This window comes from Gemmatimonadaceae bacterium, assembly GCA_019752115.1.
In the GTDB taxonomy this organism is placed as follows: domain Bacteria; phylum Gemmatimonadota; class Gemmatimonadetes; order Gemmatimonadales; family Gemmatimonadaceae; genus Gemmatimonas.
In genome coordinates this window covers 1-57,671 of the sequence record JAIEMN010000001.1, presented here as the reverse complement: position 1 = coordinate 57,671, position 57,671 = coordinate 1, and the positions used below count along the sequence as shown (strand labels likewise).

The following is a 57,671-nucleotide window of genomic DNA, read 5'->3' as shown; positions in this document are numbered from 1 at the left end:
CACCCCGGAAGTGCAGCCGGCACTGGCCGCGGCCGGCGACGACCTCGCGGCGTTCTTTGCCAGCGTGCAGTCGATCGCCATCGACGTGGGCGTGCTGGAGCGCAGCCAGCGGGTGCTGGTGCTCGCCGGCTCCTTTGGCTGGGACGACGTGGGGACCTGGGCCGCCCTGCACCGGGTGCGCCAGCACGATGCGACGGGCAACGCGATGCTGGGGCCGTCGTTCGCCCTCCAGGCGCACGGCAACGTGGTGCATGCCGACGGCACGCAGGTGGTCCTCTACGGCGTGGATGACCTGGTGGTCGTGGCGCGGGACGGGCTGACGCTGGTGACGACCCGCGAGAAGGCCGCCGATCTCAAGACGCTGCTCGACGCGCTCCCCGCCGAGGTCCGCGAGCGGTGATATTGGAGGCGGAGTTTCTGCCTCAAATCCTTCCGGTCCCTGGTCGATGCATCCCGTGATTCTGTACGACGACGCCGTCGCGCGGCGATTCGAGCCGTTCGCCACCACGCGACCGGGCGGTGAACTGCGGGCCGGCGCCCTGCTCGTTCGCGAGCGGTGGGCGCATGTGCTCGGGATGCCGGCAACGGGCTTCCTGAGTGCGCCGCATCTGCGCGGCTTCAGCGAGTTCGACAGTCCACCGCCGAGTGATGGCGAACTCGCCGCGGGAACGTGGCTGGTGAATGCGCGCGCGCTGCCCATGCTCGATGCGCGACCGTCTACCGCCTCGGCGATTCTGATCGGCGGTCGGGTCGCGGCGGCGCGACTGGCTGAGCCGGTGCCGGCGAGTCAGCTGGCGAGTGAGGCCTTTGCGCTGGAAGAAGTCGTGCCCGCGTCCGGGATGATGATGAGCGTCGAGGGCGTGTGGCTCGACGCCGTGTGGGATCTCGTCGCCCATCTGACGCCCTTGCTGCTGCGCGACATTCCGGTGCTCGCGCGCGCGATCGGCGCGACGCGCGTGGAGGCGACATCGGGGATCGTGATCACCGGCGAGCACGGCGTGTGGGCCGAGGAGGGCGCGATCATCGAGCCCATGAGCTTCTTCGACACCACCAGTGGGCCGGTGCTGCTCCGGCGGCGCGCGCAGGTGCAGGCGTTCACCCGCGTGATCGGCCCCGTGTACGTGGGCGTGGATTCCACGATCACGACCGATCGCATTGCGGGTTCGAGCATCGGTGACACGTGCCGCGTGCACGGTGAGCTCAGTGCCACGATTCTCATCGGCCATGCGAACAAGGGGCACGATGGGTTTGTCGGGCACTCGGTGCTCGGGCGCTGGGTCAACCTTGGCGCGGGCACCATCACGAGCAATCTCAAGAACACGTACGGCAGTGTGTCGCTCTGGACCCCCGACGGCGTGCGCGATACGCGGCAGCAGTTCCTGGGGACACTCTTCGGCGATCATGTGAAGACGGGCATCGGCTCACGTCTCACCACGGGGTGTGTGCTGGGGGCCGGTGCGAACGTGTACGATCGCATGCCGCCCAAGGCCGTCGCGCCCTTCTCGTGGGGCGGCGGCACGCCGTATGACACGTTCGACGCGCGCAAGTTTGTCGATACGGCGGCGCGCATGATGGCGCGGCGCGGGGTGGCGCTGAGCGACGAATCGAAGCAGTGGTGGGAAACGGTGCACGCGGTCGCGTGCGCCGACACGCGGTGGCCGCGCTGATCAGATTCGCCTGAGCCGGCGCCGCGCATGGTGCGGGTCACGGTCCTCGGCAGCGGCAGTCGCGGCAATGCGATCGTCGTGGATGGTTCGCAGGGCACGGTGCTGGTGGACTGCGGCTTTGCGGCGCGCACGCTGCACCAGCGCCTGACGGCCGCGGCGCGCGTACCCGAGGAGATTGCCGGTGTGCTCCTCACCCACGAGCATGTGGATCACGCGTGTGGCGTAGCGGTGGCGAGCGCGCGCTGGGGGTGGCCGGTGCATGCGAGTGCGGCCACGCTGGCGGCGATTGAACCGACGACCGGGCGGCGCCCATTGCATCAGGTGCCGATCACCGACGCGGTGCATTGCCTGGCCGGGTTTTCGGTCACGCATTGCGCAGTCCCGCATGATGCGGCCGACTGCCGCGCGTATGTGCTCACCGACGACGCGAGTGGCGCGCGCGTGGGGGTGGTGCTCGACTGCGGCGATGTGCCGGAGGCGCTTCCTGCGTTTCTGTCGCACTGCGACCTGCTGGTGCTGGAATCGAATCACTGCCCCACCATGCTCACCAACGGGCCGTACCCGTGGATGCTCAAGCAACGCATTCGGGGTGGGCAGGGGCACCTGTCGAATGCGCATTCCGCCCGAGTGCTGCGCGAGGTGGTCCATCGCGGCCTGCGGGGCGTGGTGCTGGCGCATCTCAGCGAGACGAACAACACGCCGGCAGTCGCACTCGCGAGTGCGCGCGAGGCGCTCGCGCAGGCCGGCTGGCACGCCGACGCGCTCTGGGCGGCGCCCCAGCGCGAACCGCACGCCCCGGTCACGGCCACGGGGTCGCTCGCGCCACCGGCGCAGTACGCGCTCGGCCTCTAGCCGACGCGCAAAACAAAGCGGGCGCCCCGTGAGGAGCGCCCGCCGTGTGTGCCAAGCCGAGTGGCTTAGTACATGCCGCCCATGCCCGGGCCGCCAGCCGGCGCCGCCGGCTTGTCTTCCTTCTTCTCGACGATGAGCGCTTCGGTCGTGAGGAGCAGACCGGCGATCGAGGCCGAGTTCTGGAGCGCGGTACGGGTGACCTTGGTCGGGTCGATGACACCGGCCTGCACGAGGTCTTCGTACGTGTCGGTGAGGGCGTTGTAACCGAACGACGTCTCCTTGGCCGTGCGGATCTTCTCGATCACGATCGAGCCTTCGCCGCCGGCGTTCTGGACGATCATGCGGAGCGGCTCTTCGATGGCGCGACGGATGATGTCGACACCGATCTGCTCGTCGCGCTCCGACGTCTTGACGTCCTTGAGCACGTGCTGGGCGCGGACCAGGGCGACACCGCCGCCCGGGACGATGCCCTCTTCAACGGCGGCACGCGTGGCGTGCAGCGCGTCTTCGACACGGGCCTTCTTCTCCTTCATTTCGGCTTCGGTCGCGGCGCCGACGTTGATGACGGCCACGCCACCGGCGAGCTTCGCGAGACGCTCCTGGAGCTTCTCACGATCGTAGTCCGACGTGCTCTTGTCGATGGCGGCGCGGATTTCCTTCACGCGGCCTTCGATGTCCTTCTGGTCGCCGGCGCCGTCGATGATCGTCGTGTTGTCCTTGTCGATCACGATACGCTTGGCCGAGCCGAGGTCCGTGAGGACCGCGTTCTCGAGCTTGAAGCCGACTTCGTCGGAGATGACCTGGCCCTTCGTGAGCGTCGCGATGTCCTGCAGCATCGCCTTGCGGCGATCGCCGAAGCCCGGCGCCTTGACGGCGACGATGCGGAGCGTGCCGCGGAGCTTGTTCACGACGAGCGTGGCGAGCGCCTCGCCTTCGACGTCTTCAGCGATGATGAGGAGGGGCTTGCCGAGCTGCGCCACCTTCTCGAGGACCGGGAGCAGGTCCTTCATGGCCGAGATCTTCTTGTCGTGGATGAGGATGAGCGCGTTCTCGAGAACGGCTTCCATCTTCTCCGGATCGGTGACGAAGTACGGCGAGAGGTAGCCACGGTCGAACTGCATACCGTCGACCGTCTCCAGCGTCGTCTCGAGGCCCTTGGCCTCTTCGACGGTGATGACGCCGTCCTTGCCCACCTTCTCCATCGCTTCCGCGATCAGGTTGCCGATTTCGGGGTCGTTGTTGGCCGAGATCGTGCCGACCTGCGCGATTTCCTTCTTGCCGGTCGTCGGGACGGAGATCTTCTTGAGCTCCTCGACGATCGAGGCGACGGCCTTGTCGATGCCGCGCTTGAGCGCCATCGGGTTCGAGCCGGCGGTGACGTTCTTGAGGCCTTCGCGGAAGATGGCCTGGGCGAGGACCGTGGCGGTCGTCGTGCCGTCACCGGCGAGATCCGACGTCTTGGTCGCGACTTCCTTCACCATCTGCGCGCCCATGTTCTCGATCGGATCAGCGAGCTCGATTTCCTTCGCGACGGTCACGCCGTCCTTGGTCACGGTCGGGGCGCCGAACTTCTTGTCGATGACGACGTTGCGGCCCTTGGGGCCGAGGGTGACCTTCACCGCTTCGGCGAGCTGATCGACGCCGCGCTTGAGCGCCGCGCGAGCTTCCGTGTTGAAATGCAGTTCCTTGGCAGCCATGGTTGCTCAGTGCGTTAAGGGGTCTAACTCAGTTGATCACCGCGAGCACATCCGACTCGCGCAGGATGAGCAGCTGCTCGCCCTCAATCGTGACTTCGGTGCCGCTGTACTTCCCGTACAGGATCTTGTCGCCGACCTTCACATCCATCGGGATGCGCGTGTCCTTTTCGTAGCGCCCCGGGCCCACGGCGACGATGGTGCCCTGCTGGGGCTTTTCCTTCGCGGTGTCCGGGATGTAGAGCCCACCGCGCATCTGCTCCGCTTCTTCGAGCGGCTTCACGACGACGCGGTCGGCCAGCGGCGCGACCTTCGCGGCACTCTGGGTGGCCATAGGTACTGATCTCCTGCTGGTGTCAGGGATTGAACGGGATTGGCAATTAGCACTCACACGCAGTGAGTGCTAATGCCTTGAAGCTAGGGGCACCCGGGAGGTCCGTCAAGAGCGGCAGAATTCACGTAACCTCATGTATTCAAAGGTTTTACGTGATTGCCAGCTTGGCAGACCCGCTGCCGGATTGCACGTCCGAACCGGTCCGGGTATGCCAGTTTGGCGCGCTGCGGGCCTTCGGGTGCCCACTTTTGCAGGCACGGTGCCATGCCGACGGGTCAGTCGGCGAACACGAGCGAGCCGGACTGGATCGCGCGCGAGCGCCCATCGTCGGTGCGGATAACCACCGCCCCCTGCGGCGTAATGCCCTCCACGACGCCGGCGACGGGCTCACGGACAGGCCGACCGGCCGCCGCGTCTCTGGCGGCCCACGCGGCGCATTCGGTCGCGGTCAGCGCGCCGAGGCCCCGCGCGGCGGCGCGCACCGCGGGGACCGCCGCCTGGAGCAGCACATCGCGCGACACATCGCTTCGCACCGCCGCGGCCATGGGATAGTCCTCGGGCACCCGCCGATTGATACCGACGCCGATCGCCACCCATTCGGGGCGGGCGTCGCGCCACCGGACCTCAATCAGAATACCGGCCAACTTGCGCCGTCCGAGGAGCAGATCGTTTGGCCACTTGAGCCCGATTGCATCGTGCACGAGCGGGGTGAGGGCCTCGGCGAGAGACAGCCCCACCCGCAACGCGAGCACCTCAAGGGCCCGGGCATCGTCGGGGCGCTCCAGTACGGTGAACCACAGGCCGGCGTCGGGCTCGGAGAGCCACGGCCGCCCGCTCCGCCCGCGACCGGCCTCCTGCATGCTGGCGAGTACCACGGTGCCGGCCGGTGCGCCCTCGGCCGCGAGCCGATGCACCTCGTCCATCGTGGAGCCGACGCGCTCGCGGTAGATGAGCTGCGTCACCCCCAGCGCCTCGATGACGGACGCCGTCGGGGCGCCTGCCGACGGCGCAGTCACCGCGCGACGCTCACGCGCGCGCGGCGATCGTGGCGAAGACGACGATCGCCAAGGCCACGCGATAGAGGGCGAAGGCGCCGAAGCTGTGCTTGCTCACGTAGCGCAGCAGCACGGTGATGGTCAGGACCGCGCTCACCATGGCGGCGACCACGCCGACGATCAACGGGGCGAGCGAACTGCCCTGCTCGCGCACCGCTTCGGGGAGTTTGGTGATGACAGCGGCGGCCGTGATGGGCATGCTCATGAGAAAGCTGAACCGCGCGGCCGTGGGGCGGTCGAGCTGCATGAAGCGGCCCGCGGTGATCGTGGAGCCGGAGCGCGAGACGCCCGGCACCAGTGCGAACACCTGGGCGCACCCGATCACCACCGCATCCTTGAGTGTGATCTCCTCGATGTGCCGCACCCGCGCGCACCAGCGATCGAAGGCCCAGAGGGCCACGCCCATCACGGCGAGCGTGACGCCGATGATCTTGGGTGAGCGGAAGGTTGTTTCGGCCAGATCATTGAGCAGCAGCCCGCCGATCCCACCGGGGATGGTCGCCACCACCAGATACAGCAGCCGGCGCTCGTGCACGTCGGCGATGCGGCGCGTGCGCAGAATGCGAAAGGCGCTCGCCGTCATCTCGATCCACTCGGTGCGGAAGTACCAGCAGAGCGCCAGTAGTGTCCCGAGATGCAAGGCGACATCGAAGGCGAGCCCCTGCTCTTTCCACCCGAGAAAGTACGGGGTGAGCGCCAGATGGGCCGAGCTGGAGATGGGCAGCAGTTCTGCGATGCCCTGGACGATGCCGAGGACGAGAGCCTGAACGATGGTCACAGCGAGGGGAACGAGGAAAGCGGTGCCGACGGCGACGCCGGGTCGATCGCGGGATCGAGCGCGAGGGACGCACGCGAGGGCGTCGGGCGCGACGGCGCCGTGAGGGTGCGGCGATAGAGCGCTTCGTACTGCGCCACGATGGCCGATTCGGAGAAGCGCGCCCGCGCGTCGGCCGCGGCGGCGGCGCTCATGCGCTGCCACCGGTCGGGATCCTGCAGCAGCCGCACGCTGGCGTTGGCCATCCCCTCCACATCGCCGACCGGGCAAAGGTATCCGGTCACGCCATCGGTCACGACTTCGGGGAGCCCGCCCGCTCGCGCACCAATCACCGGCACACCGCTCGCCAGTGCCTCGAGGGCACTCAACCCGAACGATTCCTTGTCCGTGGTGAGCAGGAAGAGATCAGCCCCCGCGAGCAGCGGAGCCACCGCATCGATCTTGCCGAGGAAGTGCACATGCTCCTGCACCCCCAACTCGCGGGCTTCGGCCTCGGCTTCCACGCGCTCGGGGCCGTCGCCGACCATGATCAGCACCGAGGGGACGTGTTGGTTCACGCGGGCGAACGTGCCGACGATATCGCGCACGCGCTTCACCTTGCGGAAGTTCGAGATATGCATGAGCACCTTGCGCCCTTGCGTCACCTCGACCGGCACGGGAAAGACGTGATTGGCGCGATTATAGAGCGCCGGATCGATGAAATTGGGAATGACCTCGACGTTGCAGCCGACACAGCCGAAGGCGCGATACGTCTCTTCGCGCAGATAATCGGAGACCGCGCTCACCGCGTGCGACTTCTCGATCGAGAACTTGGTGATCGAGTAGAACGAGCGCTCCTGCCCGACGATGGTGATATCAGTGCCGTGCAGCGTCGTCACGACCCGCACATCACTGCCCTCCTCGCGCAGCATCGAGCGCGCGATCCACGCGCTGGTGGCGTGCGGGATGGCATAATGACAATGCAGGATATCGAGCTGGTGATCGCGCACCACCTCATGCATGCGCACGGCGAGCGCGAGGTCGTAGGGCGGATACTCGAAGAGTGGGTAGCGCCCGACGTCCACTTCGTGGAAGTAGACGCGCGGCAGGAAGCTGGGCAGCCGGAACGGCTGCGCATACGTGATGAAGTGGACCTCGTGCCCGCGCGCCGCGAGCGCAATGCCGAGTTCCGTGGCCACCGCGCCCGACCCACCGTAGGTGGGATAGCAGGTGATCCCAATGCGCATGGGCGTATCCGTCATGCGATCTCCGGGGCGTCGTACCAGGCCAGCGCGCGCGCCAGCGCATCCGGCGCGGTCGGGTCGAGGCGCGTCACCTGCGACGCCGGCAACTGATGCCGGAACCAGGTGCGCTGCCGTTTGGCGTACTGCCGGGTTTCGATGATCACGCGCGCTATTGCCTCCGCCTCGGTGCAGACGCCTTCGCGACTGTTCCGGAGCACGAGATACCCGCTGGCCTTCCATGCGGGCGCGTCGGCCGGAAGGGACGCCCGCAGCCGGTCCACTTCTTCGCGAAAGCCGGCGGCGAGCATGGCGTGCACGCGCCGTTCGATACGCTCGGCGAGGATGGGGCCCGGATCCACTACAAGATAGCGTACGGGACGCGAGGGTGTCGTGCGCGTGCCGAGCGTGTCGCTCAACCGGCGGCCGGTCAGCAGCGCCGTCTCCACGGCGCGCAGCCGCTGCGTCCGTCCGAGATGCGCGCGTGCGGGATCGAGCCGTTCACACCAGCGCGCCAGTTCTGCCCCCGGAAGCGTGTCGAGCCACGCGCTCAACCGCCCCCGCGGTTCCGCGGGGAGCTCGGGAACCGGGTCGAGCGGTTCCACGAGCGCCCGGATGTAGAGCCCCGTGCCACCGACGATAACGGGCGGCGTGCCACGTGCGGCGGCGTCGTGCATCGCCTGTTCGGCGTCCTCGACCCAGCGTGCCGCCGAATAGCGCTCCGTGGGGTCCACCAGGTCGAGCAGATAGTGCGGCACCGCCTGCTGTTCAGCGACGGTTGGCTTCGCGGTGCCAACATCAAAGCCGCGATAGACCTGACGGGAATCGGCACTGATGATGGCGAGCCCACGAGCGGCGGCGAGCTGCAGGGCGAGCGCGGACTTGCCGGCGGCCGTCGGCCCGACGATGCACCGCAACGGCGCGCGCGTCACGTGCGTCCGAAGCGGCGATCGAGCTCGTCCCACGACAGCCGCACGATTGTAGAGCGCCCGTGCACGTCGTGCGCCGCAAGCCGCGTATTCGCGAGCGCGATGTAGAGCGCGCGCATCTCGCCGGGCGACAGTGCGTCGCCCGCCTTGATCGCGGCCTTGCATGCCACCGTCGCGGCCAGGCGTTCATGACGGCCGGCCTGACTCGCCCGCCGATCGCCGGTGAGCGCCGCGAGCGAGTCGCGCAGGCACCGTTCGGCGTCAAAACGGGGATGCGGCATGGGGACGGCGTGCACCAGCAGCGAGTGGCCGCCGAATGCCTCGACCTCAAACCCGAGCGCCAGCAGCGCCTCGCGATTGGCGTCGAAGGCGTCGGCCTCGGCCGGGCTCAGATGCAACGTCAACGGAAAGAGCAGCCGCTGCGATGGCGCTTCGCCGCGTTCGAGCGTGCCCATGAACTGCTCGTACAGCACGCGCTCGTGCGCCGAGTGCTGATCGATGAGAATGACGCCGTCTTCGTGCTCGAACATGAGGTACATGCGCCGCAACTGCAGGAGCGGCGGCACGATGAGTGGCTCCGGTTCGGGTTCTACCGGTACCGGTGGAGGCGCCGGCGCCGGTATCCCGTCACTCGACGCCCCGGCGCCGACGGCGTCCCAGGGGACCTCGTCGAAGGCCGGCGCGACGCGCTCCACCGGCGGCGCGAAGAGCCCCTCACTAGGTCGCGCAGCGCGCAGGGCACTGGTGTCGAGCGGCTCGCCACCGAAGGCGGGCGCCGTTGTGGATGCGGTCCCGTCGCCGGGGCCGACGACGTTGGGTGTCCAGGTGCGCCAGCCGATCCCCGCGGCGGCATCGAACACGCCCAGCGCCCGCCGCACGGCAGCTTCCACGGCCCGCTCGACGGGCCATCGATCACGGAAGCGCACTTCGGCCTTGGCCGGATGCACATTGACATCCACATCGCTGCCGGGGAGCTGGACCTGCAGCACCAGTGAGGGGCGCACCCCCGACGGAATCGTGGAGCGATACGCCGCCTCGGCGGCGCGAATGAGCCCGTGATCGCGCACGAGGCGCCCGTTCACGATGAGCAACACCCGGCGCGTAGCGGTGCCGACATCGGCCGGACGCTCGGCGAGCCCGCTCACGTGCACGGGGCCCTGCACATCGTCCACGTCCACGAAGCGTTCGACCTCGCGCGGGCTCCACAGTGCGGCGAGACGCTCGCGCAGCGTGCGCACCATCGGGAGGTCGAGGGCGAGCTTGCCATCGTGTCGCACGATGAAGTGCGCATCGCGCCGTAGCACGGCAATGGCCTGCACCGCCTCCAGAATGCTGCGCCATTCGCTGCGCGCACTGCGCAGGAATTTCTGCCGCGCGGGTGTATTGTAGAAGAGCCGATGCACCGACACCGTGGTGCCCCGTCGCCGGGCGGCGTCGGTGTGTTCCACAAGGGTGCCCCCGCTGACGCGCACCCGTGATCCGGCGCCATCATCGGGCGCCGTTTCGATCACGAGCTCCGACACCGAGGCAATGGCCGGCAGCGCCTCACCGCGAAAGCCGAAGCTGCGCACTCCGACAAGCTGCTCGGCACTCGTGATCTTGGAGGTGGCGTGGCGCGAGAGCGCCAGCACGGCATCCTCGCGGTCCATGCCGCTGCCATCATCGGCGATGCGAATGAGCGCACGTCCCCCTTCTTCGACGGTGATCTCCACCGTCGAAGCGCCAGCGTCGAGCGCGTTCTCAACGAGTTCCTTCACCACCGACGCGGGGCGTTCGACGACCTCGCCCGCGGCGATCTGGTCGGCAACGGCGCTCGGCAGCACCTGAATGCGGGGCATCCCGAAGCTTACCGCGAGCGATCGATATCGAGGAGTGGGTTGGCGAGCGTGACCAGACGTGCGGCGGGGATCCACCCGCGCCGTCCATCGGCGTGCTCGATCTGTTCCCATCCCTGTCGCACATCGATCACCTTCACCACGTCGCCGGTGGCGGCGCCGCCCATCGGATTAGCATCCGGTGAGGGGCCGACGCGCAGCGTTTCGGGACGTCTCACCACGGCGAGCGCGCGATCATCGAGCGCCCGGACGCCCCAGGCGGCGGCACCTGCGGCAGTCAGGCCACCGAGGAGCAGCACGATCGCCGCCACGCGCCACGGCGTGTCGCCGTCGGCTCGTGCCGCCCGGCTGCCTCCCCACAACCACAGACTCCAGCCAAGCAGCCACGCCAGGAGCGCGAGTGCAGCCAACGGGAGCACGGGAATCATGGGGACGTCGGCGATGCCGCTGCGTGCGCCGGCCGGCAGCATGGCGATTCGCTCCTGAATATCCGGTGCGAGCGGATCGAGGCGAGCGGCGCGCTGCCAGGCGACGACGGCGGCCACGGTATCGTTCGCGGCCCAGGCGGCCGTCCCCCAGTTCACGAGGAGGTCCACATCATCGGGTCGACGCGCGACCAGCTCCGCATAGCGCTGGGCGGCCCGCGGGAAGCGGCGCGCCGTGTAGGCGGCGGTGGCTTCCCCATGGTCGACGAGATCGGTCGTGCTGGCCGAGCTGCGCTCGGACACGCGCACGGTCGTGTCCTGCGAGTGCGCCTCGCGCGCGGCCGTCCCAACGGCGGCGAGCAGCAGAATGATACCGGCGCTCGCGCGTCGAAGTCGACGTGACCACAGGCGCGTGCGCCCGTGCGGGACGGCTTCGGCGCTGACGCGCTGGAGTAGCGCATTTGCGCGCCCCTCGAGATCACTCGCGGCCGACGCACGCGCGGCGGCCCCGGCATCTACCGGGCCAAAGCCCAATTCCGCCAGCTGATCGACAAAGGCCAGCATGTCGCGCGTGGTCTCGCGCGTTACACCGCGCCGGCGCAGCACGCGCTGCAAATCGCTGCGGGCGACCAGATCGGCCGGCGCAACCTGCAGTCGCGGGGCGAGCGCCGCGAACAGGGTGCGACGGACGAGCCGCGCGGTGGACTCGGGAGTGATCGGTTCGGGCGCCACGGGTTCTCGGACGCCGGTGCTCCCGGAGGCCGACGTGATGGCGTCGCGACTGCCGATGCGGCGCTGCAAGCCATCCGCCAGTGCCGCGAGCGGCAGCAGCACGGCGAGCCCCAACGCGCCGAGCGTGAGCCAGTCGGGGAGGGTCGTGAGGCGGGTGGCCTGCTGCTGCCGCCACGTGCGCAGCGGCAACAGGTCCGACTCCTCGCCATCGGCGGGCGCACCGGTGCCAGCGACGGATCCGTCGGCGATGGTGAGATCCACCGGCGCCGATGTGGCGACGGCGTACTGCCCCTTGAAGGGATCGAAGTAGGGATAGCGCACGACCGGCAGCACCGCGGCGCCGGCCTGGGTGGGCGTCAGGATGTAATCGAATTCCTTGGCGCCGCGAATGTAGGCGGCGCTGCTATCCACCTGCACCCGTTCGGTGCCGGCCACGGTCGAGGCCCAGCTCACCTCGACCGTGGGGCGCGGCAGCAGCTTCACGTTGCCGATGCCCTCCACGCGCACGGTGAGGATCAGCGGATCGCCCATGCGCGCCGCGGTGGCATCGAGCTTCGTGGTGAGCCGGAATGCCCCGATCGCGCCGGAAAAGTCCGCTGGCTTTCCCGCCGCGGGGAGCGGCTTGACGACGATCTTGAGACTTTCGGCCGCGACGGTGTAGCGCTCCTCGCGGCTGAAATAGCTCGAGGACTGCGGCAGGCTATACGTGAGCTGCGGCGCCGGCACGATGACCGTGCCGGGCGCGACGGCAAAGAGCGCGCGCTGAAAGACGTGCGCCTCGTAGGTGTCCGTTCCGTAGGAGCGCGGCGGGACGCGTTGCGGCGCGCCGAGCTCATAGGCGAGCAGCCCACGCAGTTCGGGAGGGAGAAACTCCGGATTGCGCCGCAGGCGACTGCGCGCGTCGGCGTTGAGGAGGACCGCAACCTGATACGTGGCCTGTTGTCCGACCCACACCGTATCGGGGAAGATGGCGGCGTGAAAGTCGATGGGACGCAGGTACTTCGTGCGCAGACGGTCGGTAATCGCCGTGGGCGATGGCTGCGCGATCGCGCGCGCCATGGGCACCATCGCGAGGGCGACCAGCAGTGCGCGCACGACGTGGCGGGCGAGCGTGCGGCTCACCAGTCCTTCCCGCGGGGCGGTGTGCGCCCCTGTCGCTGCTTCTTGCCCTGCACGTCGCGCTCTTCCCGCGCGGCGCTGTTGAGCAGCGCTTCGGCCTGTCGCTGATCGAGCCCGCCCTGCCCCTGCGGTTTGGGCTGATCATCCTGCTTGTTGTCGCTTCCGCCACCGCCGCCCCCGCCCCCTCCGCCGCTCGGTGGCGGCGTTTTGCGCAGGGCGAGTTCGTAGTTCCACTTCGCGTCGGGGGAGTCGGGGCGATCGGTGAGAAGCGCGCGATACGCGGCGCGCGCCGCCGCGAGCTGCGCCTCCGACTGATCGTTGTTGGGCGTGCGCCCCATCTGCAGCTGCGCGAGACCGGCATTGAAGCGGGCGCGATACTGCACCTCGCCCTCACTGTTGCGGCGCACGGCTTCGAGACGATCGGCTGCTTCGTTGAGCGAGTCGGCGCCGATGAGGGCGCTGCCGAGATTGTACAGCGTGCGGGCCGTAGTATCGCCCTTTTCCACCATGTCGCGATACGCGGCGATGGCTTCCTTCACCTTGCCTTCGGCAAAGAGGACGGCCGGATCGGGCGCCTGCGTGCACGACGCCGCCACGATGGGCGCGACCACGGCCGCGGTGGCGAGCGTGCGGCCCCGGCGACGGGTTCGGTCGCGGCGCCCGGTGGACGCGCGCGCGATGAGCTGCCAGCTGTCGAAGGCCACGAGCAGCAGCGCCGGCACGAGCAGCCAGAGGAACCGCGGGACATGATCTTCGCGCGTATCGACCTGCCGGCGCGCGGTACGCAGGGACCGGAGGGCGCCGCGAATGCGCGACGCCTTATCGGACGCCTCGGCCGGAATGAAGGTGCCCTTGGCGGCCGTCGCCGCCTTTTCGAGCAGTTCCGGCGTGTATTTGGTGATGACGATGTGGCCTTCTTCGTCTTCCTTCTGGCGTACCACCGAGCCATCGCGGATGGGGATCGTGCTCCCCTGCGTGGTGCCGAAGCCCACCGTGACGAGACTGATCCCCTTCTCGCCGGCTTCGGTGGAGGCGGCCACGACATCTTCGGGCGACTCGAACGACTCGCCGTCGCTCAGCACGACCAGCGCGCGATCGGCGCTGCCATCGCTCGCGAGGAGCAGCTCCGTGCCCTGCCGGATGGCGCGCGAGATGGCACTTCCGGCCTGCCCAACCACGCTCGGATCGAGATTATCAAGGAACAGTTCGAGTGCGCCATCGTCGCTGGTCAACGGCGTGAGGATGTAGCTGCGACCGGCGAACGCGATCAGGGCGACGCGATCGGCCTGCGACATGGCGCGCAGCCGGCGCACCTCCTGCTTGACACGCTCCAGGCGCGACGGACGCTCATCGGGCGCCATCATGGAGAGCGAAGCATCGATGGCAATGGCCATATCGATGCCGCGTGAGCTCATCGGGCCGCGCGCGAGCCCCCACCGCGGTCCTGCCAGCGCGACACCACAGAGGAGCGCGGCGAAGACCAGCCGCCGGGTGCGCGCGCGCTCAGGGCCGGTCTCCTGCACGACGAGGCGCGAGAGCGCCGGCGCCTCGGCAAACCGCGCCAGTCGGAGCGCGCGCTGTTTGGCCTGCGTGCGCCGGAGGGCCCACACCGCCAGGGGCAGCAGCACGGCCGCGATCAGCAGCCAGGGCGCGTCGAAGACAAGCGGCGGAAGGTTCGGGAGCGTGAGATTCATGTGGCGCTCCCGCTCATGGCAGCAGTCCGCGCCGGGCGCGGAGCCAGAGTTCACTGAACAGCGCAAAGAGGCCGAAGAGCAATGGCCACCGGAAGCGCTCCGTATAGCGAATGAACGCCTTGGCCTCGACCGCCGAGCGCTCGAGCTGGTCGATCTGTTCGTAGATCGCCTGCAGCGCCGCGGCGTCGCGGGCGCGGAAGTAGCGCCCGCCCGTCGTGGTCGCAATCTCGGTCAGCAGCGGCTCGTCGATCTTCACCGGCCGGTTCTCGTAGCGCAGGCCGAAGAGACCTCGCCCGACGGGGACCGCCGCCATCCCTTCGGTCCCGACGCCGATGGCGTAGATGCGAATCCCGAACGTGCCCGCCGCCTGTGCCGCAGTGCGCGGGTCAATGGCGCCGCGATTGTTCTCGCCGTCGGTAAGCAGCACCATGACGCGCGACCGGCCCGGCGAATTGCGCAGGCGATTGGCCGCCGTCGCGATCGCGGTACCGATGGCGGTCCCGTCTTCGAGCTGCCCCACCGCCAGATTGTCGATGGCGGCCAGCACGACCGGATAGTCGGTCGTGAGCGGGACCTGCGTCAGCGCTTCACCGGAGAAGGCCACGAGCCCGACCCGATCGCTCTTCCGCCCCATCACGAAGCGCTTGACCTTGTCCTTCGCGACCTCCATACGGTTCTGCGGCTGGAAGTCTTCGGCGAGCATCGAGCTCGAGATGTCCACCACGAGCGCGATGTCGATACCTTCGCTGTTCACGCGTTCGGCACGCGCACCGGAGCGCGGCTGGGCCACGGCGAGTACGAGGCCGGTGAGCGCCAGCGCGCGAAGCCACGGCAGCCAGCGCACCCACGCAAGCGACGGCTTGGGGCCCGCCGCGAGGACATCGGTGCGTGAGAACGTGATGGTCCGCTGCCGCGCCGATTGACGCCGGCTCCACCAGAGCCAGAGCGCCACGGGGATCAGCAACAGCAGCGCCTCGGGGTGGGCGAAGTTGATACCGAAGACGGTGACGAGCCCCGCACGACCGGCCCACCACTCGCCGCCCTTGAGCGCGTCCACGAGCCCGTGCCACCAGGCCACCAGCGAGGTGCTCATCGTGCGCCCGCCTTGGGCTTACCCGACCGGCTCGCCTTGCGCGCGGCGTCTTCTTCCGCCGCACGCTCGCGCTCGGCCTGCTGTTCGGCCGCCTGGCGCGCGGCCTCCTCTGCCTTTCGTCGCAGGGTTTCGACGCGCTCGATCTCGGTGACGATGCCGCGTGCTTCTCCGGCCAGCTCGCGCGCACGATCGGGCGTCACGGCGCGCGCGGCGAACTTCACGCCATCGGCATCGGCGAGCAGCGAGATGAGGCGATCGCGTGGCACCCGGTCATCCTCGAGCGCCACCAGCAGCAACTCCGCGCTGGTAAGCGAGAGCACCGCATTGGGCACGCGCGCCGCGAGATACATCCGCATCACATCGGTGGCGAGGGCGACGTACCGCCCGCACTCGCCAGCATCGGCCAGATGCAACCGTTCGAGCCGCTCAAACTCGTGCATGGCGCGCTGGAACGGATTGAGAGGCGGCGGACCGGCCACCCCCGCCTTGGCCTTCTTGCGTCGCCGCAGGAGCCACCAGAGCAGCGCGAGCGCCAGCAGGACCAGCAACGCCGGCCACCAGCGCTGCCACCACGGCACCTCGCGCAGAAAGAGGTCGCGCGCGGGCTTGGGAACGCGCTGCGCCGTATCGGCCGGGAGCACACTGCGTACGAAGACGCGCGCGTCGCCCAAGGACACCTTGGTGACGGTGCTGCCGTTGCGCACGGTTGCATCGGGGACGCCGAGCTTCTGTTCGCCGACGTTCCAGGCGGTGAGCGTGTATTCCGCGCGCTCGCGGTGCACGCCGAGCTTGGTGCCCTCATCAATGATGCGCACCGCGCCCATCTGCGCGACCCACGCCGACGTATCAGTAATCGCACCCCATTCGATACGGGATCCCTCGGGGACAGCCACCGTGACGACGTACGTAAAACGGTCGCCCACTTCGACCGTGTCGGGGCGGACCAGCGAGCCGGCTTGCACTCTTGAGCCGGGGTTCGTGATCTGCGCGGACGCAGAGGACGCGGAGACGATGGTCGCGAGCGCGATGATCGCGATCGCGGAGGGGACGCGGAGCAACCGCGGGACGCGGAGGTGGAGGCGGCTCATCGCGTGGGCACCGTGGCGGCGGAGGCGGCATCGCCGAGCAGGCCGCGCGGGCCGCTGCGCACGGCGCCGTGGGGGCGGCGGGCGCGGGCGCGGAAGAAGGCGAGCAGCGCGTCGACGTACCCGTGCTCGGTATGCACCACGATCTCGTCGAGGCCGAGGCGCCCGAAGAGCTTACGGCGGTCTTCGTCTTCCTTGGCAATGCGCGCGGCGAAGGCTTTGCGGACGAGCGGATGGGACGTGTCGATCTCGACGATGGCCCCCGTCTCGGGATCTTCGAGCCGCGCGGCGCCGATGTCGGGAAGGATGCGCTCGGCGGGATCCTCGAGCGTGACGGCGATGACATCATGCCGCTGGGCCAAGCGCGCCAGCGGGCGCTCCACATCGGGCGCCAGGAAATCGGACGCGAGGAAGACCACCGACCGATGCGGCAGCAGCCGCATGAGGCGCTCGACCATCGTGTTGAAGTCGGTACCACGCCCCTGCGGCTGCACGGTGAGCAGGTCGCGAATGAGGCGGAGGGCGTGCTTGCGGCCTTTGCGGGCGGGGAGCGCGTGTTCGACGCGGTCCGAGAAGAGCATGAGACCGACGCGATCGTTGTTGCGCACCGCGGCGAGCGACAGGACACCGGCCATTTCAATGGCCAGTTCATGTTTGAAGCGCGCGCGGGTGCCGAAGCGCGACGAGCCGGACATGTCGATCGCGAGCATGATCGTGAGCTCGCGCTCCTCGACGTAGCGCTTGACGAAGGGGCGGCCCATGCGCGCCGAGACGTTCCAGTCGATCGAGCGCACCTCGTCGCCGATCTGGTACTCGCGCACTTCGGCGAACTCCATCCCCTGCCCCTTGAAGAGCGAGCGGTATTCGCCGGCGAAGCGCGAGTCGACGAGGCGTCGCGTGCGCACTTCGACGCGACGCACCTGCCGCAAGACCTCGGCAGGGGCGATCGACGCCGGCGACGCCGCGATGGGCGCCTCGTGCGTTTCCGTCAGCAACGGCGTGCGCGTGGCCACGGCCGAGGGTCCGCGTGGCAGATCAGGGCGCGTCGACGACGGCGAGCAGTCGGCTGACGATCGTGTCGCTGGTGACGCCTTCGGCGTCGGCCTCGAACGACGTGAGCACGCGATGCCGCAGCACGTCCGGTGCGATCGCCTTCACATCGTCGGGCGTGACGAAGGCGCGTCCGCGCAGGAACGCATGCGCACGCGCCGCCTGCCCGAGGGCGATGGTCGCGCGCGGCGATGCCCCGAATTCGATGAGCGCCCGGAGATCGGGGGCGCCTACTTCGCCCGGATAGCGCGTGGCGTGCACGAGTTCGACGATGTAGTCGACGATGCGCTCATCCATGTACATGTCGGCGATGCGACGGCGCGCCTCGAGCAGCGATTCCGGCGAGGCGACCGGATTGACGACGATATTGTCGCCGCCGGCCATACGGCGCAGAATCTCCTTCTCTTCGGCGCGCGTGGGATAGCCGACCCGCAGCTTCATCATGAAGCGGTCGACCTGCGCCTCAGGAAGCGGATACGTGCCTTCCTGCTCGATCGGGTTCTGGGTGGCGAGCACGAGAAACGGCTCTGCCAGCCGATACGTGGTGCCGCCGATCGTGACCTGCTTTTCCTGCATCGCCTCCAGGAGCGCGGCCTGCACCTTGGCGGGCGCGCGATTGATTTCGTCGGCGAGGATGATGTTGGCGAAGATCGGCCCGTGCTTGACGCGGAACTCGCCGCTCTGCTGATCGAAGATCTGCGTGCCGACGACGTCGGCGGGGAGCAGATCGGGGGTGAACTGAATGCGCTGGAAGGTCGTGCGGACCGTTTCCGCGAGGGTGCGCACGGTGAGCGTCTTGGCGAGCCCCGGGACCCCCTCCAACAGCACGTGGCCGCCCGTCAGCAGGCTGATGAGCAGGCGCTCGACCATGTACTCCTGGCCGACAATGCGCTTGGCGACTTCATGCAGCACGCCCTGTACGAGGGCGGCATCCTGCGAAACGGGTGCGGAGGCGGTCAATGAGACTCCGGGCGAGCTGAGTGCGAACGACGGGACACGAGGAGAACACCTGACAGTTCAGATACCCAAGTTACCGCTGAGTGCTCCACCGAGGAGGCGCGGGCGTGGGATCCGCGGGACTCGGACGTCCGAATCCCGCCGATTGTCCGCGTTCCCGTCTCCCGTTACGCGCCGATCAGGGCGTCGAGGACTTCCCGTTCGGTGCTGGTCAGCGCTCTCGCGGTGCCGCTCTCCATGGCCCCAAGGCGTACCGGGCCGAAGCGGGTGCGGACGAGGCGCTCGACCTGGAGGCCGAGGGTTTCGCAAATGCGGCGCACCTCGTGGTTCCGGCCTTCGGTAATCGTGATCTCAAAGGCCCAGCGTCGCCCGCCGAGAGAGTGGGCGAGGACTTCGACCGGCGTGACGAGGCCGTCCTCGAGCTCGATGCCCTTGCGGGCTTCGCGCGCCGCGGTGACGGCATCGCCCTGCACCGTGGCCACGTAGGTGCGCTCGACCTCGCGGCTCGGATGCGTGAGCGCGTGGGCGGCTGTGCCATCGGTGGTGAGGAGGAGCACACCCTCGGTCATGAAGTCGAGGCGGCCGACGTAGACGAGCCCGGGGACGTCGTCGATGAGATCGAACACCGTGGTGCGGCCGGCCGGGTCGCGGCGCGTCGTCATGACGGCGGCGGGTTTGTGCAGGACGATCCAGCGATGCTCGGTGACCTTCGTGGCGATGCGCTTGCCATCGAGGGTGACCACGTCGCGCGCCGGATCGACAAGCTGTCCGATTTCGGCGCGCACGCCGTTGATCTGCACGCGCCCTTCGGCGACGGCGCGATCGGCTTCGCGGCGTGAGACGGCCCCGGCGCGCGCGAGGGCCCGCTGCACGCGCATGGGGCCCTCATCGCGTGCCTCGACGGTACCGCCCTTGCGGTTGTTCGTGTTGGGGGGCGTCTTGGGCTTGGGCTTCTTCTTGCGCCACTCGGGCGTGGGCGCGCCTTCACTGCGGGGCGCGCTCTTCTTGGCGCCAAAACCGCCGACGCCGCCCTTGCTGCCTGACTTCTTCCGCGGCGGCGTCACTCGGGCGCGACCGCGGCGTTCCCCGCGCCCCGGAGGGCGATCGCGAGTTCGTCGGCGCGCGGCAGCTCCTCGAGGTGACGGAGCGCGAACTGTTCGAGGAACTGCGGGGTGGTGCCGTAGAGCAACGGACGGCCAATGCCTTCACTGCGGCCGACGATGTCGATCAGGCCGCGCTCATGCAGCGACTTGAGCACCGAGCCAACGGCCACGCCACGAATCTCTTCGATCTCGGCGCGGCCGATGGGCTGACGGTAGGCCACGATGGCAAGCGTTTCGAGCGCGGCCGCCGACAGCTTTTGCGGACGCACCGCGACCTGCGCCCGCTCGATCGCCTCGGCGAACTCGGCGCGCGTGAGGATCTGCCAGCCACCACCCTGTTCGACCAGTTCGACGCCATGCCCATCGATATCGTAGTGCTCGCGGAGCTCGTCGAGCGCCGCACTCACTGCGGCCGGACTCGCCTCGGGGTCGAGCGCCGCGAGGGCCTCGAGCGCGATGGGGCGAGGGGCCGCAAAGAGGGCGGCTTCAAGCAGCTTCGCTAACGGCGTCACGCTGAATCTCCACAGAGGCAAAGGGGCGGTGCTGCGCGATGCGCAGCTCGCCGAGCTTCGCCATCTCCAGCAGGGCGAGGAGCACGGACAGGATCTGCCACGGCTCCGCGTCACGGGCCACGAGGTCGGACCAGCGGCAGCCGCGGCGCATCGCCAGCACGGTCCGCACGGTGGTCATCGCGCCCGCCACGTCGAGGGCACGCGGGACGACTTCGTGGATCTTCGGTTCCTTGGTCGTGCGCAGCACGCGATCGACGGCCGCGAGCAGCTCGCCGAGCGACAGCGACAGCGGCGCATTGATCGGCGTGATGTCGGCCGCCGTCGCGATGAAGCGACGCGGGAACTGATGCCGACGCTCCTCGCCACGTCGCTCGAGGAGATCGACGACTTCGCGCATCTGCTGGTATTCGAGCAGGCGACGCACCAGTTCGGCACGCGGGTCTTCCCAGGTCTCTTCGCCGTCGGCGCGCGGGAGCAGCATCTGCGCCTTGATGCGGAGCAGACGGGCCGCCATCTCGAGATAATCGGCCGCTTCGTCGAGCCCCAGCGTGGAGATGCGCGCGAGGAACTGTTCGGCGATGCGGGCGATCGGGATGTCGTAGATGTCGACCTGCTCGTCGCGGATGAGCGACAGCAGCAGATCGAGCGGGCCGGTGAACTGGCTCAGCTCGACGACAAAGGAGGCCGAAGCCTCGGAGTCCAGCGGGCGGAAGTTGGGTGCGATCACGCGGCCATCACGCGGCGAATGGGTTGGGCAGCATGTACCGGAAGTAATACAGCTCGGCCACCCTCTGCAGATAGTAAGCGGGGGCAAGCCACATCGAAATCACCGGCCGGGCAAAGGAGAGCACGGCGAAGAGCAGGAAAAAGCCGAGCCCGCCAAGGCGCTGGTACTGGAGCGCCCATTTTGGGGGCAGGAGGTACTTGAAGACGTGAGACCCGTCGAGCGGCGGGATGGGGAGCAGATTGAACGCCGCGAGGAACAGGTTGATCAGGATGCTGACCTCGACGATCCGCTGGAGGACCGCGAGGGGGCGTTCAATGCCCGGGACCTGCTGGCCGAGGACGCCGAGGCCGACGATGATCGGCACCGAGACGAGGGCGATCATCAGGTTGGTGGCGACCCCGGCGAGGGAGACGATGATGTCGCCCTGGCGGTAGTGGCGGTAATTGCGCGGGTTGACCGGCACCGGCTTGGCGCCCCCGAAGATCGGGGCTCCCATCGCCCAGAGGACGAGGGGAAGAATGACGGTCATGAAGGGGTCGATGTGCTTGAGGGGATTGAACGTGAGCCGCCCGAGGGAGTAGGCGGTCAGGTCCCCCTGCTTCATGGCTGCATAGCCGTGCGCGTACTCGTGGGCCACCATGGCGAAGAGCAGCCCGGGAGCAACGAGAGCAAGCGCTTGAAAGTCCACGCGGCGGCAGGGGCGGAAGGGTCGCGTCCGGCACGGGAACCGGAACGCGAATGCAAGCAAATCGGATCGGGAAGGTAGTGGTCCGGGCGGGGGGTGTCAAAGCGCGGCGGAGGCTGTCCCGTGCGCTTTGCCCAAGTCGTTCGCGGACCACCGCTTGACCCATACCCCGGAGACGGATAAGTTCCCCAGTCTGTCGTTCACCAACTCGGATTTCAGGACCTAGGGGAGCTTTTTCGTGCCGAATATCAAGTCCGCAAAGAAGGATCTGCGGAAGTCGCGTGCGGCTGCGGTGCGTAACCGCGCACAGCGCTCGGCGCTGCGTACCGCCGTGAAGAAGGCGAAGGCAGCGAACGCGGCGGCCGACGACCGCCTCACCGCCGCCTCGCTGCTTGATCGCGCGGCCCGGAAGGGGCTCATCCACAAGAACGCCGCGGCTCGTCAGAAGAGCCGCATCGCGAAGTCGGCCAAGGCAGCGTAACGCCGCGGGTCGGTTCGCTGGATGCACGAAGGGCCGGACTCACTGAGTCCGGCCCTTTGTCGTTCCCGACCGTCGGTGCTCGATCAGAACGCCGCGAGTTCCCCGCCGCAGCGCTCGCAGTACCACTCCGTGGGCAGGTTCATCGTGCCGCATTCGGTGCAGCGCAGCGTCTTGGCGGGTTCGGTGGGGGTCCCCGAGACCGGCACCGATGGCGGCGTCACCGTGGCCGCGGGGATAGCGGGCTGGGAGCCCGACGGCGCGATCACGGAGTGCAGGAACGCCAGGTCATCGAACGGGTCGATGGGCGGCACGTTCGGCTGCGCGGCCGGCGACTGCGGCGCGCTCGCCGAGGGCTCCGGGACGGCCTTCATCGGCTGGACGGGCGTCTCGGCGAACATGGCCAGCGCGTCGTCCACTTCGCGGTTGGCGTACGGGGCCGGCGCAGGCGCCTCGGGGACCACGAACGGGGCTTCCTCGATGATGTCCACGCCCTCAGCCATCGTCACCAGGTCGGGGAGCGCATCGTCGGCGACCGGCGCCGGCGCGTCGGCTTCGGGGATGGTGAACACCGCCATCTCGACGGTGTCGGCGCTGATGTCGTCCGTGATATCGGCGCTGAACGCCGGGAGACCGGCGTCGTCCGACGCGCTGGGCGCATCGGCCGGCAGGTCGATCGTGGCGAATTCTTCGGTGACGTCAGTCGCGGAGACCACGGCGACCTCCGACGCGCTGGGCTCGGCCACGAGCGCGTTCTCGGGCTGGGCCTCCGCGACGGGCTCCGGTGCCGCCACCGGCGCGGGCTCCGGCTCCGGCACCGCGACGACCTGCGGCCGCGCCTGCTCGAGCAGCGCGTGGATCTCGTCGAGCTCCATCTGCACGAGCGAACGATCGTCGGTGAGCTTGGTGATCTGCCCTTCGACGTCGCGGCGCAGCGCTTCCCACTTGTCGTTGTCGTATTCGCCAACGGCATTGCGGATCATCGCCTCGACGCGCTGTTCCTCGAGGGCATCCAGCTGCGTGGAGAGTTCGCCGCGCTGCTGCAGCAACGAGCTGCTCAGCATCTCGAGCTCGGCGACGTGCTCCGCGAGCTTGGTGAGCACCTCACCACGCCGGGCATCGTAATCGCCACGCACGCGCTCGTAGACGCGCTCCGGGGTTTCGGCCCGGCGCGCATCGAGCGCCGCCAACCAGTCGTCATAGCGCTGCCGTTCGGCAACGAGGGAGCGCACTTCTTCAATCGACACGCGTAACCTCGTGAGTCAGGGCGGGCCCGGTTGGCCCACCTTCGTAAGCGCGATGGTCAAACCAACGACGATCCCGCAAGCTCTCCAGCCCGATGCAGCGAAGCAAGCGCCGCCGCTTCACCGTCCGGTAACCGCACTGCCCCACCCAGCACCCGCGCGACCGCCAGAATGCGCGCGGCCTGCTCCACGCTTTCCATCCGCAACAATGCATCGGTCAGTGATCGCCCCACGGTAGTCACGCCGTGATTGGCGAGCAGAAAGACCTCATGACCGGCCAGGAACGGTTGCATGGCGGCCGCCAGCGCCGGTGTTCCCGGCCGCCCGTACGGCACCAACGCCACTGGCCCGACCACCACCGGCAGCTCGGGGAGCACATCGGCGGGCAACCCCTGCCCCGCCGTTGCGAACCCCGTGGCCACTGGGGGGTGGGCATGCACGATCGCCTGCACGTCGGCGCGGGCCGCATAGCAGGCGAGATGCATACCCACTTCCGACGATGCGCGCAGCCCCCGGTCACGCTGCGCGACGTCACCGGTTGTGTCCCCCGTCACAGGGGTGTGATGAGGCGTGCCGCCAGCGTGTAGCCGTACCACCTGCGCGGCCGTGGCGCGGGCCTTATCGATGCCCGACGCGGTAACGAGGACGGACCCGTCGGCGAGTCGCACCGAGAGATTCCCCTCGGCGCCGGCCAGCAGGCCGCGCGCATGCAGACGGCGGCAGGCGGCGGCCAGCGCCTCCGCCTGCTCCCACACCTGACCGGCCGTCGGTTCGGCGCTCATGCGCGGCCCATGATGCGCAGTGCGTCAGTTCGCGCGGTACACCACGCGGCCGCCCACGACAGTGAGCAGCGCCTGACCGTTGAACGTATGGCCGCCGTAGGGCGTGTTGCGCCCCTTCGACTTGAACTGCTTGGGATCGCAGGTCCAGGTACGCGCCGGATCGAACACCGTGACGTCACCCACGCTACCGCGGGCCAGCGTTCCGCCGGGGAGATGGAAGACCTTGGCCGGCTTGCAGCTCATGGCGTCGATCATCTGCGCGAGCGAGATGATGCCGGGCTTGAGCAGGTAGGTGCAGTTCACCCCGAGGGCGGTCTCGAGGCCCACGATGCCATTGGGGGCATCGGCGAACTCGCGCTCCTTCTCGTCGTAGTGATGCGGCGCGTGGTCCGTCACGAGCAGATCGATCGTCCCGTCAGCCACCCCCTGCTGCAGCGCCTCGACATCCTCCTGCGTGCGCAGCGGCGGATTCATCTTCGCGTTGGTGTTGTAGCCCTCCACCGCCGCTTCCGTGAGCGAGATGTGGTGCGAGCAGACTTCGGCGGTGACGTTGATGCCGCGCTCCTTGCCCCAGCGGACCAGTTCGACCGAGCCCTTGGTGCTCAGATGGCACAGATGGATGTGGCCACCGGTGCGCTTGGCGAGGAGAATGTCGCGAATGACGTAGATCTCTTCGGCTTCGGCGGGAATGCCCTTGAGGCCCAGCTTGGCGCTCATGAGCCCTTCGTTCATCGACCCGCCGCGCGCCAGCGTCATGTCTTCGCAGTGCTCGGCCACCGGCACATTGAAGGCGCGCGCGTACTCCAGCGCGGTGCGCATGAGGTGCGCGCTTTCGACCGGCTTGCCGTCGTCGGAAAAGGCCACCGCACCGGCCGCGACCATTTCGCCGAATTCGGCGAGCGTTTCGCCCTTCTGGCCAAGCGAGATCGCGCCGTACGGATAGACGCGCGCGAAGCCGGCCGTTTCGCCCTGGCGCTTCACGAAGCCGACGGTGGCCTGATTGTCGGTGACGGGCTTGGTGTTGGGCATCGCGCAGACGCCGGTGAACCCGCCGGCGACGGCGCTGTGCGCACCGGTGGCGACGGTCTCGACATCTTCGCGGCCGGGCTCGCGCAGATGCACGTGCACGTCGATCAGACCCGGCGCGACGACGAGCCCACTGACATCCACGACTTCGGCGCCGTCGGGCGTCCCGATCGCGCCCCCACACGCCTCGACCTTGCCATCGCGCAGCAGCACATCCCCGATGGTATCGAGGCCCTGCGACGGGTCGACAATGCGACCACCCTTGAGCAACAGATCACGCGACATCACGGGGCTCCCTTCTTGGCGGCTTCAGCGAGTTCGGGCTTGCCGCCCGCGAGGAGATACAGCGCGGCCATGCGCACGGCAACGCCGTTCGTGACCTGATCCAGAATGACCGAGTGCGGGCCGTCGGCCACGTCACTGTCGATTTCCACGCCGCGATTCATCGGGCCCGGGTGAAGGATGACGATATCGCGCGGCGCCTTGTCGAGCCGCGCGCTGGTAACGCCGAAGACGCGATTGTACTCACGCAGCGACGGGATGTAGCCGGCCTGCATGCGTTCGAGCTGCAGGCGCAGCACGTTGAGCGCGTCGGCCCATTCAATGGCTTCCTCGATGCGATTGAAGACGGTGACGCCCATCTCTTCAATGGCATTGGGGAGCAGCGATCGGGGGCCGCAGACGGCGACATCGGCGCCGAGCTTGGTGAGCCCCCAGATGTTCGAGCGCGCCACGCGTGAGTGCAGCACGTCGCCCACGATGCAGATCTTCCGGCCGGCCAGCTCGCCGAACTTGTCGCGCAGGGTCATCAGATCGAGCAGCCCCTGCGTGGGGTGCTCGTTGGTGCCGTCACCGGCATTGATGACGTTCGACTCGATGCGCTCGGCGAGGAACTGGGCGGCGCCCGACGCCGGGTGGCGGATGACGACCATATCGATCTTCATCGCCTCGAGGTTGCGCGCCGTATCGACCAGCGTTTCACCCTTTGAGACACTCGACTGGGCCGCGGCCACGTTCACCGTGTCCGCACTCAGCCGCTTCTCGGCGAACTCGAACGAGATGCGGGTGCGCGTGGAGGCTTCGAAGAACAGGTTGACGATCGTCGCGCCGCGGAGCGTGGGCACCTTCTTGATGGCGCGCTCGGAGATCTCGCGGAACGGGATGGCGGTATCGAGCACCAGCCGGATCTGCTCCGCGGAGAGCGGGGCGAGGCCGAGGAGGTCCTTGCCGAGGGGACCAGCCATGCTCAGTCCTCGTCCTTGGCGGTGATCACCACTTCGTCGCGACCATCGAGTTCCTCGACAAGCACATCGACGCGATGGCCCGGCGCCACCTCCACCGTGCGCCCGATGATGTCGGCGTGGATCGGGAGTTCCCGCCCACCACGATCGATGAGTACGGCGAGGGCGATGCGCGCCGGCCGGCCAAAGTCGGCCAGTTCGTCGAGCGCGGCGCGAACGGTCCGTCCGGTATACAGCACATCGTCGATGATGACGACCTTCTGATCGTCGAGCGTCCAGGGGAGCGTGGTGGCCCCCACGACGGGGCGCGGCCCCACGGTCTGCAGATCGTCGCGATAGAGCGTAATGTCGAGGGCGCCGCTCACGACATCGACGCCTTCGTTGGCCTTGATGATCCGCACGATGCGGTCGGCGAGTTGCACGCCACGCCGCTGAATGCCAACGATCACCAGGTTGTCGGTGCCGTTGTTCAACTCCACGATCTGGTCCGCCATGCGCCGCAGCGTGCGATCAATGCCGCGCGGGTCGAGGACGGTTGAAGGCTTCTTGGTCATGCGGGCAATATAGCCGCCCGGATACGGCCCGATATGCGACACGCCCCGATGTGAGGGCATCGGGGCGCGCGTGCGGAGGGGACTGATGGCCGGCGGATTCTGCGCCGGCCGGGCCGCGGCGGAACCGCGAGGCTATCGCGCGTTCACCACTCGTGGTGGCTGCGCGGCGCTTCCGAGGGCGGCTTCGGCGCAAACATGCCGTGGAGCGGGGAGAGATGGCGCGCGGCGGTGCGGGCAGCCCGGAGGCGCGCCTTATCGACGGCCGGCACTGTGGAGGTCGCGGCGTACATCGCGATATCCTGCGCGGCTTCGAGCGCGGCTTCGGCAAAGCCCCGCGACCATTCCGGTCCGTAGGGGTGCGAGTCGGCGCGCTCCTCCACACCGCGTCCGAAGGCGATGCACTTGTCGGCCGCTTCCCGGAGCGAGCGGCTCGCCGAGAGATGCGCTACCACAACGTGATAGCCGTCGCGACGCCCCATCTGGTAGGTGGGTGACTGGCCGACCTCCGTTTCCGGGGCCTGCACCATGCCCGTCGCGATCCCCGTCAGCAGCACGCACTGCTGGGAGAAGTAGCTGCGGAGGGGATCGACCGGCGGTTCCTCAAGAATCCTGGACATGGCGGCTGCGGCTCGGGTTGGTGGCCGCCGGACGGCGGCGCTCGCCGTGCTTCCGGGCAAGGGGTGTGCCGCGGTCGAGCTCGCCTGGCAAACTCAGCCATTCGCCCGAATCCCCTCCCAAACGGACGCGGAGAGCCGAATTGGTGCAGTGTGGCGTGCGCCCAGTTCGTGGCACCGCCCCCGCACGGGTGCGGCGGCGGTGCCACAGCGCCCGATCAGCCGGCGTACAGATGCAGGTCGGTTCCCACGAAGTCCGCCATCGCCTTGGTGGTCTCCCAGTCGGCGTGGCGCAGGGTGATGTATCCGTCCGAAAGGAGCGTGCTCTTCCAGTCGCGCCGATGGGCGCCAATCGGGAGCAGGTCGATGGCACAAATCGCATCACCGCAGCGGGCCTTGATGCGATCGAGCCCCTCGATGCGCTGGATGTGCCCCTGCCCGTGTGCCCGCTTGGTGATACAAGCGGCGTTGTACTTCCGCTCGATCACCGGCGAGAAGGTCCCCTTGAGCTCCGCCTCCGCCCACCCGACGAACAGGTCGACATCGCTGGCGAAGTTCATGAGATCGACCGTGCGGGCACCGGGCGGACGGGCGCCGATCTCGCCGAAGACCACTTCACCGTTGCTCTTGCGGTACCACTCCATGTGCGTGAAGCCGGTCTGGTACCCGAGCACCTTGATCACCTGATGGCCGAGGGCAATGCCGCCGGTGACCCACGGGTTGTCGAGGTGGCGGTAGCTCAAGGTCTGCGGTGAGATCCACTCGTTCGTTCGGGCGATGAGCGGACGCGGGCGATAGTGCCCCACGTGCTCGTACTTGATCACCCCGTCCGCGCAGATCGTGTCGTAGGTGAACTCCTCGCCGTCGATGAACTCCTCGACGTCCACCACGGCCACGTGCCCGAGCTGCGCGATGGCATTGGAGACCTCCTTGGGCTCATCGCAGCGGAAGGTGTCCATGGAGCCGGCGCCCGAGATGGGCTTGATGATGAGCGGATAGCCGACCTGTTCGGCGGCCGCCCACACTTCATCGGCAGTCGTGGCGACGGCGTGGTGCGGCACGCGCACGCCGCCGGCGGCGAGCGCCTGCTTCATGAGATCCTTGTTGCGGAACTTGAGCGCCTGCTCGTACCCCTGCCCTGGGACACCGAACGCCTCGCGGATCTGCGCGGCGATCTCGATGCCCGGTTCCCAGAGGCAGCAGACGCGATCGAGCGTCCGCGTGCCGAGCCACGCCCGCAGCTGCGCAATCGCACTCGGGGCGTTGGTGAACAGATCGGGGATCGCGACGTAGTCGCTCAGATGGCGACGGGCGAGTTCGGGAAGCTCATGCGCCGGTCCGTTGGACGCACCGAGCACCGTGGCGCCCTGCAGAGAGAGGCCGCGCGTGAAGAGCGGCATTTCGCCTGGATAGCCAGGGGCCAGCATGAGGACGGTGGGCATGGATCGCTCGGTAGGGGTCAGAGGGGAGGGGTCAGGGGGAGACCCGGCCCTAGCCTAAGGTGACTTTGACGGTACTGATGATGCGGATGAGGGCGTCACGAACCACCGTCGTGTCCGAGTGACGCACGATGATGAAGCCTTCGCCTTCGTAGCTGCCGGTGGGGCCGTGCCCGAGCTGCGGGAGGCGGTGATCGCAGATGAGATGGCCGAGTTCCCGCTCGATGGTCTCGAGCCCCTCGATGTGGCGCACGACGCCACTGCCCTGCCCGCGCAGGTAGGCTGCACCGACGGCGTACTTCCGTGCTGGTGCGGAGAACTCGCCGAAGACCATGAGACGGACCCACGCGGCGACGAAATCCATGTCATTGGCGCGCGAGATCATGGTCGTCATGTTGGCCCCGGGCGGCCGGGCGGCAATCTCGCTGATGGCCACCGAGCCGTCGGTGCGGCGGAACCATTCGCAATGCGAGACACCGGTGGTCATGCCGAGAGCCGCGAGCGCCGTGGCGCCGATCGCTTTGATGTCGTCGAACTCGGGCGCGTCGATCTCGCGCGGGAGGAGGACCGTCCACTGCACCCAGGGCTGCTCGAGGACCTCGAGCGGCGTCGGCGCGTAGCGCGTGATGGAGTGCCAGACCGGCGTGCCGTCGATGGAGACCGTTTCGAGCGAATGCTCGGTGCCGCGCAGAAACTCCTCGGCAAGCATTGGATCGTTCGGCGCGGGCGCATAGCGCGCGATGGCGCGGCGGAGTGCCGCGTCATCGGTGAGGCGCTCGGTCGCGCGCGCGCCCGCGCCCGCAGGCGGCTTGATGACGATGGGGTAGCCGACGCGCTCCACGAAGGCGAGCGCATCGGCGAGCGAGCCCACGAGGGCGTGGCGCGCGACCGGTACCCCGGCCGCGCGCAGCACATCCTTCATGCGGGCCTTGTCGCGAAAGTTCTGCGCCGCTTCGCTGGGGAGTCCGGGGATCCCCAGGCGCTCCCGAACCAACGCGAGAGGGAGCTGCGCCTGTTCGAACGCCCCGAAGAGGCGATCGATGCGGCCACCACGGGCCGCCAGTGCCCGGGCGGCCCCCTCGAGCTGGGTCGCGTCGGTGACATCGTCCACGCGCCAGTGCGCCGCCACCCGTCGGGCCAGCGCAGGCGCCAGCTGCTCCAGGGGCTGATTGGAGATGACCCCCAGGCGGATCCCCGGAAGCGCCAGCGCGGCCTCGATCATTTGAGACGCTGCCGGTGAGAATTGCGGTGCCGCAAAGACGACAAACATGAGCAGTACGAAAAGCGTGACGACCCGTGGCGCAAGAACGCCTGCGGAAAGTGGGGTTCCCTCCGAGCCAACGCAATGTGAATGTGCGCCGTTCACGAAGCACCGGCGCCGCCCCACCCTTCGCACCGGTGATCATCTACTTCGCACTGCATGCCACGCCGCCGCATCATTTCGCTGCTTTTTCTGGCGCTCGCCGCCTGCTCCGATCGCCGCGCGACCCGTTCCACCACCACCGTCTCCGCCGACAGTCCTGCCGCCGACAGCACCCCGGATTGGTTGCGTTCCCACGCGGTCGAGGAGCGGCTCTTCGCCACCAACTCGGCGGCCTTCAACGGCTTCACCTTCACCGATCGTCAGGCGGAGAGTGGCATCACCTTCCGCCACGAGATCGTGGACGATGCCGGCAAGACGTACAAGGCCGTGCACTACGACCACGGCCAGGGCGTCTGTGCCGCGGACGTGGATGGCGATGGGCGAAGTGATGTGCTCTTCGTGAATCAGCGCGGATCGAACGCCTTGTATCGGAACGCTGGGGGCGGCCGGTTCACGGAGATCACCGAGGCGTGGGGGCTACGCGCTGTGGATCGGATTGGCGTGGGCTGCGCCTTCGGCGATATCGACAACGACGGGCGCCCGGACCTGTTCCTCACGACGGTGCGGAAGGGGAACCGTCTGTACCACAATGACGGCACGCGCTTCACCGACATCACCGAGCGCGCGGGCGTCGGTTATGTAGGGCACTCCTCGGGCGCGACGTTTCTCGACTACGATGGCGACGGCAAGCTCGATCTGTTCGTTGCGAACGTGGGCGTGTACACGGGCAACGAGCAGGGCGCCGGCGGCGCGTTTGTCGGGCTGAGCGATGCCTTTCAGGGGCACCTGCACCCCGAGCGCACCGAGACCAGCCTGCTCTACCACAATCTGGGCGACAACCGCTTCGCCGAGGTGAGCAAGGCCTCCGGACTCGTGGACGGCAGCTGGAGTGGCGACGCGCTTATGGTGGATATCGACGATGACGGCCGCCCCGACCTGTATGTGCCGAACATGCAGGGGCGGAACCATCTCTGGCGCAATGTGGGTGGGACGCGCTTCGAGGATGCCACCGCGAAGTACTTCGCGCGGACGCCGTTTGGCGCGATGGGTGTTGCGCAGCTCGATTTTGATGGCGACGGGCGGCTCGATCTGTTCGTGACCGACATGCACTCCGACATGATCGACACCTACGATCCCAACGACTGGACGAGCAAGGCGCTCAAGACCGACCCGACGCATGTCCAGGACCACCTGCTCGGGAAGGACACGAACACGGTGCTCTTCGGCAACGCCCTGTACGTGAATCGTGGCGGTGGTCGTTTCGAGGAGATCAGCGATCGCTACAACGCCGAGACCTACTGGCCGTGGGGGCCGAGCGTGGGCGATCTCAATGGCGACGGATGGGACGATCTCTTCATCACGGCGGGAATGAACTTCCCGTACCCGTATCAGCCGAACGACGTGCTGCTCAATACGCGCGGCAAGCGATGGCTGCGGGCCGCGTTCACCGTGGGCGTGGAGCCGCGCCGTCATGGCGCGACCGAGCAGGTGTGGTACACCGCCGACTGCTCACCGAACGGGGCCGATGTGGCGAGCGATGCGTGTCAGCGCTGCCGGAAGCCCGACGCGGCCAAGGCGGGGTGCACACTTGACGCGGCCGGCAAGGCAACGATGACGGGCACGAAGGCGAGCCGGTCGAGCGTGCTGCTCGACGTGGATGGCGACGGTGACCTCGATATCGTGACCAACGAGTTCAACAACGTGCCGCAGGTGCTGATCTCGGACCTATCCACGAAGCGGCCGCTGCACTGGTTGTCGGTGCGCCTGCAGGGAACACGCTCGAACCGCCAGGGGCTCGGGGCGGTGGTGACGGTGACGCTCCCTGACGGCCGAAACATCGTGCGCCGGGCCGACGGGCAGTCGGGGTATCTGTCGCACTCCGATCTGCCCTTGTACTTCGGATTGGATGGGGCGGATGCGGCGACGGCCATCGCGGTGCGATGGCCGTCGGGGGCGGTTCAGCAGGTGGCTGGGCCGGTTTCGGGTGGGGTTACGGTTGTTGAGAAGTGAACTGCGTATACGTGGGGCGCATACGTAAGGCGCATACGTGGGGCGCATACGTACTGCGTAGACGAGGGGCGCGCTGGTTGGGCGGCTAGCGTTCCAGCTTGAAGCCGGGGTCGATGGCTGGGCGCTTGGGGGCGTTCGCAACGAACCACCCGGTCAGGTACATCCACTGCGCCATGCGGGTGAGCTTGGGATAGTTGATGTTCTCCGGCTTGTCGCGGGGCGTGTGGTAGTCGGGGTGCAGGTTCGTGGAGTACATCACGGCCGGAATGTTGAGGCGTGCGTACGGCACGTGGTCGCTGCGGAAGTACCAGCCTTCGGGGTGCGTCGGGCGGTCCCAGAGGGAGTCGAGTACGAACTTGCCGGTGAGGCTGTTGGCCTTGATGGCCATGCTCACGAGGTCGTTCGAGTTGCGGTGCGGTGGCTGGATGCCGAGAAGCGACGCGGTGTCGGGGTGGTTGCGGCCGATCATGTCGCCGTTCAGGACGGCCACGATCTGCCCGAGCGGCACGACGGGGTGCGCGGCGTGGTAGCGCGAGCCGAGCAAGCCGCGCTCTTCGGCGCCGTGGTACACGAACAGAATGGAACGCTTGGCGGGCTGCTTTGCGAAGGCGCGGGCGGCGGCGAGGAGGGCGACGCTGACGGAGCCGTTGTCGTCGGCGCCGGCCCACACCGAATCCTTGTCGATCAGATAGCGGACGCCGTCGTGGTCCTGGTGGCTCGAGTAGAGCACGTACTCATCGCGCAGCTTGGGATCGGTGCCGCGAATCACACCCACGATGTTCACGCTGGGCGTCTCGAAGCGCTCCATGCGGATGTGGATCTCGGCGACCGGCGCCTGCTGCAGCGCCGTCGCGCGCGTGGCGCGCACGAGGAACGTGGGCGTGGGGGCGTTGCGCGGTGCGGGGAGCGGCTCCACACGCGCCGGCTGATTGGCGAAACGCTGGGCGGCGCGATCGACATCGTACGTCCCGCGGATGCGGAGCGTCGCCATCGGATCGAAGGCGATGTCCGTCACGGAGTCGGCCACCATGATGATCGCGGCGGCCCCGCGGCGGGCGAGGCGCTGGTTGGTGGCCGCGGTGGCCGCCTGCGTATAGCGGACCTCGTACGAATTGGTCGTGGTGCGAATGGCCGTGGGGTTGGGCGCCACGATGCGGAGCGCGACGACCTTGCCGCGCACGTCGATCGTGGAGTCGGCCGGATTGGCGAGCCAGACCACCGGGCCGCTCACATCCGCGCTGGTGTTGCCGAGCGGAATGATGTCCTTCCACAGCTCGAGCGCCTGGCCGCCGAGCGTCGCGTTCGACGACACGGTCGAGACGCGGGTGCGGATCATGTTCCACCACTGGAAGTAGCTGCCGTCGTCGCCGACGGGCTTGACGCCGATGGCGCGCAGCTGCTCGGCGACCCAGATGGACGCGCGCATTTCATCGGGCGTCCCCGACTCACGGCCGCGCATGCCGTCGGAAGCCATCGCGTAGAGATCACGCTTGAGATCGGCCTCCTTGATGGCGCTCATCGCGGCCGGGACTTCGGAGGCCTTCGCGGCACTCTTCGCCTGCGCGGACACCCCGGTCGGTCCGGCGAGCATCGTGAGACCCACCAGCGATGCGCGCACGCGCGCCTGCCGCAGTAACCCGGAAGCCATCAACCCACTCCTGCTCGAGGGAAGCATCGCGGCGCGCGCGGAGTGCCCTCGCGCGCCCTTATCGTCGCAGCCAGACGTTGTAGCTGCAGGTGGCCCGGGCGCCAGTGGGCTTGTTCAGGATGTCGCCCGGCACGCCACGCGGGCCGGGGACGAGCGCTTCCATGAACTCCACTTCGCCTACGGCGATGGACCAGAGCGGTGCCACCGCCGGGCCGCCGTCGAGATACGCACAGGCTTCGAAGTTCGTGGGCGTGACCGTCGTACGCGCCGCGGCCTGCATCACATCGTTCGCGCCGGTGGCGGCGAGGTCGTCGCGACTGAAGAACTGATACGTGACCTGCCGCGCGCGGATGTGGCGCTGCTCGAAATCAAAGAGATTGGCCCCGACCACCGGATTCTCGCGCGTGGGCCCCTCGGTGAGCCACACCGCGACCTCGCGCCCTTCGTTGGGCGGCACCGTGACGCCGACCAGCTGCCGCGCGTAGCCACTGCGCTCGATGCGCAGGAGATAGCTGCCGGGCTTGGCGGCAAAGTAAAAGCGGCCGGCCGAGTCGGTCTTCGCGGCGTAGCTGGTGCCCATGAGCTTGACGCTGGCGCCGTCGAGGGCGCGCAGCGCGGTGTCGGCCACGATGCCGGCCAGGCCGCCGCGCGAGGCGGTCGTGATCACCGCCGGCAGCCCACGTTCGAGCTGGGTGAGCTTGAGCCGCACGACCGCGCCCTTGGCGGGGACCTTGAGCCGTTCGGTGACGCCGATGAAGCCGACCGAGCGGGCGCTCAGGGTATAGGTCCCCTTCTCCACGCCCGTGAAGCGGAACCGGCCGTCGGGTCCAGTCCGCACCTGCTCCCGGCGCTCGTACAGGTACACGGCGATGTTCCGGATGGGCACGTTGGCGGAGTCGACGACGATGCCGGCGAGCACGCCGGGCGCGGTCTCGGGGAGCGCCGTGGCGGGCGACTGCGCGCGCAGCGGGACGGCGCTGAGCACGGCGGCGCCCAGCAGCCCCGACAACCAGCGAAAGCGAGAGGTGGTCATGAGAGAGATGACAGGGGGCGGGTCGGTGGCGTTGCCGGCGATATAGAATTCGAGCATGAGCACGACACACCCGCATGTACACGATGTCACCACGGCCGGGTTCCTTGCCGACGTGGTGGAGCGCTCCAAGACGGTTCCGGTGCTGGTCGATTTCTGGGCCACGTGGTGTGGCCCCTGTCGGGCGCTGGGGCCCATCCTGGAGCGGCTTGCCGCCGAATACGACGGCGCGTTCGAACTGGCCAAGGTGGATACGGACAAGGAGCAGGCGCTCGCCGCGCAGTTCCAGATTCGCTCGATTCCCACGGTGACCCTGTTCAAGGGGGGCAAGTCGGTGGGAGGCTTTCCGGGCGCGCTGCCGGAGGCGCAGATCCGGGCGTTTCTCGCGCAGCACGGTGTGGTGGATGCGGCCGGCTCGCGCGCGGTGGACGCGGCGTTGGCGCAGCTGGATGCCGGAGACGTGGAGGGCGCGGCACAGGCCCTGGAGGCCCTGCCCTCGGCGGTGTACTCGGACGCGCGGGCCGTGCGTGGCCGTGCGGCGGTGTCGCTCCACCGGCTGGCCGCGCGCAGCGAGGCCGATGGCCACGCGCCGCATGCGGCGGCGATTCGGCTGGTCCTGGCCGGTGATGCCGCGGGCGGGCTCGATGCCCTGCTCGAGCTGCTGCGGGTGGAAAAGCACGACGAGCGCAGCCCGGCGCGGGCGGCGCTCGTTGAGGTGCTGCATGTCGTCGACGACGAGGCGCTGGTGCGCGACGGTCGGCGACGGATGGCTGCGCTGCTGTTCTGAGCGGGTCGCGCGACGCGCCCGTACACGCGAATCCCCGCCGTGGCGCTGTGCCATGGCGGGGATTCTGTTGATCAGCGGATGGGGGGGGATTCGAACCCCCGAGACACTTTCGCGCCAACACGCTTTCCAGGCGTGCGCCTTAAACCACTCGGCCACCCATCCAGGAGCGCTGCGGCAGGCCGCAGGTACCACACACGACGACCGAGGCCGCCGATCAAGCACAACGCGCCGCCGCGGGGGTCCACGACGGCGCGCTGGGAAACCACTGCAGCGGACAGGGTGAGATTCGAACTCACGATACCGTTGCCGGTATGCCGGTTTTCGAGACCGGTGCCTTCAACCACTCGGCCACCTGTCCTGAGAGAGGATAGATCACAAAAATGATCTCGTTGTTGTGCATTGGTTGCGCAACTGCGTCGTTCGCCGAACTCAGGCAGCCGGACGCGCCCTCCCAGAGCATCGATAGATAATCGGCAGAGGTAGCCACTTCAAGCGTATGCCCCGCACTTCTCGGTACGCCGGATCGCCGCCGAAGCACCTACTCGGACGGCGCCGCATATCCGCCTGGCAGTCGCGCCGTCAGTACGGCGGATCCAGCGAGTCGTCGAAGCGCGCATGATCTGCCAATCGGAACTCGTCCTCGAGACGCTGGGCTTCCCGACGTTCACGCTCCTCGGGCGTCATGGTGTCGAGCCGCCGGTTGATTTCGACCTGATCGGCAGTGGCCTTGTCGAAGAGGTCATCAAGGGAGAGCTCGTCATCATCCCGCTGCTGCGGCTCAGGCGGGGCCCCGCTTTATCGCCTTTCGTCCATCGACCGTCTCTCCCTGCGAGCTCTACGCCATCGTGATCTCGCCGGGGGGCAATCCGGGGGTTACCCATCCCGACTGAGGCGGCCACCGATGACCGCCTCGCGGGAAGATGCGCCCCAGGCGCCGATTCGCCAGTGCTCAGACCGCAGGGTATCCGAGGCGGCACCGGAACAACTGTGCGACTCTCGGTAGTGGGGCGCGGAATCACGGAGTGCCCGTGGGTGGTGGGCGCTTCACACGCAAGGTTGGACGCGTGGATCCTTGAGGGCTCACTGCCGTGGATGATTGGCCGGCACGTGCCGACATCGGCGACGGCGGTGGCACGACCGGGCGCACTGGCGAGGCCCCCCTGGGACGCTTGATGCGCGGCCCGTCGTTCCATGGCAGATCGTCCATGTCATCCGTCGGTCGAACTGCTAACGGGTGCAGCAGATCGAGCGCCGTCCTGAGCCACGGCCAATCTGCGTGTTCATGCAGCAGCAGGTCCGCCATGCGCTTCGCCGCCTCGAAGCGATGTCGCATGTGAGGATCATGCAACGCGAGCTGTTCGAGTTCATCGGCGGTGATTGGCCACCGGTCTGGCTGCGCGATCCAGAGTGGCGCGATCTGGCGGATCGACCGTGCGGGGCGCCCGTTCACCAAGTGAATCCACGGTGAATGACCGACGTGCCCACTCCTCTGTGTTGTAGGCGAGCGCTGCGCGACAGCCCAGTGCCAGGCGGGCTCGTCGTGCTTCCGGAAGGCCGCCAGCGTCACGCGCTCGTCGTCGGTGAGCTGATGAAGAACCCGCAGGACCTGAAGCCAGGTCGGGATCATCGAGAATGGGATAGGTCTCATGTTGAGACCCTGCACGAGGAGGGAGGCCGAGCAAAAGCCCAGCACTCCCTTTTCGAATATCCTCACGGCGAGGGCGTCGAGGGCCGAAGTTTCACGCGACCGATACCCCATCCGCCGGAAGAAGAAATCCAGCATGCCTCGCCCGGGAGGCCCTGCGCCAGTGAGCGAATATCGAGAACATGCGGCCCTGGTATAGGCGGAGGAGGGATCAGCGCCCGTAGCTCATGCAGGGTATCGGGATCCGACGTTGCCAACTGCACCCTCGTCGCCACGTTCGTGATGATGGCGCGTACGGCGTCATGCGACCCCATCGGCAGGCGATCGCGTATCGCGGAGATCGACTGTGTCGCCAAAATCGGCGCGGATCCAAACGCGCGTCCAACGGCAAGAAACCTCGCGTCGCTGACTCCGGTGCTCGTCAAGACCTCATGCGCTTCGTCGATCACGATCGCGACGAGTCGCTGCACTGCCCCCTCAGGCGTGCACGCGGCGCCTGCAAGGATGGCGTCGTACGTGGCGGCCTTCACCGCGCGGGCGATAGTCATGCCCTCGGCGCTCGTGGTGGACGGCTGATAGAGCATCACGCTGCCATTGCGAATACGGTCCACCATCGACAGCACCTGTGTCGTTCGCAGCGGCGGAAGCACATCGAGACGCAGTGCGCGCTGCACACGCTCGCTCGATAGAGCCCCCACCAAGGCGCTGCACGTTGCGACGAGCGACGAGCTGGTTTCGGACGCGAGGGTTGGAAGCTGCGAAAGTGCGGGCAGCGCCAAATCGGGCGCGTGCTGTGTGATCACTCGCTGCACCAGTGTCGCGCTCGACGGCACCTGCACCGTCGATCCTCCTTCCCGCGCCAGCATGCGGAGCAGCAGTAGATACCGGCTGATCGGCCGCCGTGGAGAGAGAAGCACACGCGTTTCTGCCTTCGCGATGCGCTCAGCCGCGCGCAGCGCTCCGGCCAGCCCGCGCCAAAAGAGACTGCGGCGTATGTGCGCATCGTTCGGTGCGCCAGCGAGTCGTGCGAGGTGTAGATCAATCGACACGCAGTCGTGCAGCAGGTTGCGCGCTCCGACACGCCAGAAGCTGTCCCGCTGCGAGTCCATTGAGACGTGAGGGCTGGGGACGGGCGGGGGGCTGTTTCGACCAGCTCGAATGTATGGCTCATGGTAGACGGTGCGCCGAGAGGGGCGCCGGAGTCCAGCGCAGCGGCAGGAGCGCGCTTGGGCCGATGTTGCGAACCCCTGAGCTATATCACTGGCGGCTTTTATCGGGTTTCTCTCCGCAACAGCAACGATCGCTCTCGCGTACTGCACAAGCCCATGTCGTTCAATGCGTTCGGCACGTCGTTCGCTGAGCTAAGGAACGCGGGTTTCGGTACGATCGACCGCAAATCCACCGATTTTGATGTATGACCGCGAACGCGAGGGCGACCATACATCGATTTGTCTACGATCGGCGATGTCGCTTGTCGGGATTTGCGGCGCTGAGGTTGAAAAGAGCGAGTGATAGGAGCGCGCGAAATGCACATTCTGTAACGAACGAGGCGATCGGCGATGGTCATTCCCGCCCCGGATCCCTCGCCGATTCACGCGGTGAGGGATCCACGACCTTTCCTTGAGGTCAACTCGTCGGAGGCATCCGGGTGGTCACAGCACTGTCCGACGCAACGACTGGGCGTTCAGCGCCACAATGATCGTGCTCACCGACATCAGGACCGCGCCGAATGCCGGGGACAGCGTGATGCCCCATGGGGCCAGCACCCCGGCGGCCAGCGGGATGGCGACCACGTTGTATCCGGCCGCCCACCACAGGTTTTGCACCATCTTGCGATAGGTCACCCGAGAGAGCGTCAGAATGCGAGAGACGTCTCGCGGATCACTCCGCACCAGCACGACGTCACCGGCTTCAACCGCCACGTCGGTACCGGCGCCGACCGCGATTCCGACGTCGGCCATGGCGAGCGCCGGTGCATCGTTCACGCCATCGCCCACCATCGCGACGCGATGCCCTCCCTGCTGCAACCGCTGGATCTCGGCCGCCTTGCCGTCGGGCATCACCCCGGTCAACACCCGGTCGATGCCGAGAGACTTCGCGACCACCTCGGCAACCGCACGCGTGTCGCCGGTCATCATCACCACCTGTATGCCAGCCGCGCGCAATGCCCGTACGGCCTCGGCAGACTCTGGACGCACAGCGTCCGCGACCGTGAACGACGCCAGCAAGCGATGAGTCGCGTGGGAACTCTCAGGGACCTCCTCGACGAGATGTATGGTCCCCTGCCCTGTGCGCGCCCCGGCCTCGATGAATGCCGCTGCGTCAGCCGACGGTGAGACCGACAGCCGTTCCAGAAGGGTCGGACCTCCGACGTACAATACGCGCCCGTCCACCATCGCTTTCACGCCAATTCCCGGCATCGCCTCGAAATCATGCACTCGGAGCGGACCCAGCTGACGGTCATTCGCGCTCTTAACGATGGCCTTGGCCACCGGGTGCTCGGCGTCATGCTCGACCGCCGCAGCCAGCTGCAGCGCTGCATCGACCGTGGTTCCGTCCGCGGTGAATTGATCCACGACACGATGGTCGCCGAGCGTGAGCGTTCCGGTCTTGTCGAACACCACGGTGTCGAGCAACCGTGCGTTCTCCAGTCCGCGACGATCACGTACAAGGAGCCCGCTCTGAGCTCCGAGCGTGGTGGAGATCGCGAGGACGAGCGGAACCGCGAGCCCGAGCGCGTGCGGGCACGCGATCACCAGCACCGTGACCAACCGCTCCACGGCCTTCGCGCCACTCGCACCCGCCGCGATCCACGCGATGAACGTGAGCGCTCCCGCTCCGAGCGCCACCCATGTCAAATACTGCGCCGCGCGGTCGGCCAGCATCTGGGCGCGTGATTTCGATTGCTGAGCGTCCGCGACGAGCCGCATGATGCCCGAAAGAGCGGTGCGCTCACCGACGGCCGTCACGTCCACGCGTAGCGCGCCCGCGCCGTTGACGGTTCCGGCAATCACACGGTCTCCGACCGCCTTGCTTACGGGAACCGATTCGCCGGTGATCATCGACTCATCGAGCGTGCTCGTGCCGCTTCGCACGACGCCGTCAGCGGGGACGTGCGCCCCGGGGCGTACGAGCACGATATCGCCGACGGCCAGCGCGCTTATCGGCACGACTTCCACGTGCTCCTGGTCCCCCATCACATGCACGCGGCTGGCCTGATCCGGCAGCAGTTTCGCCAAGGCTCCGAGCGCCCCCTGAGCCTGGTCGATGGATCGCATTTCCATCCAGTGACCGAGCAGCATGATGGTCACGAGCGTGGCGAGTTCCTCCCACAGCGGCATGCCCGGGTAGCCGAGCGTGACCGCCGTGCTGAACACAAACGCCACGACGATGGCGAGTGAGATCAACGACATCATGCCGGGCATTCGATCCCTCAGCTCGCCGACAGCCCCCCGCAAGAACGGAGGGCCACCGTACGCAAACACGGCGGTGCCGAACACCGCCGGAATCCAGCGCGAGCCGGCGAACGACGGCGCATGATAGCCGAGCGCGTCCTGCAGCATGTGCCCCCAGACGAGCGTCGGCACGCTGAGGAGCAGCGAAAGCCAGAACTTGTCGCGGAACATCGCCACCGAGTGGCCCGCGTGCTTGTCGTGCGTACCGTGATCGCGGTGAGCCGGCTCTCCCGCGCGGAGAGTGGCTTCGCTTGTGTGCCCCGCGGCATCCACGTGATGCGCAGACGGATCATCGGTCTGTGTCCGCGTTGGGTCGTGGGCACCATGGCTATGAGACGCGTTCATGCATTCCTCCGGCGCTGTCGGCGCGGCTGTCGCAATCGATGATACTGCGGGCTCGGCGGAGCCCCCGCCTTCAAGCCGTCCCATTCCCGCTGGTGGCGCTCTCCGGGACTCCGTAGTTTACGCTGCATAAACTCCGATGCCGAATCCTCCCCCAACCTCCGCGCCGCCATGACCCGACTCGTTCGCCTCGCCACCCTCACTGCCGCGCTGACGTTGTGCGGTGTTGCCGCTCCGCTCTCGGCGCAATCCAACCGCAGTGATTCCACCGCGGCCGTCGCCGCCGTTGAGCAGTTTCACGCCGCCTTGGCCGCCGGCGACTCAGTTCGCGCAACCGCCCTGCTCGCCACTGATGTCATGGTGCTCGAGAGCGGCGCCATTCAGACTCGCGCCGAGTATCTCGGACATCACCTCGGTGCCGACATGGCGGCCAGCAAGGATTCCAAGGCCGTGCGCAGCCTGGTGCAGGTTCGCCTCATTGGCGGCACCGCCTACGTGGTATCCAAGTCGGTCACGCCGCCAAGTGGCGCCGAAGGATCGAATGGCTCGGAGATGGCCGAGTTGATGGTGCTCTCCAAGGACGCCTCGGGGTGGAGCATCCGCGCGGTGCACTGGTCGTCGCGCCGTCGGCGGGCGTAGAGAGAGGCGCAGCCCCGCGAAGCGGCCGCCAGGCGTCTTCGATCTCATGCACCACGCGCGGCGTCGCGCGTGGTCAGTGGTGGCCCGCTTCGACGGGAGCGGCAGCCCCTGGCCGAACGGCGGCATCGCGTACCGCTGTCGCCGCGAGCTTCCACAGCAGCCAGGAGGCGAGCAGTACCGGAAGGACTAGCGCCAGACGCTGGGCGACACGGTCCGCGATGCGTTGACGCGCGAGTGCGCGCACGGCGCCCGCCTCTCCGAGGGACGGCCGCGTCGAACTGCCGTCCTCGCGCGATTCTCGCACAGCGGTTTCCCCTGAGCGCTGCCATCGCCGCCGCTGCATGACCCAGCCGGTGACAAGGACCGCCCACAGCACGCCTTGCGTGACGGCGAAGACCAGATGATCGACGAGGCTGTTGCCAGACAGGGCGAGCGTGTGCGCTGCCAGCAAGGGGTCGAAGAATCGCCAGAACCGCGGGCGCCGTTGAACGACGTCACCCGTGGCCTGCGAGACGTAGATATCCGACGTCCACGGGTCCGCGAATCGAAAACGGTACGCCTCCACCGGGCGATTCAGATCCGTCACGAGCTGTGGCCCGGATCCCACCAAGAAGAAGGATGGGCGTCCCACCACTTGCCCTTGCGCAATCGCGCCGGCCTGATCGGGCCGCAGTGTAGGCAGCGGCGTCGCGGTACGCGCGTCGTAGACGATCGGGGGACGGTCCCGGCGCCAGGTGACCATCCACACGTCTCGATCCCCGAGGCGGCGCCATTCGATGGCCTGCGCCCGTACGTCGCCAGTGGCCGAAGTGTTGGCGATGCGCGTGAGCACAGTGGCCGGGTCCGCCAATGGGGCGTCCGTTGGGACTCCGCCGTGCCAGTCAGCCGCGATGCTGGCGGTGCCGCGGAATGCGTGCTCGAGCGGCCCGAGGCACAGCCAGAGGTACATGCCAACGGCCAGCTGAATCACGAGCACTCCACCGATCGTGCCACCCGCCAGCCGATGCCACCAACGCGCATCCGTCCAACTTCCGGCCTCGACGGGAGTGACGCTGGTCGCGCGAAGCGCGTACCGCGATCGTCGCCGCCACAGCAACCACAACCCGAGTACGGTCGTCCCCACCAACGCCATCCCAAGGCCGTACAGCAGCGACGTCCACAGCGCGAGCCGCTCGGTGTACTGCACCACATGAAAGCGCCGATACCACCACTCGAAGGTCGCGGCGCGTTCGTCGAAGCGACGAAGCGTACGCCCCTCGTCGCGCGACAGCACGAGCGTCGCGCGCTGCTGTCCCTCGAGCCGGGCCCGCACGGCCGAAACTGGCCCGCCGAGATAGAAGCGATTGGCCTCGGGCGCCGACGTCAGTTCCACGACACGGCTGCCAACCAACGCCTCGTTGGCCACGGCGGTCAGCAGCGAATCCGGTAACGGGTCCAGACGCTTCCCCGTGCGCGCGTCGAATGTGCGCGCGAGCGCATTCGGCCCCGTCTTCACGACGTACCACATGTAGGGGCCGCGTGACTCGAGTCGAAGGGAGAAAACCTTCGCCTCGTCAGGAGCGGCGAGCTTGAGAATGGCCGCCGGCGTCCACGGCGCGCGCTCGAGCGGTAGCGGAATCGAATTGGTGGGCCGGAGCGTGAACACACCGGCAAGACCATTCGACGCCCCGGCGGTAGCAAGCGTCATCGCGGTGGCCGAGACCATCCAGGCGAGCAGTGGAATGGTGAAGAGCATGCCGCCCCACCGATGCCAACGCGCGAGATGGGACGTGCGCAGGGCACGTCCCATCGATGATATCTCCGCCTCCGATGCGCGCGACCTACGCACCGGGCATTGGCGGATCCGACGCGCGACGAGCACGGGACGCGGTGTGCGAGTGGCGGACGACCCATCGGCCCGTTGTCCCGCTCCCCTTGCGCTCCAGGATCACCGTCCCGCGACCGAAATTATCGACGGCGCGATCACCCATCTTGGCCTGCAACGCATAGCTGACGGTGGCCCACGCGGTGGCACCGTCCACGTGCACATCGATCTCGATGGGACGATACCGAAACTCCTTCATCTCTTTGAGCTCGGGTCCGAGATGATGATCCCGATAGTCCGCCCACCCGCGGTTCACGCCGGCGCCCTCGAAAATGGTGAGCGCCTCACCCGCGTACAGCGTGTCCAACGCCGCCATGTCGCCTCGCTCCTGCGCGGAGAACACGGCCGTGATCACCGCGCGGACCGCGCGGTCGGCATCGGCGGTTGGGCGCTGTGCGGCGAGGGAGCCACCGCTCAAGACGAAACTGGCGAGCAAGACCGGCAACACCCGCCCCGAAATTCGCATGGCCGGCATCACTGGATCATGAAGGTGAACGACCCGCTCATCGGGTGGCCGTCCTCGCCGGCCACTGTGAACTTGACCGTATACGCCCCCTTGGCCAACGGCTTGACGACGCGCGCCACGAGTGTCTCACCGCCGTCCGCGGTCAGCTCGCCGAGGGCATGGGTGTCGGTAGTGCCCTGCCACAACGACACGCGCGACATCTTGAGCTCGATCGCTTCACTGAACGTCAGGCGCAGCTCTTTGGGGGCCGCGACACTCGCCCCCGCTGCGGGCAACGAACTCTTGAGCTTCGCGTGCGGCAGGATACGCAGCGTCACCGACATCGGCGTATACGGGACCGTCGGCAGTGGCACCGGTGAAAGCAGGAGCGAAAACGCGAGTCCAAGAGAAGCGAAGGCAAGCATGTATCGGGCCCGGAAAGTGTTTGAACAGAGTCTTGCGATGATGACGAGAAAGATACCCGACGCTTTACCTGCCGTAAAGGGAGCTGCCGGACGGGTTGTTCAAGCTCCAAGACGGCTCAATCCCGGCTGACAACCCTTTGCCGAGTGTGCACGAAATGTGTTGCAGACCGCGATGAAGCAGGGGAGCGGTCCAGCGCGATGCGCTGTGGAGCGGTGAGCCTTCTCGGTCGCAGGTGCCTCAGCCCGGTGTGCTGCCAGCGCTGCGGTTTCGTAGGGCCGCAGCGTCACGCAACCGAGGCGACGCAGGAGATGTCCCACCGTTGACAGGGTCAGCCTCCGCGATCCGCGATCTTCGGACCGCACAACCGCTGCTGGCGTCAACAGCACGCGCTGCCCGAGCGCCCGCCTCGTCGGGCCCGGCGACCGATGCGGCCCGGCGCGGTGACATCTCATGAGGATCATGGCGACCCGCGACTTTTTGTCACCAGCGGAGCGTTGGTCGCGGAGCGACTCAACTCACTGAGTCTCCGGAAAACCAGAATCGATTCCGGCCGACATGAGTTTCGCGATTGCCATCGCGAGAACTGAAGAATTCATTCGTCAGATGGGCATCGCGGCCGCTCTTTCAGCGTAGCGACACCGACCTGACTAGTGGGTCGTAGTTGATTTACGTGTAGCGGGCATGCGACGGGTGGGGTCGCGATACCGCCACACAAACGGCTGACACGTTTCGTTGTGGAGCTTGATGTAGCGGAGCAGCTTGCGCGTCAGATCGGTGGTCGAGGTGAAAATGCCGCGCGCGATGCAGTCGCGTTCGATGCGCGCGAACCAACTTTCCACCTGATTGAGCCAACTGCTATAGGTCGGGGTGTAGTGCATCGTCACGCGCGGGTGCGCGGCGAGCCAGTCTTTCACCGCTTGGGTCTTATGCGCCGACAGGTTATCGACGACGAAGTGGACCGCCTTGCCGCGGGGCGCCGAGCGGGTCACCGTCTCGAGGAAGTCCACAAACTCGGCGCTCGTGTGGCGCGCGGCGACCTTGCCCTGCACGTGGCCGGTGCCGACGTCGAGCGCGGCGTACAACGAGCGCGTCCCATGGCGCACGTACTCGAAGCCGTGGGCTTCAGCCCGGCCGGGCCGCAGCGGCAACACGGGATCGGTGCGATCCAGCGCCTGAATCGCCGTCTTCTCATCGACGCAGAACACCACCGCATTGACCGGCGGGTCGATGTAGAGCCCGATGATGTCGGCGGCCTTTGTCTCGAAGTCGGGATCTGGACTGCCCTTGTACCGCTCGAGGCGATGCGGCTTCAGGCCATGCCGCTTCCACACGGTCGTGACCGTCGTGTGCGCCACACCGAGCTTCGCCGCCAAGCGCCGGCTCGACCAGTGCGTCAGCGGGGTGGGCGGCTGGGTCTGCAGCGTGAGGCGGACGATCTTCGCCTCCAGCGCGGCCGTGATGCCATGGCCCCATCCCGCTCGCGGGGCATCCGCGAGGGCCAAGACGCCGCCGTCCACGAAGCGGCGCTTCCAGATCGCGATGAAGCGATCCGTGCACGCGAACCGGGCGCCAATCGTGGCGTAGCTGTCGCCATCGGCCAGCGCGAGCACGACGCGCACCCGCTTGGCGATCGCTTGGCTCAGCGTCGTCTGCCGCAGCATCTGCTCGAGAGTGCGGCGATCCTCAGGGGCGAGCACGAGATCCATCGTAGGGGTAAACATACCGCCCGATACTGCAACTCTCGTGCCATCCACATTTCACCTACGACCCACTAGTCTCTATAGTCCCTACACGAAAATATTTCGTTGACCTTCGGTTAGGTCGCTATCAAAAGCGAAAAGACCTCGGATTGCCATTCGGCTCGCGCGTCACTATCGTTCCAAGTGCGGCGGCGAATCACTGAAGATGGTGACCAAACCGATCTGCAGGGCGTCCTCCGTATATCATGCTCTCTTCGCTACGCCGTACTATTCACCGCGTCTCACTGCGTCGCGCTATCGCGGCGCTTTTGGCGTTGGCGGTGATGCTCGGGGTCACGGAGCCAGTTTTCGGCGAGGCGCATGAACGCGAGGCATCGCGGAGTTCCGTCGCGGTGCGCACCTCCGCTTCGCCGGCAATTGCAGTGACCGCTTGCAGCGATGGTGTCCTTACGGCGCTGGTGCACATAGACGCCCGTTCCGACGTACCGCTGCACGCCGACGATTTCGGCGAAGATCCGCACAGCGCGCACGTGTGTCACTGCATGCATGTGCATGGCGGTGTGCCCGTGCGTGTCGGCGGGCTCAATGACTCCTCGAACGACTGGGCCACCGTGCCCACGACTGTGGATGATCTCCCGACGAGTGTCGAGCGAGCGCCGGGGCTGCGGCCGCCGGCCAGGGCGCTGATCGCCTGATCCACTGACGAAAGCGCGACCGAGGAACGCCCTCGGTCGACGCCGCTTTCGACAGCGTCGTGTTGGTCCCGCGTACATGCGGTCGACCGCGCAAGAGCCATCACCCGATAGCCGTTCATCGCACGTTCTTCGTGCCGGCCGCTTCTCGGTCGGGCGCGTGCGTGCGTTCTCTGGAGATTTTTATGGGGACATCCGTTCCCGGCACTCGCGTGCCGGTGAGCTTCCTGCGATCCACGCGAGCAAACGCGCCCTCGCACGCCGCCGGGTCGTTGTACCACGCGCTCGTCGTCTCGGCGCTCTTCTCGCTCCTGTCGTGGCCGGTCGGCGCAGCCGCTGCGCAGTCGGCTTTGCGGGCCAGCGCCGATTCGGTCGACCTCACACTTAGCGAAGTCCAGCGTCTCGCGCTCCAACGCAATCCGAGCTTCCTCGCACTACGGGAAAACTCGGCGATCGCGCGGGGCGCACTGCAGCAGTCGAAGTTGCTCCCGTTCAATCCAAGCGTGCAGATGCAGCTCAACGGATTGATCAGCGGCAATTCTGACGAGCCTGGAACGATCACGCTCGCGCAGGAGCTCGAGATCGCTGGTCAACGTGGTCAACGTGTCGCAGCGGCCAAGCGCGGAGTCACGCGCGTGGATGCGACCGTGCTCAACGCTGCGCGATTGACCGTGGCCGATGCCAGCGTGGCGTTTCTTCGCGCCGTCTCCGCACAGCGGCGTGAGACGCTGGCGCGCGATCTGCTCGTGCTGAACGAGCGGCTTGGAGTCGCCGTGCGCACTCAGCTGCGGGAAGGCGAGATCAGTGAGCTCGACGCGAATCTCGCGGAGATTGAAGTCGGGCGCGCTCGCGCTCGCGTACTCGCGGCGCGGCGCGAAGCCGCTGTCGCAAGTGTGGCGCTCGCGACACAGCTCGGACTGCCAGCGACGATGACCTTTCGTCTGATCGACGCTGAGGCCGAAGGCGTTAGCGCGCCACAGCTCTCCGCCGACTCGTTGCTCGTCGTGGCGGCATCGACGCGCGCTGATCTCCAGGCACAACGGGCTGCGGTGCAGGAGGCCGCGGCGCTGACGTCGCTCGCGCGCCGCGAGTGGATCCCGAATCTGCAGCTTGGGGTGTTCGCCGAGCGTCGGCTAGAAGCGGTCACCGGCGGACCTGCTTATCCGCGGTTCGGTCCATCGCTAGGTGTGTCGCTCCCGATGTTCAATCGCAACCAAGGCGTGATTGCACAGCGTCGCGCGCTCGAAACGCAGTCGCTTCGCGAGCTCGACGCGATGCGATTTGCACTGCGCGCCGATGTGAGCGCCGCGCTGCAATCGTATCAGGCGGCCTCCGCCGAGCTCGCGATCTACACCGAGACCGTGCTAGGTCCGGCGCGCCGCAATAGTGGCTTGCTCGACACGGCCTTTCAAGCCGGTAAGATCGCCCTCCCGACACTGCTGCTTCTACGCAATCAGCTACTGGATGCGGAACTGGGTTACTGGGACGCGTGGTTGGCGCAACACGCCGCCCGCGTGCAGCTGGACGCCGCGACGGGCGCGCTACAACCCCGAACCCTTCCCGCATCGACCACTTCTGACACGACCAGGACTCGTCCATGACCTCGCATCGCCTTCTCTCGCGCGTCCACACGAACGCGTCCGCTCGGATCGGAGCGTCAGCGACGCGTCGACGCATCGTCTTTGTGCTCGCACTTGCCACCGTCAGCGTCGCGGGTTGCGGTAAGTCGTCGGATTCTGAAGAGAAGCCGTCTGCGGCCACCGCAAGCACCGCAGACAACAGTGCGGCGGCGCCGCATGCGGAGCGCGTGCAACTCGATTCGGCAGCGGCCGCCATCGCGGGTATCCGTGTCGAAAATGCGGATAGCACGCTTACCAATGGATTGCCGCTAACCGGCGCGATCACGTACGACCAGAATCGCGTAACCCATATCGGTGCCCGTACACTGGGTCGCGTGATTGCGTTGCCGGTAGACCTCGGTGCGCGGGTCAGTCGAGGCCAAGTACTCGCGGAGCTGGAGAGTCCAGAGGTCGGCCAGATTCGAGCCGATGAGAAGCAGGCTACCGCGCTTCTTCGCATTGCGCGCGAGAACTACGACCGCGAGCAGCGACTCGCCACGCAGGGCATTTCGAGCCGAAAGGAGTTGCTTGACGCGGAGGCCGAAGTCCGGCGCAACGAAGCGGCGCTCCGCAGTGCGGAAGATCGGCTGGCAGTCCTCGGCGCTGGACACGGTACCGGCGGCCACTTCGACGTCGTCGCGCCGTTCGGTGGCGTCGTCGTAGCGCGCCGTGCGAGCCTGGGCCAGACCACGACGCCAAACGATTCGCTCTTCACCATTGCTGACTTGAGCCGCGTGTGGATCGAGCTCGACGTGTTCGAACGCGATCTCTCGCGAGTGCGCGCCGGACAGCGCGCGACCGTGACCGTGGGCTCGTATCCGAATCGTGTCTTCAACGGTCGCGTCATCTACCTCGCTGATATCGTCGATCCGCAGCGCCGCACTGCACGCGCGCGTATCGAACTGCCGAACGACGATCGGGCGCTCAAGCCGGGAATGTTCGCGAGCGGAACGCTGCAAGTGGGTGGCAACGGAACGGCGCTCGCCGTGGTGCCGCAGTCAGCGATTCAGAAGCTGAAGGAAGGCACCGCGGTGTTCATACCCGGAGCCAAGGCTGGCGAGTTTCGCGCCGTTCGCGTGGAGGTCGGTGACACCATCGACGGCGGACGCGTAGTCATCCTCAAAGGGCTCGCACCTGGCGCACGTGTGGTGACAACTGGAGCCTTCGCGCTTCGCTCAGAGCTCGTGAAAGACGAAATCGGCGAGGAGGGCTGAGCCATGCGCGGACTAATTGGCTTTGTCCTCAAACAGCGACTACTAATCATGTCGCTTACCGCGTTGTTGGCGGGCGCAGGAGTATGGTCCGCGCTTCGACTGCCGATCGACGCGGTGCCCGATGTCACAAACGTGCAGGTACAGATCAATACGAACGCCGCAGCGCTTTCGCCGGTCGAAGTCGAGCGCCAGGTCACCCTACCCGTCGAGCTGGCGATGTTCGGCTTGCCGGAGCTGGAGGAGATTCGTTCGATCTCCAAGTTCGGCCTCTCACAAGTGACGGTCGTGTTCAACGAGGGCACGGACCTCTATTTTGCGCGCCAGCAGGTTCAGGAACGACTGCTACAGGCGCGCGAGCAGATTCCGAGTGCATACGGATCACCGGAGATGGGACCGGTGTCCACTGGCCTCGGCGAAGTGTTTCAGTACGCCGTGGTGGCGAACATCGCCGCGGCCGACAGCTTTCGCCAGGACTCTACCGCGCTGCGCACGTTGCAGGACTGGGTGATCGCGCCACAGCTGCGCACGGTGCCTGGCGTGGCGGAAGTCAACACGCTCGGCGGCTTCGAGAAGCAGTATCAAGTCCTCGTGCGGCCCGAGGCGCTGGTACAATACGGCGTCACGTTGCAGCAGGTGCTCGATGCCGTCTCGCGCAACAATCAGAACGCGGGTGGCGGCTATCTCACGCGTGGCGCCGAACAGCTGATCATTCGAGGCGTCGGACAGGTGCAGAGCCTGGATCAGATCCGTGGAGTCGTCGTCACCAGTCGCGATGGCACACCGGTGCGAGTCGGTGACGTTGCCGACGTCGTGATCGGCTCGACGATTCGACAGGGCGCGGTTACGAAGGACGGTCGGGGCGAAGTCGTGACCGGCATCGTCATGATGCGTATCGGGTCGAACGCGCGAACGGTGGTCGGTGCCGTGAAGGAGAAAGTGGCGGCGGCCGCGCGCACGCTCCCAAACGGTGTGTCGATGACCACGTTCTACGATCGTACGGACCTCGTGCAACGCACGATCGGCACGGTCGAGAAGAATCTGGTCGAAGGCTCGGTGCTGGTAATCGTCGTATTGTTCCTGCTACTCGGAAACCTGCGAGCGGCGTTCATCGTGGCGCTCGCCATTCCGCTCTCGATGCTCTTCGCGGTCAGCGCGATGGTCAAAGCGGGCATCGCTGGCAGTTTGATGTCGCTTGGCGCCGTCGATTTTGGGCTCGTCGTCGATGGATCGGTCGTGATGGTTGAGAATTCCATGCGACGGCTGGGACATCGGAACGAGAACGAGGGCTTCTTGCACACGGTGCTTGACGCGTGCGCCGAAGTCGCACGTCCCATCCTATTTGGCGTCGGCATCATCATCGTCGTCTATCTGCCGATCCTGACGTTGCAGGGCGTCGAAGGCAAGATGTTCAAGCCGATGGCATTGACGGTGGTCTTCGCGCTCGTCGGATCGCTGATCCTCACGTTTCTGCTCACGCCAGTACTGATTTCCTTCTTTCTCAAGGGCAACGTTGAAGAGAAGGATGTCTGGTTGGTCAAGCGTGCGAAGCGGGTGTACGCGCCAGCACTCGAGTGGACGATCTCACACGGCCGTCCCGTGATGCTGGCGTCGGCCGTCATGGTGGTCGCCGCGCTCGGGGCGGTGCCGTTTCTCGGCTCTGAGTTCATTCCGCGACTCGACGAAGGCTCCTTCGCGCTTCAAGTGCTGCGCTTGCCGAGCGTTTCACTCGAGGAGAGTACGCGTCAGACCTCTCAACTTGAGAAAGTGTTACGCGACGAATTTCCAGACGAGATCGTCGACGTCGTCTCAAAGACAGGGCGTGCCGAGATCGCGACCGATCCGATGGGCGTGAACGTCAGTGACATCCTCGTGATGCTCACGCCCGAAGACAAGTGGATCAAAGCGTCGAACAAGGCAGATCTGGAAGCCAGGATGTCGACGGCCTTGGCGAAGATTCCAGGCCTCGTGTTCAGCTTTAGCCAACCTATCGAACTCCGCGTGAACGAGCTGATCGCTGGAGTGCGTAGCGATCTGGCGATCAAGATCTACGGGGACGATCTCGCGACGCTGAGCAGGCTCGGCGACGAAGTGGTGTCGGCGGTCAGCAAGCTTCCTGGCGCGACTGGCTTCAAGGCTCAACAGCTCGAAGGCTTGCCGCAATTGCAGATCAGCGTGATTCCTGAGCAACTGGCGCGATACGGTGTGAACGCCGCGGATGTCATGCAGGTCGTGGAGGCGCTTGGCGGCTCCAACATCTCACAAGTGCTCGAAGGGCAACGTCGCTTCGCACTCACGGCGCGATTCCCGGCTGCCGTTCGGCAGAGTGCGTCCAGTGTCAGCGCTATTCTGGTCAGCACTCCCGGCGGCGAACGGGTGCCGCTCGGCCAGCTCGCCAGCGTCCAGGAAGTTGCCGGCCCTGCTGAAATCAGCCACGAGAACGGTTCGCGCCTTCTGATTGTGGAGGGCAATGTGCGCGGTCGCGACATCGGCAGTTTTGTCACCGATGTGCGTGCGCTGTTCGAGCAGGGCAGGGTGAAACTTCCGAGCGGCTATCGCCCGGAGTTCGGCGGACAGTTTGAGAATCTCGAACGCGCCACCCGTCGACTGATGCTCGTAGTGCCGGTCTCGTTGCTGCTGATCTTCCTGCTGCTCTTCGCGACGTTCAACTCGTTGCGACAAGCGGCCCTTGTCTTCACTGGCATTCCACTGGCGACGGTGGGAGGCGTGGTCGCGCTGCTGTTGCGCGGCATGCCGTTCTCAATCTCCGCTGGTGTCGGATTTATCGCGCTCTTCGGTGTCGCCGTGCTGAACGGCGTGGTGATGGTGAGCTACATCAATGAGCTCCGTCAGTCCGGCCGGTCGCTGGACGACGCCGTTCGAGAGGGCGGGATGACACGACTTCGTCCGGTACTCATGACGGCGCTCGTTGCGTCGCTCGGATTCATCCCGATGGCGTTGTCATCCGGGTCAGGCGCAGAAGTGCAGCGGCCGCTCGCGACCGTGGTCATTGGCGGGTTGGTAACCGCCACGCTTCTCACGCTGCTCGTGCTACCGCTCCTGTATCAGATGTTCGAGCGACGCTCTGACCTGACGACACCCTCACCGCTCGCGAGCTAACCCATGGAAGCGACGACTCGACTGGACTTGCCGCTCCTGCTCCCGGACCTACCGGACGAGCGCGACGCGTGTGTGGCACGCCTTATCTCATTGCTCGAGGCGCGTCCGGACGTCACACGCGTCCATGTGCTGCGAGTGGGGGATCCACACGGAGACTCGGATGGCGCGCCGAACAGCGCATCGGCGAACGGTTCCTCATCACCGGCCAGCGCGCAGCTTTGTCTGCACTATGATCCCGAGCGCTTGTCACTCTCGCAACTCACGGCCATCGCGAAGAGCGCTGGCGCGGACGTGTGGCAGCGCTATGGTCACGCGGTCATTGAGCTTCGGAAAGTGACAAGCGAGGATGGTGGAGGGCGGATCGAGGAACGCGTGCGCGTCGTGCCGGGTGTGACCTCCGTCTCCGTCAGTGTAGCGGCTCAACTCGTGCGAGTGGAATTCGATCGGGAGGCAACGACGCGCGAAGCCATCGAGTCCGCGTTGGTCAGCACGCCGCAATCGAGGTCTCCAGATGTCTCGCTTGAGGATCCGACCGGTACGTCGTGGTACGCGCGCAATCGTGAGCTCTCATGGAGCCTCACCGCGGGTGTGTTGCTGTCGCTCGGCTGGGTCATGCAGGCGCGCTCGGCGCGGACCGCGGTGGCGTTGTTCGCTGTGTCATGCCTCTTCGGCGCACGTGACAACGTCGGGCACTTTCTCAGGGACGTACGAAAGGGGCGCTTCAAGTTCGACATCGACCTGCTGATGATCGTCGCGGCCGCCGGCGCCGCGGGTCTCGGTCAGTGGCTCGAAGCGGCGTTGCTGCTTTTCCTCTTCAGTCTCGGCCACGCGCTCGAGCACTACGCGCTCGGGCGCGCCCGCAACGCCATCAAGGCGTTGGCCGAGCTGGCCCCGACCACTGCGACGGTGATCCGTGGTGAAGGAGAAGACCGCCAAGAATCCGTGGTGAAAGTCGAGGAGGTTCGGCGAGGGGACCGTGTGCTCGTGCGTCCGGCAGAACGCTTGTCTGTCGACGGTACAGTCGTGGGCGGTCGATCCGCGGTGAATCAAGCGCCGATCACCGGAGAGAGCGTGCCCGTCGAGAAGGCGGTGAGCGATCAAGTGTACGCCGGCACCGTCAATGGTGAGGGCGCACTCCTGATTCAGGTCACCAACGCGGTCGGCGACCGCACGCTTGACCGGGTAATCACGTTGGTCGCCGAAGCGCAGACACAAAAGGCCCCAACGCAACAGTTCACCGAACGCTTCGAGAGAGTGTTCGTTCCGCTCGTGCTTCTTGCGACGGTGTTGGTCATGGTGGTGCCGCCGCTCATCGGCGTGTGGGATTGGCGCCTCGCGATCTATCGCGCGATGACGCTGCTGGTCGCGGCATCTCCGTGCGCGCTCGCGCTTGGCACGCCGGCGGCGATTCTCTCCGGCATCGCACAAGCGGCGCGCAACGGCGTGTTGATCAAGGGCGGCGCGCACCTCGAGGCACTCGGCGCGGTTGACATAGTCGCGTTCGATAAGACGGGGACGATTACGCTGGGAACACCGCGCGCAACCGATGTGCTACCGAATGACGGAATCACGCCGCAGGAGTTGCTGTCGTCAGCGGCGGCCGTGGAGCGGCAGTCGCAACATCCACTGGCGAAGGCGGTCATCGATTCCGCTGAGTCGCTGGACGCTCCCGTGCTTCAGGCCAGCGACGTAGTGTCGGTGACAGGACTCGGCATTCGTGCGCGAGTGGGCGATGATCGCGTGGAGGTCGGGCGCCTCAAGATGTTTCAAGTTGCAGACGGCGGTGGCAGTACGGTGCCCGGACAGATCGTACAAGACGCGGAGCGGCTGGAGAGCGATGGACGCACCGTGATCGTTGTTCGGCGAACGTCGTCCACTGGTAAGGTCACGTTTCTCGGCGTGATCGGCGTCGCGGACCAACCACGTTCCGGTGTACGCGCAACACTCGAGGCGCTGCGCAGCGTTGGCGTGAAGCAGTTGGTCATGTTAACCGGCGACAATGCCGGAGTCGGCCGCGCCATTGCAGCGCGGGTCGGCATTGACGACGTGCGCGCGGGGCTACTGCCCGAGGACAAGGTCACGGCAATCAAAGAGCTGGCGGCCAAGGGCACGGTGGCGATGGTGGGAGACGGCGTGAACGACGCCCCCGCGCTTGCCCACGCGACGGTTGGCATCGCCATGGGCGGTGCCGGCACAGCCGCCGCGCTCGAAACGGCCGATGTCGCGCTCATGAGCGACGACTTGGGTCGTCTCCCCTTCGCCATTGGCTTGAGTCGCCAAACCAAGCGTGTGATCCGGCAGAATCTGGCGCTATCTCTCGGTGTGATCGCGGTGCTGATCGTCACCTCAATCACTGGAGTTGTCGGCATCGCGCTCGCCGTATCCGTGCACGAGGGAAGTACCCTCGTCGTCATCGCGAACGCACTACGATTGCTGGCCTATCGTGGGTCGCCGCCTGCGCGAGCAGTGGCTGGGGCGACATGAGCGCGCGGTCGCCAGAGTCGCTGCCGCAGATTCTCGAGTCATCGAGTGTCCGGATCGATCCGATTGTGTTGTGGAACGTGCCAGACATTTGGCACGCACGCATCGCCAACCGAATGGCGACGCAAACACGAATCGACCGATACAGCGGGGTGTTTCCGCTGAGTGAGTGCCTACAGCACCGCCCGATGGCGGTGTATGTGGCGGCATTGAGCGAACCGGTTTCCGACGCTGTTCAACTGAATCGCGTGTGTGAAGCCGTGCGCCTCGCGCCCAGTCATGTCATTGCCGCTGCGGTCGCCTTCGACGCGGCACTCGCGACGTCCGCGATCGTGCGGCTCGCCAAAGCCGGATTTGCGGACGTGTTCACTGTTACCGACGGGGACTCTTTCGACGCGCTGGTGCGATGGATTCAGGCCAATCGACCGCGCACGCTCTATACGCAGGTGTGGGCGGCCATCGCGCCGTACGTAGAGCCGCACGCCGTCGCCCTCGTCAAGACGAGCTTGCGATTGGCGTACGCGTCGTATACGGTGGGTGAACTGGCGAATGCGTGCAACTGTTCCGAGCGAAGTCTGCGTCGATTGACCTACGAGGCGGGGCTCGGTAGCCCGATCCGCTTGATCGCGCTCAGTCGCCTGATCTTCGCCGGCTTTCTGCTGGACTGCGAACGAGCACGGATCGAGTGGGTTTCGCACTTTCTCGAGTTTGAATCGCCGGCCGCGCTTCGCGCCAAGGCCAAAAAGTGGCTTCGCCTCAACTCGTCGGACATCGCTGACGCAGGATGGATCAAGTCCATGGGACCGGCGCTCATGATGCAGTTGTGAGGAAAGAACCGTTCGGCGCGGCCGATTTCATCACCGGTTGTCCGAATCGCTACTCGCACCACAATGACCCCGATGCGCATCATTTGTACATGCCAGTCCTGCCCGACCGACAATGCCCGATCCCGTAGTCGCCGATGGGGCGGCGAGTGCGGCGGCGGCGCTCCGCATGCTGGAGCGCCGCCAGGCGGTGTTAGCCAACAACCTCGCCAACATCTCGACGCGAGGGTTCAAGGCCGAAACTCCGTTTGCGCGAATGTTGGATGGTGCACTGTCCGCCGCTGATGCGTCGCTCGATCCGTCACAAGGACCACTGTCGCCGACGCGAAATCCGCTTGACCTCGCCGTCCGCGGCGATGGATTCTTTGTGGTGCAAACGCCTTCTGGCGAGCGCATGGTCCGCGACGGCACGTTCGCGCTGGATGCGAATCGACGCCTGGTTGACTTGCAGGGCAATCCTGTGCTAGCCGAGGGCGGCGCGCTGACGCTGCCCGTTGGCCGCATCGACGTCGATGTCACTGGTCTCGTGTCTGTCGACGGTATCGCACTGAAGCGATTACGTCTCGAACGAGTCGCACAGGTAGGCGCACTGCAGCATGAGGGCGGCACGCGATTCGTGCCGGACGCGACCCGAGCGAGCGTCCCGATCGAACAGCGCGACATTCGACAAGGCTTCGTCGAGGAATCAAATGTGAACGCAATGACTGCCATGACTGAGATGCTTGACGTGCTACAACGCTATCGCTCCGCGCAGACCGCGATGGCGACGCTCGAGTCGGTGGACGACATCGCGAATGCGCTGGCGAAGCCCGTCTGATCGTTCACGTGGCAACGATGCCTGAGGTACTCGCACACCCTCGTGACCTCGACGTCGGCGACGCGCTCGTCTTGGATGCCTAATGCTCACGTAGTGGAGGTCTCGAGAATCGCAGCATGTGATCTTCGGCGAAGTGGGCCGTCTCAAACGCTATGAGCAACGTCTCCGGCAACGACGGCTAGTGACCGCGGTGTGGACAATCACGGCCGCCGTCCGGCAGGAGAGCCCCCCGCACGCCCCACCGACAGAACAGGTGCGCAAGTGATCGGACCCCTTCATGAGCGCAGTGCGCCCCCGCCTGATGCAATGCCCCATGCGACGGAAGGGCATGGACGTCCACCACCCCGGACGCGGTGCTGATCACGAGCATGACGACGGCGCCGGCAAGTGCGCGGCCTGACGAGCGTGGACGGGGGGAGACATCCGCACCGATCAGGCGTCGCACGCGTCGATCCAGCATGTCCTTGCGGAGAAACCCCGGCACCGCAGAAGCGAACGTCGCCGACGCAGATGGGATCCGCCAGGCGCCGAGCTTGACCAACGCATTGGCCAACACGAAGGGATCGTTGAAGCCACCGGCCGCGTCGTCGGCGGCGATCTCCGCCTCATCGGCGATGTCCTCAGCGATCTGT

At 67.0% G+C, this 57,671-nt stretch carries 50 protein-coding genes and 2 tRNA genes (1 of these 52 running past the window's edge); 15 read left to right on the top strand and 37 right to left on the bottom strand.

The features are described from left to right. The 3 genes in view from K2R93_00260 to K2R93_00250 are tightly spaced (at most 46 nt apart) and all read left to right on the top strand, a layout consistent with a single transcriptional unit that may run on beyond the window. Window positions 1–400, top strand: the 3' portion of a protein-coding gene (locus K2R93_00260; protein ID MBY0488244.1) for a mannose-1-phosphate guanylyltransferase. Its footprint begins 632 nt before the window's first position; 400 of the gene's 1,032 nt are visible here — the last part of the coding sequence; its start codon lies off the left edge, out of view; it ends in the stop codon at window positions 398–400. A gap of 46 nt (window positions 401–446) precedes the next feature. Next, complete coding sequence (locus K2R93_00255; protein ID MBY0488243.1) at window positions 447–1,667, top strand: hypothetical protein; 1,221 nt, start codon at window positions 447–449, stop codon at window positions 1,665–1,667. Window positions 1,668–1,694: 27 nt separating this feature from the next. After that, complete coding sequence (locus tag K2R93_00250; protein ID MBY0488242.1) at window positions 1,695–2,519, top strand: MBL fold metallo-hydrolase; 825 nt, start codon at window positions 1,695–1,697, stop codon at window positions 2,517–2,519. 65 nt (window positions 2,520–2,584) lie between these two features. Here the strand turns inward: K2R93_00250 and groL are convergent, their stop codons facing one another. The 17 genes from groL to K2R93_00165 all read right to left on the bottom strand — a co-directional run bounded on the left by groL (window position 2,585) and on the right by K2R93_00165 (window position 21,546). Then, complete coding sequence (groL, locus tag K2R93_00245; protein MBY0488241.1) at window positions 2,585–4,216, bottom strand: chaperonin GroEL; 1,632 nt, start codon at window positions 4,214–4,216, stop codon at window positions 2,585–2,587. A gap of 28 nt (window positions 4,217–4,244) precedes the next feature. Then, entirely contained in the window at window positions 4,245–4,547 is a 303-nt protein-coding gene (locus tag K2R93_00240) for a co-chaperone GroES (GenBank protein ID MBY0488240.1), read from the bottom strand. 275 nt (window positions 4,548–4,822) lie between these two features. After that, complete coding sequence (locus K2R93_00235; GenBank protein MBY0488239.1) at window positions 4,823–5,563, bottom strand: biotin--[acetyl-CoA-carboxylase] ligase; 741 nt, start codon at window positions 5,561–5,563, stop codon at window positions 4,823–4,825. 10 nt (window positions 5,564–5,573) lie between these two features. Beyond that, window positions 5,574–6,380, bottom strand: a complete 807-nt coding sequence (gene uppP / locus K2R93_00230; protein MBY0488238.1) for an undecaprenyl-diphosphatase UppP — start codon at window positions 6,378–6,380, stop codon at window positions 5,574–5,576. Next, the gene (gene bshA / locus K2R93_00225) at window positions 6,377–7,603 is read right to left on the bottom strand and encodes an N-acetyl-alpha-D-glucosaminyl L-malate synthase BshA (GenBank protein ID MBY0488237.1); all 1,227 of its coding nucleotides are present in this window, start codon (window positions 7,601–7,603) and stop codon (window positions 6,377–6,379) included. The genes uppP and bshA overlap by 4 nt, the downstream gene beginning before the upstream one ends. Before the next feature lie 11 nt (window positions 7,604–7,614). Further along, the gene (gene miaA, locus K2R93_00220; protein MBY0488236.1) at window positions 7,615–8,529 is read right to left on the bottom strand and encodes a tRNA (adenosine(37)-N6)-dimethylallyltransferase MiaA; all 915 of its coding nucleotides are present in this window, start codon (window positions 8,527–8,529) and stop codon (window positions 7,615–7,617) included. Then, window positions 8,526–10,364, bottom strand: coding sequence for a DNA mismatch repair endonuclease MutL (gene mutL / locus K2R93_00215; protein MBY0488235.1), 1,839 nt, complete (start codon window positions 10,362–10,364; stop codon window positions 8,526–8,528). Before mutL ends, miaA begins: the two co-directional genes overlap by 4 nt. Before the next feature lie 8 nt (window positions 10,365–10,372). Continuing rightward, entirely contained in the window at window positions 10,373–12,640 is a 2,268-nt protein-coding gene (locus K2R93_00210; GenBank protein ID MBY0488234.1) for an SH3 domain-containing protein, read from the bottom strand. Further along, on the bottom strand, window positions 12,637–14,331 hold the full coding sequence (locus K2R93_00205; GenBank protein ID MBY0488233.1) for a VWA domain-containing protein: 1,695 nt from the start codon (window positions 14,329–14,331) through the stop codon (window positions 12,637–12,639). The genes K2R93_00210 and K2R93_00205 overlap by 4 nt, the downstream gene beginning before the upstream one ends. 13 nt (window positions 14,332–14,344) lie before the next feature. Further along, entirely contained in the window at window positions 14,345–15,424 is a 1,080-nt protein-coding gene (locus K2R93_00200) for a VWA domain-containing protein (GenBank protein ID MBY0488232.1), read from the bottom strand. After that, entirely contained in the window at window positions 15,421–16,512 is a 1,092-nt protein-coding gene (locus tag K2R93_00195; protein MBY0488231.1) for a hypothetical protein, read from the bottom strand. The genes K2R93_00200 and K2R93_00195 overlap by 4 nt, the downstream gene beginning before the upstream one ends. Next, entirely contained in the window at window positions 16,509–17,477 is a 969-nt protein-coding gene (locus tag K2R93_00190) for a DUF58 domain-containing protein (protein MBY0488230.1), read from the bottom strand. Before K2R93_00190 ends, K2R93_00195 begins: the two co-directional genes overlap by 4 nt. A 67-nt stretch (window positions 17,478–17,544) precedes the next feature. After that, window positions 17,545–18,519, bottom strand: a complete 975-nt coding sequence (locus K2R93_00185) for a MoxR family ATPase (protein ID MBY0488229.1) — start codon at window positions 18,517–18,519, stop codon at window positions 17,545–17,547. A gap of 164 nt (window positions 18,520–18,683) precedes the next feature. After that, a complete protein-coding gene (locus K2R93_00180; protein ID MBY0488228.1) occupies window positions 18,684–19,580 on the bottom strand; it encodes an rRNA pseudouridine synthase in 897 nt (298 codons plus the stop codon). Next, a complete protein-coding gene (gene scpB, locus K2R93_00175; protein ID MBY0488227.1) occupies window positions 19,577–20,131 on the bottom strand; it encodes an SMC-Scp complex subunit ScpB in 555 nt (184 codons plus the stop codon). The genes K2R93_00180 and scpB overlap by 4 nt, the downstream gene beginning before the upstream one ends. Continuing rightward, window positions 20,106–20,858 carry a segregation/condensation protein A gene (locus K2R93_00170; GenBank protein MBY0488226.1) on the bottom strand — a complete coding sequence of 251 codons (753 nt, stop codon included), beginning with the start codon at window positions 20,856–20,858 and terminating at the stop codon, window positions 20,106–20,108. The genes scpB and K2R93_00170 overlap by 26 nt, the downstream gene beginning before the upstream one ends. A 7-nt stretch (window positions 20,859–20,865) precedes the next feature. Next, entirely contained in the window at window positions 20,866–21,546 is a 681-nt protein-coding gene (locus K2R93_00165; GenBank protein ID MBY0488225.1) for a site-2 protease family protein, read from the bottom strand. Window positions 21,547–21,781: 235 nt separating this feature from the next. Between K2R93_00165 and rpsT the strand changes: the two genes are divergently transcribed. Beyond that, entirely contained in the window at window positions 21,782–22,024 is a 243-nt protein-coding gene (gene rpsT, locus K2R93_00160; GenBank protein ID MBY0488224.1) for a 30S ribosomal protein S20, read from the top strand. Between the two features lie 83 nt (window positions 22,025–22,107). Here the strand turns inward: rpsT and K2R93_00155 are convergent, their stop codons facing one another. From K2R93_00155 to K2R93_00120, 8 genes are all read right to left on the bottom strand, one after another. After that, complete coding sequence (locus tag K2R93_00155) at window positions 22,108–23,253, bottom strand: hypothetical protein (protein MBY0488223.1); 1,146 nt, start codon at window positions 23,251–23,253, stop codon at window positions 22,108–22,110. A 71-nt stretch (window positions 23,254–23,324) separates the two neighbouring features. Further along, window positions 23,325–24,047 (bottom strand): class II aldolase/adducin family protein, encoded by a 723-nt coding sequence (locus tag K2R93_00150; protein ID MBY0488222.1) that lies wholly within the window; start codon window positions 24,045–24,047, stop codon window positions 23,325–23,327. Between the two features lie 24 nt (window positions 24,048–24,071). Beyond that, window positions 24,072–25,358, bottom strand: a complete 1,287-nt coding sequence (locus K2R93_00145) for a dihydroorotase (GenBank protein MBY0488221.1) — start codon at window positions 25,356–25,358, stop codon at window positions 24,072–24,074. Beyond that, on the bottom strand, window positions 25,358–26,317 hold the full coding sequence (locus tag K2R93_00140) for an aspartate carbamoyltransferase catalytic subunit (GenBank protein ID MBY0488220.1): 960 nt from the start codon (window positions 26,315–26,317) through the stop codon (window positions 25,358–25,360). The genes K2R93_00145 and K2R93_00140 overlap by 1 nt, the downstream gene beginning before the upstream one ends. 2 nt (window positions 26,318–26,319) lie before the next feature. Then, window positions 26,320–26,868 carry a bifunctional pyr operon transcriptional regulator/uracil phosphoribosyltransferase PyrR gene (gene pyrR, locus K2R93_00135; protein MBY0488219.1) on the bottom strand — a complete coding sequence of 183 codons (549 nt, stop codon included), beginning with the start codon at window positions 26,866–26,868 and terminating at the stop codon, window positions 26,320–26,322. 143 nt (window positions 26,869–27,011) lie between these two features. Beyond that, the gene (locus tag K2R93_00130; protein ID MBY0488218.1) at window positions 27,012–27,485 is read right to left on the bottom strand and encodes a hypothetical protein; all 474 of its coding nucleotides are present in this window, start codon (window positions 27,483–27,485) and stop codon (window positions 27,012–27,014) included. A gap of 215 nt (window positions 27,486–27,700) precedes the next feature. Further along, window positions 27,701–28,924 (bottom strand): ATP-grasp domain-containing protein, encoded by a 1,224-nt coding sequence (locus tag K2R93_00125; GenBank protein ID MBY0488217.1) that lies wholly within the window; start codon window positions 28,922–28,924, stop codon window positions 27,701–27,703. Window positions 28,925–28,973: 49 nt separating this feature from the next. Beyond that, window positions 28,974–30,191, bottom strand: coding sequence for an ATP-grasp domain-containing protein (locus K2R93_00120; protein MBY0488216.1), 1,218 nt, complete (start codon window positions 30,189–30,191; stop codon window positions 28,974–28,976). A 150-nt stretch (window positions 30,192–30,341) separates the two neighbouring features. Here K2R93_00120 and K2R93_00115 point away from each other — a divergent pair, with 150 nt between their 5' ends. After that, the gene (locus K2R93_00115) at window positions 30,342–32,294 is read left to right on the top strand and encodes a CRTAC1 family protein (protein ID MBY0488215.1); all 1,953 of its coding nucleotides are present in this window, start codon (window positions 30,342–30,344) and stop codon (window positions 32,292–32,294) included. Window positions 32,295–32,379: 85 nt separating this feature from the next. Here K2R93_00115 and K2R93_00110 read toward each other — a convergent pair whose 3' ends face one another. Further along, window positions 32,380–33,942, bottom strand: coding sequence for a M28 family peptidase (locus K2R93_00110; GenBank protein MBY0488214.1), 1,563 nt, complete (start codon window positions 33,940–33,942; stop codon window positions 32,380–32,382). Between the two features lie 58 nt (window positions 33,943–34,000). After that, window positions 34,001–34,975, bottom strand: coding sequence for a carboxypeptidase-like regulatory domain-containing protein (locus K2R93_00105; protein MBY0488213.1), 975 nt, complete (start codon window positions 34,973–34,975; stop codon window positions 34,001–34,003). A 55-nt stretch (window positions 34,976–35,030) separates the two neighbouring features. Here K2R93_00105 and trxA point away from each other — a divergent pair, with 55 nt between their 5' ends. Next, complete coding sequence (gene trxA, locus K2R93_00100; GenBank protein MBY0488212.1) at window positions 35,031–35,759, top strand: thioredoxin; 729 nt, start codon at window positions 35,031–35,033, stop codon at window positions 35,757–35,759. 75 nt (window positions 35,760–35,834) lie between these two features. Here trxA and K2R93_00095 read toward each other — a convergent pair. Together K2R93_00095 and K2R93_00090 are read right to left on the bottom strand one after the other, a co-directional pair. Continuing rightward, a tRNA-Ser gene (locus K2R93_00095) sits at window positions 35,835–35,921 on the bottom strand. Between the two features lie 109 nt (window positions 35,922–36,030). After that, window positions 36,031–36,117: transfer RNA gene (locus K2R93_00090), tRNA-Ser, on the bottom strand. A 257-nt stretch (window positions 36,118–36,374) separates the two neighbouring features. Here K2R93_00090 and K2R93_00085 point away from each other — a divergent pair. Continuing rightward, window positions 36,375–36,608 carry a hypothetical protein gene (locus tag K2R93_00085; GenBank protein ID MBY0488211.1) on the top strand — a complete coding sequence of 78 codons (234 nt, stop codon included), beginning with the start codon at window positions 36,375–36,377 and terminating at the stop codon, window positions 36,606–36,608. Between the two features lie 166 nt (window positions 36,609–36,774). Here K2R93_00085 and K2R93_00080 read toward each other — a convergent pair whose 3' ends face one another. The 3 genes from K2R93_00080 to K2R93_00070 form a co-directional block, all read right to left on the bottom strand. Beyond that, a complete protein-coding gene (locus K2R93_00080) occupies window positions 36,775–37,542 on the bottom strand; it encodes a hypothetical protein (protein MBY0488210.1) in 768 nt (255 codons plus the stop codon). Next, window positions 37,470–38,513: a type IV secretion system DNA-binding domain-containing protein gene (locus K2R93_00075; protein MBY0488209.1), complete on the bottom strand. Its 1,044-nt coding sequence runs from the start codon at window positions 38,511–38,513 to the stop codon at window positions 37,470–37,472. The genes K2R93_00080 and K2R93_00075 overlap by 73 nt, the downstream gene beginning before the upstream one ends. 543 nt (window positions 38,514–39,056) lie before the next feature. After that, a complete protein-coding gene (locus K2R93_00070) occupies window positions 39,057–41,204 on the bottom strand; it encodes a heavy metal translocating P-type ATPase (GenBank protein MBY0488208.1) in 2,148 nt (715 codons plus the stop codon). 168 nt (window positions 41,205–41,372) lie between these two features. Between K2R93_00070 and K2R93_00065 the strand changes: the two genes are divergently transcribed. Beyond that, window positions 41,373–41,840, top strand: coding sequence for a nuclear transport factor 2 family protein (locus tag K2R93_00065; GenBank protein MBY0488207.1), 468 nt, complete (start codon window positions 41,373–41,375; stop codon window positions 41,838–41,840). Window positions 41,841–41,913: 73 nt separating this feature from the next. Here K2R93_00065 and K2R93_00060 read toward each other — a convergent pair whose 3' ends face one another. The 4 genes from K2R93_00060 to K2R93_00045 form a co-directional block, all read right to left on the bottom strand. Continuing rightward, on the bottom strand, window positions 41,914–43,629 hold the full coding sequence (locus K2R93_00060; protein MBY0488206.1) for a hypothetical protein: 1,716 nt from the start codon (window positions 43,627–43,629) through the stop codon (window positions 41,914–41,916). 31 nt (window positions 43,630–43,660) lie between these two features. Further along, window positions 43,661–44,170: a nuclear transport factor 2 family protein gene (locus K2R93_00055; GenBank protein MBY0488205.1), complete on the bottom strand. Its 510-nt coding sequence runs from the start codon at window positions 44,168–44,170 to the stop codon at window positions 43,661–43,663. Window positions 44,171–44,178: 8 nt separating this feature from the next. Next, window positions 44,179–44,523 (bottom strand): copper resistance protein CopC, encoded by a 345-nt coding sequence (locus K2R93_00050; GenBank protein ID MBY0488204.1) that lies wholly within the window; start codon window positions 44,521–44,523, stop codon window positions 44,179–44,181. A 699-nt stretch (window positions 44,524–45,222) separates the two neighbouring features. Then, on the bottom strand, window positions 45,223–46,281 hold the full coding sequence (locus tag K2R93_00045) for an IS630 family transposase (GenBank protein MBY0488203.1): 1,059 nt from the start codon (window positions 46,279–46,281) through the stop codon (window positions 45,223–45,225). A 386-nt stretch (window positions 46,282–46,667) separates the two neighbouring features. Between K2R93_00045 and K2R93_00040 the strand changes: the two genes are divergently transcribed. The 7 genes from K2R93_00040 to K2R93_00010 all read left to right on the top strand — a co-directional run bounded on the left by K2R93_00040 (window position 46,668) and on the right by K2R93_00010 (window position 57,039). After that, on the top strand, window positions 46,668–46,970 hold the full coding sequence (locus K2R93_00040) for a hypothetical protein (protein MBY0488202.1): 303 nt from the start codon (window positions 46,668–46,670) through the stop codon (window positions 46,968–46,970). 182 nt (window positions 46,971–47,152) lie between these two features. Next, window positions 47,153–48,568 carry a TolC family protein gene (locus K2R93_00035; protein ID MBY0488201.1) on the top strand — a complete coding sequence of 472 codons (1,416 nt, stop codon included), beginning with the start codon at window positions 47,153–47,155 and terminating at the stop codon, window positions 48,566–48,568. Window positions 48,569–48,774: 206 nt separating this feature from the next. Continuing rightward, window positions 48,775–49,800, top strand: a complete 1,026-nt coding sequence (locus K2R93_00030; GenBank protein MBY0488200.1) for an efflux RND transporter periplasmic adaptor subunit — start codon at window positions 48,775–48,777, stop codon at window positions 49,798–49,800. Between the two features lie 3 nt (window positions 49,801–49,803). After that, the gene (locus K2R93_00025) at window positions 49,804–52,917 is read left to right on the top strand and encodes a CusA/CzcA family heavy metal efflux RND transporter (GenBank protein MBY0488199.1); all 3,114 of its coding nucleotides are present in this window, start codon (window positions 49,804–49,806) and stop codon (window positions 52,915–52,917) included. A gap of 267 nt (window positions 52,918–53,184) precedes the next feature. Next, entirely contained in the window at window positions 53,185–55,401 is a 2,217-nt protein-coding gene (locus K2R93_00020; protein MBY0488198.1) for a heavy metal translocating P-type ATPase, read from the top strand. 245 nt (window positions 55,402–55,646) lie between these two features. Then, window positions 55,647–56,225: a hypothetical protein gene (locus K2R93_00015; protein MBY0488197.1), complete on the top strand. Its 579-nt coding sequence runs from the start codon at window positions 55,647–55,649 to the stop codon at window positions 56,223–56,225. 166 nt (window positions 56,226–56,391) lie between these two features. Next, window positions 56,392–57,039, top strand: a complete 648-nt coding sequence (locus tag K2R93_00010) for a flagellar hook-basal body complex protein (protein ID MBY0488196.1) — start codon at window positions 56,392–56,394, stop codon at window positions 57,037–57,039. A gap of 178 nt (window positions 57,040–57,217) precedes the next feature. On the opposite strand, the gene K2R93_00005 is transcribed toward K2R93_00010, so the two are convergent. Then, window positions 57,218–57,671: hypothetical protein (locus K2R93_00005; GenBank protein MBY0488195.1), on the bottom strand; the 454-nt coding region annotated here is incomplete at its 5' end.

Coding starts and splice junctions, on each gene's coding strand:
- K2R93_00255 (MBY0488243.1), top strand. CDS start 447: ATGCATCCCGTGATTCTGTACGACGACGCCGTCGCGCGGCGATTCGAG.
- K2R93_00250 (MBY0488242.1), top strand. CDS start 1,695: ATGGTGCGGGTCACGGTCCTCGGCAGCGGCAGTCGCGGCAATGCGATC.
- groL (MBY0488241.1), bottom strand. CDS start 4,216: ATGGCTGCCAAGGAACTGCATTTCAACACGGAAGCTCGCGCGGCGCTC.
- K2R93_00240 (MBY0488240.1), bottom strand. CDS start 4,547: ATGGCCACCCAGAGTGCCGCGAAGGTCGCGCCGCTGGCCGACCGCGTC.
- bshA (MBY0488237.1), bottom strand. CDS start 7,603: ATGCGCATTGGGATCACCTGCTATCCCACCTACGGTGGGTCGGGCGCG.
- mutL (MBY0488235.1), bottom strand. CDS start 10,364: ATGCCCCGCATTCAGGTGCTGCCGAGCGCCGTTGCCGACCAGATCGCC.
- K2R93_00205 (MBY0488233.1), bottom strand. CDS start 14,331: ATGAATCTCACGCTCCCGAACCTTCCGCCGCTTGTCTTCGACGCGCCC.
- K2R93_00200 (MBY0488232.1), bottom strand. CDS start 15,424: ATGAGCACCTCGCTGGTGGCCTGGTGGCACGGGCTCGTGGACGCGCTC.
- K2R93_00195 (MBY0488231.1), bottom strand. CDS start 16,512: ATGAGCCGCCTCCACCTCCGCGTCCCGCGGTTGCTCCGCGTCCCCTCC.
- K2R93_00150 (MBY0488222.1), bottom strand. CDS start 24,047: ATGAGCGCCGAACCGACGGCCGGTCAGGTGTGGGAGCAGGCGGAGGCG.
- K2R93_00145 (MBY0488221.1), bottom strand. CDS start 25,358: ATGTCGCGTGATCTGTTGCTCAAGGGTGGTCGCATTGTCGACCCGTCG.
- K2R93_00140 (MBY0488220.1), bottom strand. CDS start 26,317: ATGGCTGGTCCCCTCGGCAAGGACCTCCTCGGCCTCGCCCCGCTCTCC.
- pyrR (MBY0488219.1), bottom strand. CDS start 26,868: ATGACCAAGAAGCCTTCAACCGTCCTCGACCCGCGCGGCATTGATCGC.
- K2R93_00130 (MBY0488218.1), bottom strand. CDS start 27,485: ATGTCCAGGATTCTTGAGGAACCGCCGGTCGATCCCCTCCGCAGCTAC.
- K2R93_00125 (MBY0488217.1), bottom strand. CDS start 28,924: ATGCCCACCGTCCTCATGCTGGCCCCTGGCTATCCAGGCGAAATGCCG.
- K2R93_00120 (MBY0488216.1), bottom strand. CDS start 30,191: ATGTTTGTCGTCTTTGCGGCACCGCAATTCTCACCGGCAGCGTCTCAA.
- K2R93_00115 (MBY0488215.1), top strand. CDS start 30,342: ATGCCACGCCGCCGCATCATTTCGCTGCTTTTTCTGGCGCTCGCCGCC.
- K2R93_00110 (MBY0488214.1), bottom strand. CDS start 33,942: ATGGCTTCCGGGTTACTGCGGCAGGCGCGCGTGCGCGCATCGCTGGTG.
- K2R93_00105 (MBY0488213.1), bottom strand. CDS start 34,975: ATGACCACCTCTCGCTTTCGCTGGTTGTCGGGGCTGCTGGGCGCCGCC.
- trxA (MBY0488212.1), top strand. CDS start 35,031: ATGAGCACGACACACCCGCATGTACACGATGTCACCACGGCCGGGTTC.
- K2R93_00085 (MBY0488211.1), top strand. CDS start 36,375: ATGATCTGCCAATCGGAACTCGTCCTCGAGACGCTGGGCTTCCCGACG.
- K2R93_00080 (MBY0488210.1), bottom strand. CDS start 37,542: ATGCTGGATTTCTTCTTCCGGCGGATGGGGTATCGGTCGCGTGAAACT.
- K2R93_00075 (MBY0488209.1), bottom strand. CDS start 38,513: ATGGACTCGCAGCGGGACAGCTTCTGGCGTGTCGGAGCGCGCAACCTG.
- K2R93_00070 (MBY0488208.1), bottom strand. CDS start 41,204: ATGAACGCGTCTCATAGCCATGGTGCCCACGACCCAACGCGGACACAG.
- K2R93_00065 (MBY0488207.1), top strand. CDS start 41,373: ATGACCCGACTCGTTCGCCTCGCCACCCTCACTGCCGCGCTGACGTTG.
- K2R93_00060 (MBY0488206.1), bottom strand. CDS start 43,629: ATGGGACGTGCCCTGCGCACGTCCCATCTCGCGCGTTGGCATCGGTGG.
- K2R93_00055 (MBY0488205.1), bottom strand. CDS start 44,170: ATGCGAATTTCGGGGCGGGTGTTGCCGGTCTTGCTCGCCAGTTTCGTC.
- K2R93_00045 (MBY0488203.1), bottom strand. CDS start 46,281: ATGGATCTCGTGCTCGCCCCTGAGGATCGCCGCACTCTCGAGCAGATG.
- K2R93_00035 (MBY0488201.1), top strand. CDS start 47,153: ATGGGGACATCCGTTCCCGGCACTCGCGTGCCGGTGAGCTTCCTGCGA.
- K2R93_00025 (MBY0488199.1), top strand. CDS start 49,804: ATGCGCGGACTAATTGGCTTTGTCCTCAAACAGCGACTACTAATCATG.
- K2R93_00010 (MBY0488196.1), top strand. CDS start 56,392: ATGCTGGAGCGCCGCCAGGCGGTGTTAGCCAACAACCTCGCCAACATC.